Origin of the sequence: uncultured Escherichia sp., from assembly GCF_948475835.1 — a bacterium.
Lineage (GTDB): Bacteria > Pseudomonadota > Gammaproteobacteria > Enterobacterales > Enterobacteriaceae > ECMA0423.
This window is the reverse complement of sequence record NZ_CAOLGM010000009.1, coordinates 1-57614: the sequence shown is the minus strand read 5'-3', so window position 1 is coordinate 57614 and position 57614 is coordinate 1. Positions and strand designations below refer to the sequence as shown.

The window sequence follows — 57614 nt, the reverse complement described above, 5'->3', positions numbered from 1 at the left end:
GCTCAATGTGTCTGGCGATGAACAACGACCGTCTGAATCCGGGCGAACGTTGTGCATCCACCAGCAACCGTAACTTTGAAGGCCGCCAGGGGCGCGGCGGGCGCACGCATCTGGTCAGCCCGGCAATGGCTGCCGCTGCTGCTGTGACCGGACATTTCGCCGACATTCGCAACATTAAATAAGGAGCACACCATGGCAGAGAAATTTATCAAACACACAGGCCTGGTGGTTCCGCTGGATGCCGCCAATGTCGATACCGATGCAATCATCCCGAAACAGTTTTTGCAGAAAGTGACCCGTACGGGTTTTGGCGCGCATCTGTTTAACGACTGGCGTTTTCTCGATGAAAAAGGCCAACAGCCAAACCCGGACTTCGTGCTGAACTTCCCGCAGTATCAGGGCGCTTCCATTTTGCTGGCACGAGAAAACTTCGGCTGTGGCTCCTCGCGTGAGCACGCGCCCTGGGCATTGACCGACTACGGTTTTAAAGTGGTGATTGCGCCGAGTTTTGCTGACATCTTCTACGGCAATAGCTTTAACAACCAGCTGCTGCCGGTGAAATTAAGCGATGCAGAAGTGGACGAACTGTTTGCGCTGGTGAAAGCCAATCCGGGGATCCATTTCGACGTGGATCTGGAAGCGCAAGAGGTGAAAGCGGGAGAGAAAACCTATCGCTTTACCATCGATGCCTTCCGCCGCCACTGCATGATGAACGGTCTGGACAGTATTGGGCTTACCTTGCAGCACGACGACGCCATTGCCGCTTATGAAGCAAAACAACCTGCGTTTATGAATTAATCCCCTTGCCCGGTCAAATGACCGGGCTTTCCGCTATCGTCCACGTCATCAAACGTCTTTAACCTTTGCGGTTAAAAATAATGCGACAACAGAAATAACCGCAATTACCCAGTAGACAGCAAAGTGCCCCCAACTTTGTGCAATTGCTCCCTGAATAACGCCAGCCAGAATTACCCCGGTAGAAATACTGTTAGTAAATAAGGTGGTAGCTGCCCCCGCTCTTCCAGGCATTAAATCCTGAAACCATAGCATCCCAATACCCGCAACAATGCCGATAAATACAGCGTTAAAAAGTTGCAGCGTCATCAACGCCATACGGCTATGAAAGAAAATCAATCCGGTGTAAAACAGTACTCCTGCCGCCACTGCTATGACCATCATTCGCCGCTTACCATAACGTTTGACATAGTAGCCAGCCAGAATCATTGCTGGTATTTCCAGTCCAGCTGCCGTCCCCATCAGGAAACCCGCCAGTTTGTCTGGCAATCCTAACTCGCTACTGATCCACAACGGCATATCAATAATGTACATGGTGTTGCAGGTCCACATTAACGTCGAGGCGACAAATAACATCCGTACGTTACTATCCTGCCAGCCACCTTGCATTGATAAAGCATTTTCCGACGGCAGTTCTACCCGCGCCACAGACGGAAGCATAAATGCAATCAATACCAGACTGAGTGTGAATATCCCGGCGGCAATCGAAAACATCACCGTAAAGCCGTAATTCAACGCCAGCATAAAGGCCAACGGTGGACCGATAACCCATGCCAGAGAAAGCTGCGCACGCATCACCGAGCTAAACATCACCACTTCTCGCGCCGAGTTATCCGCATATTCCCGCGCCAGAGCAAATAACTGTGGCATTGCCGTATTGGCCAGAGATGCCAGAAGCACACCACAGGTGATAAGCGTCAGATAATGACGATTAAATGCAAACAATAGCGCATTGCCGATAGCCATCAAACAGCAAAATATAATCAGTTTTCGCCGATCGCCCTGACTGTCAGAACGTTTTGCCAACCAGAGGCTTACGCCGATCCCAGCAATAGCATTCACCGTATAAAAGAGTCCGATCCAGAAAGGTTGCGCGCCAACCTCACGACTCAGAAATAAGCTCAATGTAGGAGCCTGTAGCGCCCCGGCCACCCCCATCATAAAAGCGACCAGCATAAATGCCGCGTAAACACCGTTCATACGGCGAGCCATCGTCATTATCCAGATCATACGTTCCCTTTTTAGCGCGGCGAGAATAAAAAAAACCAGCAGGTATAATCTGCTGGCGGGTGATTTTACACCAATACTCAGTCACACATGATGCAGGCAAGTCAACTTTCAGAATTGCGGTCATCCCACTGCATCAGTTCTTCAAGCATGGTTAATCGTTGTGGGACGCTTAACCAACGCAACCAGCACAACTTCGCTGTCGCGGTAAAATAGTGCTGATAAAACTGACGCATGGGGCACCTCCTTGCTTCATCGTTAGGAATTATTGACTTAATATAGGGAAAATAAAATTGCTGTCTTTTGCGCAGGAGTTCCCCTTTTATGCCATCTGCTCGTCTGCAACAACAGTTCATCCGCCTGTGGCAATGCTGCGAGGGTAAATCGCAGGACACAACGCTCAACGAACTGGCAGCGTTATTGAGCTGCTCGCGTCGTCATATGCGCACCCTGCTCAACACCATGCAGGATCGCGGCTGGCTGACGTGGGAAGCGGAAGTCGGGCGTGGTAAACGCTCGCGTCTGACATTCCTCTATACCGGGCTGGCGCTTCAGCAACAGCGGGCGGAAGACCTGCTGGAGCAGGATCGTATCGACCAACTAGTGCAGTTGGTTGGCGACAAAGCGACTGTGCGGCAAATGCTGGTTTCTCATCTGGGCCGCAGCTTCCGCCAGGGGCGGCACATCCTGCGCGTGCTCTACTATCGTCCGTTGCGTAATCTGCTACCTGGCAGCGCATTGCGCCGTTCCGAAACCCATATTGCCCGGCAAATCTTCAGTTCGCTAACGCGCATAAATGAGAAAAATGGGGAACTGGAAGCAGACATCGCCCACCACTGGCAGCAAATATCACCGCTTCACTGGCGTTTCTTTTTGCGTCCAGGAGTCCATTTTCATCATGGTCGTGAACTGGAAATGGACGACGTGATCGCCTCTTTAAAACGAATCAATACGCTGCCGCTCTATTCGCATATTGCGGACATTGTGTCGCCGACGCCCTGGACGCTGGATATCCATCTCACGCAACCGGACCGCTGGTTACCGTTACTGCTGGGACAAGTTCCGGCGATGATCCTGCCGCGCGAATGGGAAACCCTCAGTAACTTTGCCAGCCATCCCATCGGCACCGGTCCGTATGCGGTGATCCGCAACACCACCAATCAACTGAAAATTCAGGCATTCGATGACTTCTTCGGTTACCGGGCATTAATCGATGAAGTTAACGTCTGGGTTCTGCCGGAAATTGCCGACGAGCCAGCTGGAGGTCTGATGCTAAAAGGTCCACAGGGCGAGGAAAAAGAGATTGAAAGCCGCCTGGAGGAAGGTTGCTACTATTTACTGTTCGACAGCCGCACCCATCGCGGGGCGAATCAGCAAGTCAGGGACTGGGTAAGCTATGTGCTTTCTCCAACTAATCTGGTCTATTTCGCTGAGGAACAGTACCAGCAACTGTGGTTCCCGGCTTATGGACTGCTCCCCCGTTGGCACCATGCCCGCACCATAAAGAGCGAAAAACCGGCTGGCCTGGAAAGCCTCACCCTGACCTTTTATCAGGATCACAGTGAGCATCGGGTGATTGCCGGGATCATGCAGCAGATTCTGGCAAGTCACCAGGTCACGCTGGAAATCAAAGAGATCAGCTACGATCAGTGGCATGAAGGAGAGATCGAGAGCGATATCTGGCTTAATAGCGCCAACTTTACGCTGCCGCTGGATTTTTCGCTGTTCGCGCACTTGTGCGAGGTGCCGCTGCTCCAACACTGTATTCCGATCGACTGGCAAGCCGACGCCGCCCGCTGGCGCAATGGCGAAATGAACCTGGCGAACTGGTGCCAGCAACTGGTCGCCAGTAAAGCAATGGTGCCGCTTATCCACCACTGGCTGATCATTCAGGGACAACGCAGTATGCGCGGCCTGCGTATGAATACCCTCGGCTGGTTCGATTTTAAATCAGCGTGGTTTGCGCCGCCGGATCCATGATTGCTGGTAGATAACAAAATCACTACACTAACGCCGTTCTCAACGGGGTGCCACGCAAACGCGTGCGCTGAGAAAATACCCGTCGAACCTGATCCGGATAACGCCGGCGAAGGGATTTGAGGCTCCTTCTCAAGTCCTTTGCCACTCTTTTTTGAGGTGCAAAGTGTTAAAAAAATGTCTTCCCCTGCTGTTGCTGTGCACAGCGCCCGTTTTCGCTAAACCCGTTCTGACTGTTTATACCTACGATTCCTTCGCCGCCGACTGGGGGCCTGGTCCAAAGATCAAAAAAGCTTTTGAAGCCGACTGTAACTGCGAACTGAAACTGGTGGCGCTGGAAGATGGCGTTTCGCTTCTCAACGGTCTACGGATGGAAGGCAAAAATAGTAAAGCCGATGTGGTGCTGGGGCTGGATAACAATCTGTTAGACGCCGCCAGTAAAACCGGACTATTTGCCAAAAGCGGTGTGGCAGCGGATGCCGTTAACGTTCCCGGCGGCTGGAATAATGACACTTTCGTCCCGTTTGATTACGGCTATTTCGCCTTCGTCTATGACAAGAACAAACTGAAAAACCCGCCGCAAAGCCTGAAAGAATTGGTTGAGAGCGATCAAAACTGGCGGGTGATTTATCAGGATCCGCGCACCAGTACGCCGGGGCTGGGCCTGCTGTTGTGGATGCAAAAAGTCTATGGCGATGACGCCCCACAAGCCTGGCAAAAACTGGCGAAGAAAACCGTCACGGTCACCAAAGGCTGGAGCGAAGCCTACGGCCTGTTTTTAAAAGGTGAAAGCGATCTGGTACTGAGTTACACCACCTCTCCGGCTTATCACATTCTCGAAGAGAAAAAAGATAACTACGCCGCCGCGAACTTTAGCGAAGGTCACTATCTGCAGGTGGAAGTCGCCGCCCGCACCGCTGCCAGCAAGCAGCCGGAGCTGGCGCAAAAATTCCTCCAGTTTATGGTTTCTCCGGCTTTTCAGAATGCGATCCCAACCGGTAACTGGATGTATCCGGTGGCAAATGTCACGCTGCCTGCCGGGTTTGAACAATTGACCAAACCGGCCACCACGCTGGAGTTCACACCAGCTGAAGTGGCGGCACAACGTCAGGCATGGATTAGCGAATGGCAACGCGCCGTCAGCCGTTAATTCCCGGCTGGTTAATTCCAGGTGTAAGCGCCGCCACGCTGGTGGTAGCGGTTGCGCTCGCGGCGTTTCTCGCCCTGTGGTGGAACGCGCCGCAGGGTAACTGGGTGGCAGTCTGGCAGGACAGCTACCTGTGGCATGTGGTGCGCTTCTCCTTCTGGCAGGCGTTTCTCTCGGCGCTACTCTCTGTCGTACCCGCGATATTCCTCGCCCGCGCCCTCTATCGCAGGCGCTTTCCGGGTCGGCTGGCGCTGTTGCGTCTGTGCGCAATGACCTTGATCCTCCCGGTGCTAGTTGCTGTTTTCGGCATTCTTAGCGTCTATGGTCGTCAGGGCTGGCTGGCATCGCTCTGCCAATCGCTCGGTCTGGAGTGGACCTTTTCGCCCTACGGCCTGCAAGGCATTTTGCTGGCGCACGTATTTTTTAATCTGCCGATGGCGAGCCGCTTATTACTCCAGGCACTGGAAAACATTCCCGGCGAACAACGTCAGCTTGCCGCCCAGCTTGGGATGCGCGGCTGGCATTTTTTCCGCTTCGTCGAATGGCCGTGGCTACGGCGACAAATCCCGCCGGTTGCCGCGCTTATCTTTATGCTCTGTTTCGCCAGCTTCGCCACCGTGCTATCGCTGGGCGGCGGTCCGCAGGCAACTACTATCGAGCTGGCTATTTATCAGGCGCTGAGTTACGACTACGATCCTGCCCGCGCGGCGATGCTGGCGCTGCTCCAGATGGTGTGTTGCCTTGGGCTGGTGCTGTTGAGTCAGCGACTAAGTAAGGCCATTGCGCCCGGTACCACGCTGCTGCAAGGCTGGCGCGATCCGGACGATCGTCTGCATAGCCGCATTTGCGACACGGTGTTAATAGTGCTGGCGCTGCTGCTGTTGCTGCCACCGTTGCTGGCGGTGATCGTCGATGGGGTAAATCGCCAGTTGCCGGAAGTGCTGGCACAACCGGTGCTGTGGCAGGCGCTGTGGACCTCGTTGCGTATTGCGCTGGCGGCAGGTGTATTGTGCGTAGTGCTGACCATGATGCTGCTATGGAGCAGTCGCGAACTGCGGGCGCGGCAGAAAATGCTGGCGGGTCAGGCGCTGGAGATGAGCGGCATGTTGATCCTCGCCATGCCGGGGATTGTGCTGGCTACCGGCTTCTTTTTACTGCTCAACAACACCATTGGCCTGCCGCAATCTGCTGACGGCATTGTGATTTTCACCAATGCGTTAATGGCGATCCCTTATGCGCTGAAAGTACTGGAAAACCCGATGCGCGATATCACCGCCCGCTACAGTATGTTGTGTCAGTCGCTGGGCATTGAAGGCTGGTCGCGCTTAAAAGTGGTCGAGCTGCGCGCCCTGAAACGTCCACTGGCGCAGGCGCTGGCTTTTGCCTGCGTGCTGTCGATTGGTGATTTTGGCGTAGTGGCGTTGTTCGGTAACGATGATTTCCGTACCCTGCCGTTTTATCTCTACCAGCAAATTGGCTCCTATCGCAGCCAGGACGGTGCGGTCACCGCGTTAATTCTGCTACTACTCTGTTTTCTGCTGTTTACCGTGATTGAAAAACTACCGGGGCGAAATGTTAAAACTGACTGATATCACCTGGCTTTATCACCATTTGCCGATGCGTTTTAGCTTAACGGTAGAACGCGGCGAGCAGGTGGCAATCCTCGGGCCAAGCGGCGCGGGTAAAAGTACCCTGCTGAATTTGATCGCCGGTTTTCTGACGCCAGCCAGCGGTTCGCTGACTATCGACGGCGTTGATCACACCACGACGCCGCCGTCACGCCGCCCGGTATCGATGCTGTTTCAGGAGAACAACCTGTTCAGCCACCTGACGGTCGCGCAGAACATCGGGCTGGGGCTTAATCCGGGATTGAAGCTGAACGCGGCGCAGCAGGAGAAAATGCACGCTATCGCCCGCCAGATGGGGATTGATAATTTAATGGCGCGGTTACCGGGCGAGCTTTCCGGCGGTCAGCGACAGCGCGTGGCGTTAGCGCGTTGTCTGGTGCGCGAACAGCCGATTTTATTGCTCGATGAACCGTTCTCTGCGCTCGATCCGGCGTTACGTCAGGAGATGCTGACGCTGGTGAGCACGAGCTGCCAGCAGCAAAAAATGACGCTATTGATGGTGTCGCACAGTGTGGAAGATGCGGCGCGGATCGCCACACGCTCGGTGGTGGTCGCCGACGGGCGCATCGCCTGGCAGGGTAAGACCAATGAGTTGTTGAGCGGTAAGGCGAGTGCTTCGGCACTATTGGGGATTACGGGTTAGTATGCACTGTCGGATGCGGCGTGAACGCCTTATCCGACCTACGGGTAGTGCGTTTTGTAGGCCTGATAAGACGCGGTCAGCGTCGCATCAGGCAACCCGCACAAGACTATCTCCTAACCCCCAACCACTTTACGCAAAATATCGATATACACCGGCATCAACGGGTGGCGAATTAACACCACCAGCGCCACCACGCCGATGGCAGAAATTAACGGCGTCAGCCACAACAAACGGCCGCGCGACAAATAATGACTTAAACGATCGGTTGCTTTACCGCTGCGCCATAACCGCCAGCACAGCCAGCCACCAACCCACAAAAATACCGCCGTCGCCAGCAGCAACCATTTAAACTCGCCGCTCTGCATTCCGGCTGGAATATCGATCGCCGCGCCCGCCAGAATCCCAGGCAGGAAGTAAAACGGCGGCCACAGCAGGCAGCCGATAATATTCGGCGTAATGAATTTTGCCACCGGCAGATCCAGCATTCCCGCCACCATTGGCACCAGCGGACGCGTCGGGCCAACAAAGCGACCGACCAGAATGGTGAACATGCTGTGTTGATGCAACGCATGTTCAGTTTTATCGAGTAATGCTTTGTTTTTCTTCAGAAATGACCAGCGATGCAACGGCTTTTTAAAACGCCAGCCCAGCCAGAAGGAGATCCAGTCGCCCAGCAGACAACCGACGATCCCTGCCAGCCAGGCGTGCCAGAAACTTAACTCGCCGCTGCCAATCAGCGCTCCCAGCCCCGCCATCAGCACCGTACCGGGTAGAATCAAACCGACCAGCGCCAGCGACTCCAGAAAGGCCACCAACACCACCGCCATCAATGAATACACGGTGGATTGGGTAATAAAGTGTTCCAGCAATGCTTGCATAATGTGCCTGTCAAATGGACGAAGCAGGGATTCTGCAAACCCTATGCTACTCCGTCAAGCCGTCAATTGTCTGATTCGTTACCAATTATGACAACTTGACGGCTACATCATTCACTTTTTCTTCACAACCGGCACGGAACTCGCTCGGGCTGGCCCCGGTGCATTTTTTAAATACTCGCGAGAAATAGAGTTGATCGTCAAAACCAACATTGCGACCGACGGTAGCGATAGGCATCCGGGTGGTGCTCAAAAGCAGCTTCGCCTGACTAATGCGTTGGTCCTCGCGCCAGCTTAAGACGCTAATCCCTAACTGCTGGCGGAAAAGATGTGACAGACGCGACGGCGACAGGCAAACATGCTGTGCGACGCTGGCGATATCAAAATTGCTGTCAGCAAGATGATCGCTGATGTACTGACAAGCCTCGCGTACCCGATTATCCATCGGTGGATGGAGCGACTCGTTAATCGCTTCCATGCGCCGCAGTAACAATTGCTCAAGCAGATTTATCGCCAGCAGCTCCGAATAGCGCCCTTCCCCTTGCCCGGCGTTAATGATTTGCCCAAACAAGTCGCTGAAATGCGGCTGGTGCGCTTCATCCGGGCGAAAGAAACCCGTATTGGCAAATATTGACGGCCAGTTAAGCCATTCATGCCAGTAGGCGCGCGGACGAAAGTAAACCCACTGGTGATACCATTCGCGAGCCTCCGGATGACGGCCGTAGTGATGAATCTCTCCTGGCGGGAACAGCAAAATATCACCCGGTCGGCAGACAAATTCTCGTCCCTGATTTTTCACCACCCCCTGACCGCGAATGGTGAGATTGAGAATATAACCTTTCATTCCCAGCGGTCGGTCGATAAAAAAATCGAGATAACCGTTGGCCTCAATCGGCGTTAAACCCGCCACCAGATGGGCGTTAAACGAGTATCCCGGCAGCAGGGGATCATTTTGCGCTTCAGCCATACTTTTCATACTCCCGCCATTCAGAGAAGAAACCAATTGTCCATATTGCATCAGACATTGCCGTCACTGCGTCTTTTACTGGCTCTTCTCGCTAACCCAACCGGTAACCCCGCTTATTAAAAGCATTCTGTAACAAAGCGGGACCAAAGCCATGACAAAAACGCGTAACAAAAGTGTCTATAATCACGGCAGAAAAGTCCACATTGATTATTTGCACGGCGTCACACTTTGCTATGCCATAGCATTTTTATCCATAAGATTAGCGGATCCTACCTGACGCTTTTTATCGCAACTCTCTACTGTTTCTCCATACCCGTTTTTTTGGATGGAGTGAAACGATGGCGATTGCAATTGGCCTCGATTTTGGCAGTGATTCTGTGCGAGCTTTGGCGGTGGATTGCGCCAGCGGTGAAGAGATCGCCACCAGCGTAGAGTGGTATCCCCGTTGGCAAAAAGGGCAATTTTGTGATGCCCCGAATAACCAGTTCCGTCATCATCCGCGTGACTACATTGAGTCAATGGAAGCGGCACTGAAAACCGTGCTTGCAGAGCTTAGCGTCGAACAGCGCGCAGCTGTGGTCGGGATTGGCGTTGACAGTACCGGCTCGACGCCCGCACCGATTGATGCCGACGGTAACGTGCTGGCGCTGCGCCCGGAGTTTGCCGAAAACCCGAACGCGATGTTCGTATTGTGGAAAGACCACACTGCGGTTGAAGAAGCGGAAGAGATTACCCGTTTGTGCCACGCGCCGGGCAACGTTGACTACTCCCGCTACATTGGCGGTATTTATTCCAGCGAATGGTTCTGGGCAAAAATCCTGCATGTGACTCGCCAGGACACCGCCGTGGCGCAATCTGCCGCATCGTGGATTGAGCTGTGCGACTGGGTGCCAGCTCTGCTTTCCGGTACCACCCGCCCGCAGGATATTCGTCGCGGACGTTGCAGCGCCGGGCATAAATCTCTGTGGCACGAAAGCTGGGGCGGCTTGCCGCCAGCCAGTTTCTTTGATGAGCTGGACCCGATCCTCAATCGCCATTTGCCTTCCCCGCTGTTCACTGACACCTGGACTGCCGATATTCCGGTGGGCACCTTATGCCCGGAATGGGCGCAGCGTCTCGGCCTGCCTGAAAGCGTGGTGATTTCCGGCGGCGCGTTTGACTGCCATATGGGCGCAGTTGGCGCAGGCGCACAGCCTAACGCACTGGTAAAAGTTATCGGTACTTCCACCTGCGACATTCTGATTGCCGACAAACAGAGCGTTGGCGAGCGGGCAGTTAAAGGTATTTGCGGTCAGGTTGATGGCAGCGTGGTACCTGGATTTATCGGTCTGGAAGCAGGCCAATCGGCGTTTGGTGATATCTACGCCTGGTTTGGTCGCGTACTCGGCTGGCCGCTGGAACAGCTTGCCGCCCAGCATCCGGAACTGAAAGCGCAAATCAACGCCAGCCAGAAACAACTGCTTCCGGCGCTGACCGAAGCATGGGCCAAAAATCCGTCTCTGGATCACCTGCCGGTGGTGCTCGACTGGTTTAACGGTCGTCGCACACCGAACGCTAACCAACGCCTGAAAGGGGTGATTACCGATCTTAACCTCGCTACCGACGCTCCGCTGCTGTTCGGCGGTTTGATTGCTGCCACCGCCTTTGGCGCACGCGCAATCATGGAGTGCTTTACCGATCAGGGGATCGCCGTCAATAACGTGATGGCGCTGGGCGGCATCGCGCGGAAAAACCAGGTCATTATGCAGGCCTGCTGCGACGTGCTGAATCGCCCGCTGCAAATTGTTGCCTCTGACCAGTGCTGTGCGCTCGGTGCGGCGATTTTTGCTGCCGTCGCCGCGAAAGTGCACGCAGACATCCCATCAGCCCAGCAAAAAATGGCCAGTGCGGTAGAGAAAACCCTGCAACCGCGCAGCGAACAGGCACAACGCTTTGAACAGCTTTATCGCCGCTATCAGCAATGGGCGATGAGCGCCGAACAACACTATCTTCCAACTTCCGCCCCGGCACAGGCTGCCCAGGCCGTTGCGACTCTATAAGGACACGATAATGACGATTTTTGATAATTATGAAGTGTGGTTTGTCATTGGCAGCCAGCATCTGTATGGCCCGGAAACCCTGCGTCAGGTCACCCAACATGCCGAGCACGTTGTTAATGCGCTGAATACGGAAGCGAAACTGCCCTGCAAACTGGTGTTGAAACCGCTGGGCACCACGCCGGATGAAATCACCGCTATTTGCCGCGACGCGAATTACGACGATCGTTGCGCTGGTCTGGTGGTGTGGCTGCACACCTTCTCCCCGGCCAAAATGTGGATCAACGGCCTGACCATGCTCAACAAACCGTTGCTGCAATTCCACACCCAGTTTAACGCGGCGCTGCCGTGGGACAGTATCGATATGGACTTTATGAACCTGAACCAGACTGCACATGGCGGTCGCGAGTTCGGCTTCATTGGCGCGCGTATGCGTCAGCAACATGCCGTGGTTACCGGTCACTGGCAGGATAAACAAGCCCATGAGCGTATCGGCTCCTGGATGCGCCAGGCGGTCTCTAAACAGGATACCCGTCATCTGAAAGTCTGCCGTTTTGGCGATAACATGCGTGAAGTAGCGGTCACCGATGGTGATAAAGTTGCCGCACAGATCAAGTTCGGTTTCTCCGTCAATACCTGGGCGGTTGGCGATCTGGTGCAGGTGGTGAACTCCATCAGCGACGGCGATGTTAACGCGCTGGTCGATGAGTACGAAAGCTGCTACACCATGACGCCTGCCACACAAATCCACGGCGAAAAACGACAGAACGTGCTGGAAGCGGCGCGTATTGAGCTGGGGATGAAGCGTTTCCTGGAACAAGGTGGCTTCCACGCGTTCACCACCACCTTTGAAGATTTGCACGGTCTGAAACAGCTTCCAGGTCTGGCCGTACAGCGTCTGATGCAGCAGGGTTACGGCTTTGCGGGCGAAGGCGACTGGAAAACCGCCGCCCTGCTTCGCATCATGAAGGTGATGTCAACCGGTCTGCAGGGCGGCACCTCCTTTATGGAGGACTACACCTATCACTTCGAGAAAGGTAATGACCTGGTGCTCGGCTCCCATATGCTGGAAGTCTGCCCGTCGATTGCCGTAGAAGAGAAACCGATCCTCGACGTTCAGCATCTCGGTATTGGTGGTAAGGACGATCCTGCCCGACTGATCTTCAATACCCAAACCGGTCCAGCGATTGTCGCCAGCCTGATTGATCTCGGCGATCGTTACCGTCTGCTGGTTAACTGTATCGACACGGTGAAAACACCGCACTCCCTGCCGAAACTGCCGGTGGCGAATGCGCTGTGGAAAGCGCAACCGGATCTGCCAACTGCTTCCGAAGCGTGGATCCTTGCTGGTGGCGCGCACCATACCGTCTTCAGCCATGCGCTGAACCTCAACGATATGCGCCAGTTCGCCGAGATGCACGACATTGAAATCACGGTGATTGATAACGACACCCGCCTGCCAGCGTTTAAAGACGCACTGCGCTGGAACGAAGTGTATTACGGATTTCGTCGCTAAGTAGCCACATCAGGTATGTAACGCCTGATGCGACGCTGACGCGTCTTATCTGGCCTACACGCTGCGATTTTGTAGGCCGGATAAGCAAAGCGCATCCGGCATTGTTTTCCCCCTCGCCCCTTTGGGGAGAGGGCCGGGGTGAGGGGAAACGACCTCTCAGGAGTCAACATGTTAGAAGATCTCAAACGCCAGGTATTAGAAGCCAACCTGGCGCTGCCAAAACACAACCTGGTCACGCTCACATGGGGCAACGTCAGCGCCGTTGATCGCGAGCGCGGCGTCTTTGTGATCAAACCTTCCGGCGTCGATTACAGCGTCATGACCGCTGACGATATGGTCGTGGTTAGCATCGAAACCGGTGAAGTGGTTGAAGGTACGAAAAAGCCCTCCTCCGACACGCCAACTCACCGGCTGCTCTATCAGGCATTCCCCTCCATTGGCGGCATTGTGCATACGCACTCGCGCCACGCCACCATCTGGGCGCAGTCGGGTCAGTCGATTCCAGCAATCGGCACCACCCACGCCGACTATTTCTACGGCACCATTCCCTGCACCCGCAAAATGACCGACGCAGAAATCAACGGCGAATATGAGTGGGAAACCGGTAACGTCATCGTAGAAACCTTTGAAAAACAGGGTATCGATGCAGCGCAAATGCCCGGCGTTCTGGTCCATTCCCACGGCCCGTTTGCATGGGGCAAAAATGCCGAAGATGCGGTGCATAACGCCATCGTGCTGGAAGAGGTCGCTTATATGGGGATATTCTGCCGTCAGTTAGCGCCGCAGTTACCGGATATGCAGCAAACGCTGCTGGATAAACACTATCTGCGTAAGCATGGCGCGAAGGCATATTACGGGCAGTAATGACTGTATAAAACCACAGCCAATCAAACGAAACCAGGCTATACTCAAGCCTGGTTTTTTGATGGATTTTCAGCGTGGCGCAGGCAGGTTTTATCTTAACCCGACACTGGCGGGACACCCCGCAAGGGACAGAAGTCTCCTTCTGGCTGGCGACGGACAACGGGCCGTTGCAGGTTACGCTTGCACCGCAAGAGTCCGTGGCGTTTATTCCCGCCGATCAGGTTCCCCGCGCTCAGCATATTTTGCAGGGTGAACAAGGCTTTCGCCTGACACCGCTGGCGTTAAAGGATTTTCACCGCCAGCCGGTGTATGGCCTTTACTGTCGCGCCCATCGCCAATTGATGAATTACGAAAAGCGCCTGCGTGAAGGTGGCGTTACCGTCTACGAGGCCGATGTGCGCCCGCCAGAACGCTATCTGATGGAGCGGTTTATCACCTCACCGGTGTGGGTCGAGGGTGATATGCACAATGGCACTATCGTTAATGCCCGTCTGAAACCGCATCCCGACTATCGTCCGCCGCTCAAGTGGGTTTCTATAGATATTGAAACCACCCGCCACGGTGAGCTGTACTGCATCGGCCTGGAAGGCTGCGGGCAGCGCATCGTTTATATGCTGGGGCCGGAGAATGGCGACGCCTCCTCGCTTGATTTCGAACTGGAATACGTCGCCAGCCGCCCGCTGCTGCTGGAAAAACTCAACGCCTGGTTTGCAAACCACGATCCCGATGTGATCATCGGCTGGAACGTGGTGCAGTTCGATCTGCGAATGCTGCAAAAACATGCCGAGCGTTACCGTCTTCCGCTGCGTCTTGGGCGCGATAATAGCGAGCTGGAGTGGCGCGAGCACGGCTTTAAAAACGGCGTCTTTTTTGCCCAGGCTAAAGGTCGGCTAATTATCGACGGTATCGAAGCGCTGAAATCCGCGTTCTGGAATTTCTCTTCATTCTCGCTGGAAACTGTCGCTCAGGAGCTATTAGGCGAAGGAAAATCTATCGATAACCCGTGGGATCGAATGGACGAAATTGACCGCCGTTTCGCCGAAGATAAACCTGCGCTGGCAACTTATAACCTGAAAGATTGCGAGCTGGTGACGCAGATCTTCCACAAAACTGAAATCATGCCATTTTTACTCGAACGAGCAACGGTGAACGGCCTGCCGGTGGATCGGCACGGCGGTTCGGTGGCAGCGTTTGGTCATCTCTATTTTCCGCGAATGCATCGCGCTGGTTATGTCGCGCCTAATCTCGGCGAAGTGCCACCGCACGCCAGCCCTGGCGGCTACGTGATGGATTCACGGCCAGGGCTTTATGATTCAGTGCTGGTGCTGGACTATAAAAGCCTGTACCCGTCGATCATCCGCACCTTTCTGATTGATCCCGTCGGGCTGGTTGAAGGCATGGCGCAACCTGATCCAGAGCACAGTACCGAAGGTTTTCTCGATGCCTGGTTCTCACGGGAGAAACATTGCCTGCCGGAGATTGTGACTAACATCTGGCACGGGCGCGATGAAGCCAAACGTCAGGGTAATAAGCCGCTTTCGCAGGCGCTGAAGATCATTATGAATGCCTTTTATGGCGTGCTCGGCACCACCGCCTGCCGCTTCTTCGATCCGCGCCTGGCATCGTCGATCACCATGCGTGGTCATCAGATCATGCGGCAGACCAAAGCATTGATTGAAGCGCAGGGCTACGACGTTATCTACGGAGATACCGACTCGACTTTTGTCTGGCTAAAAGGTGCACATTCGGAAGAAGAGGCGGCGAAAATCGGTCGTGTACTGGTGCAGCACGTTAACGCCTGGTGGGCGGAAACGCTGCAAAAACAACGGCTGACCAGCGCATTAGAACTGGAGTATGAAACTCATTTCTGCCGTTTTCTGATGCCAACCATTCGCGGAGCCGATACCGGCAGTAAAAAGCGCTACGCCGGGCTGATTCAGGAGGGCGATAAACAGCGGATGGTGTTTAAAGGGCTGGAAACCGTGCGCACCGACTGGACGCCGCTGGCCCAGCAGTTTCAGCAGGAGCTATACCTGCGCATCTTCCGCAACGAGCCATATCAGGAATATGTACGCGAAACCATCGACAAACTGATGGCGGGTGAACTGGATGCGCGACTGGTTTACCGTAAACGCCTTCGCCGTCCGCTGAGCGAGTATCAGCGTAATGTGCCGCCTCATGTACGCGCCGCTCGCCTTGCCGATGAAGAAAACCAAAAGCGCGGTCGCCCCTTGCAATATCAGAATCGCGGCACCATTAAGTACGTATGGACCACCAACGGCCCGGAGCCGCTGGACTACCAACGTTCACCACTGGATTACGAACACTATCTGACCCGCCAGCTACAACCCGTGGCGGAGGGAATACTCCCTTTTATTGAGGATAATTTTGCTACACTTATGACCGGGCAACTTGGGCTATTTTGAGCAAAAAAAAGAGTTCGCCAGATACCATTTTGATGCGTGACGAATGCTTTGCCATCCAGTACCATAGCGCCCTTTCCATTCCTGGACCTGAATAACACCACTACCTCATAAGCACGGTAGCGGGTGGTTATTGCCTGCAATTAAAGATATAGAGCCGAACACATATGCCTTTTACACTTGGTCAACGCTGGATCAGCGATACAGAAAGCGAATTGGGACTTGGAACCGTTGTCGCGGTGGATGCGCGAACTGTCACTTTACTTTTCCCATCTACTGGTGAAAACCGTCTGTACGCACGCAGTGATTCCCCCGTGACCCGCGTGATGTTCAACCCTGGTGATACTATTACCAGCCATGACGGCTGGCAGATGCAAGTCGAAGAAGTAAAAGAAGAAAATGGCTTGCTGACCTATATCGGTACTCGCCTGGATACTGAAGAGTCCGGCGTAGCCCTGCGTGAAGTTTTCCTTGATAGCAAACTGGTGTTCAGCAAACCGCAGGACCGTCTGTTTGCCGGGCAGATTGACCGTATGGACCGCTTTGCGCTGCGTTATCGCGCGCGTAAGTATTCCAGCGAACAGTTCCGTATGCCGTACAGCGGCCTGCGCGGTCAGCGTACCAGCCTGATTCCGCATCAGCTCAACATCGCTCATGATGTTGGTCGCCGCCACGCGCCGCGCGTCCTGCTGGCTGACGAAGTGGGTTTAGGGAAAACCATTGAAGCCGGGATGATCCTGCATCAGCAACTGCTCTCTGGCGCTGCTGAACGTGTGCTAATTATCGTCCCGGAAACCTTACAGCATCAGTGGCTGGTAGAAATGCTGCGCCGTTTCAACCTGCGCTTTGCGCTATTTGATGATGAGCGTTATGCCGAAGCTCAGCACGATGCTTACAACCCGTTTGACACCGAACAGCTGGTGATTTGCTCGCTGGATTTTGCCCGTCGTAGCAAACAGCGCCTGGAACATCTCTGTGAAGCCGAATGGGACCTGCTGGTGGTCGATGAAGCGCATCACCTGGTGTGGAGCGAAGATGCGCCAAGCCGTGAATATCAGGCCATTGAACAACTGGCAGAGCACGTGCCGGGCGTTCTGCTGCTGACCGCGACCCCGGAACAGCTGGGGATGGAAAGCCACTTCGCCCGTCTGCGTCTGCTGGACCCGAACCGTTTCCACGATTTTGCGCAGTTCGTTGAAGAGCAGAAAAATTATCGTCCGGTTGCGGACGCCGTTGCCATGCTGCTGGCAGGTAACAAACTGAGCAATGACGAACTGAACATGCTCGGCGAGATGATCGGCGAGCAGGATATCGAGCCGCTGTTGCAGGCAGCAAACAGCGACAGCGAAGATGCCCAGAGCGCCCGTCAGGAGCTGGTTTCGATGCTGATGGATCGCCACGGCACCAGCCGCGTGCTGTTCCGTAACACGCGTAACGGTGTGAAAGGATTCCCGAAACGCGAGCTGCACACCATTAAACTGCCGCTACCGACGCAGTATCAGACGGCTATTAAAGTCTCCGGCATTATGGGCGCACGTAAAAGTGCGGAAGATCGTGCTCGCGATATGCTCTACCCGGAGCGTATTTATCAGGAATTTGAAGGTGATAACGCCACCTGGTGGAACTTCGATCCGCGCGTTGAGTGGCTGATGGGCTACCTGACCAGCCATCGCTCTCAGAAAGTGCTGGTGATCTGCGCCAAAGCTGCCACTGCGCTGCAACTGGAGCAGGTACTGCGCGAACGTGAAGGTATTCGCGCTGCGGTGTTCCACGAAGGTATGTCGATTATCGAACGTGACCGCGCTGCCGCCTGGTTTGCCGAAGAAGACACCGGCGCACAGGTACTGCTGTGCTCAGAAATCGGTTCTGAAGGACGTAACTTCCAGTTCGCCAGCCACATGGTGATGTTTGACCTGCCATTCAACCCGGATCTACTGGAGCAGCGTATTGGTCGTCTGGATCGTATCGGCCAGGCGCACGATATTCAGATCCATGTGCCTTATCTGGAGAAAACCGCTCAGTCGGTGCTGGTGCGCTGGTATCACGAAGGTCTGGATGCATTTGAGCACACCTGCCCGACCGGACGCACTATTTACGATAGCGTATACAACGATCTGATTAACTATCTGGCTTCACCGGATCAAACCGAAGGCTTTGACGATCTGATCAAAAACTGCCGCGAGCAACATGAAGCGCTGAAAGCACAGCTGGAACAGGGTCGTGACCGCCTGCTGGAAATCCACTCCAACGGTGGCGAAAAAGCCCAGGCACTGGCAGAAAGCATTGAAGAGCAGGATGACGATACCAACCTGATCGCCTTCGCCATGAACCTGTTCGATATTATCGGTATCAATCAGGACGATCGCGGCGACAACATGATCGTGCTGACGCCGTCCGATCATATGCTGGTGCCGGACTTCCCTGGCCTGTCGGAAGATGGCATCACCATCACCTTTGATCGTGAAGTGGCACTGGCGCGTGAAGATGCACAGTTTATTACCTGGGAGCATCCGCTGATCCGCAACGGTCTGGATCTGATCCTTTCTGGCGATACCGGTAGCAGCACGATTTCACTGTTAAAAAACAAAGCGTTGCCGGTAGGTACGCTGTTGGTGGAACTGATTTATGTGGTTGAAGCCCAGGCTCCGAAGCAGTTGCAGCTCAACCGCTTCCTGCCACCGACGCCGGTACGTATGCTGCTGGATAAAAACGGCAACAACCTAGCGGCGCAGGTAGAGTTTGAAACCTTTAACCGCCAGCTTAACGCGGTTAACCGTCACACCGGCAGCAAACTGGTTAACGCCGTGCAGCAGGATGTTCACGCTATCCTTCAACTGGGTGAAGCGCAGATCGAGAAATCTGCCCGTGCATTGATTGATGCAGCGCGTAACGAAGCCGACGAAAAACTGTCTGCCGAGCTGTCTCGTCTGGAAGCTCTGCGTGCAGTGAACCCGAACATTCGTGACGACGAACTGACCGCCATTGAGAGCAACCGTCAGCAGATAATGGAAAGCCTGGATCAGGCAGGTTGGCGTCTGGATGCCCTGCGTTTGATCGTTGTGACGCATCAGTAACGGAGCTGAAAATGGGGATGGAAAACTACAATCCACCGCAGGAACCCTGGTTGGTTATCCTGTATCAGGATGACCACATTATGGTGGTCAACAAGCCGAGCGGTTTGTTGTCTGTGCCGGGTCGTCTGGAAGAGCACAAAGACAGCGTGATGACGCGCATTCAGCGTGATTATCCGCAGGCAGAATCGGTGCATCGTCTGGATATGGCTACCAGCGGCGTGATTGTAGTGGCGCTGACCAAAGCCGCGGAGCGGGAGTTAAAACGCCAGTTCCGCGAGCGCGAGCCGAAAAAGCAGTATGTGGCCCGCGTCTGGGGGCATCCATCCCCCGCAGAAGGTCTGGTGGATCTGCCGCTGATTTGCGACTGGCCAAACCGCCCGAAACAGAAAGTCTGTTACGAAACGGGTAAACCTGCGCAGACGGAATATGAAGTGGTGGAGTATGCGGCGGATAACACGGCAAGAGTGGTGTTAAAACCGATTACCGGGCGTTCGCATCAATTGCGTGTGCATATGCTGGCGCTGGGGCATCCGATTCTCGGCGATCGTTTTTATGCATCACCAGAAGCGAGAGCGATGGCACCGCGTTTGTTGCTACATGCAGAGATGTTGACGATTACCCATCCGGCGTATGGCAATAGTATGACGTTTAAAGCGCCAGCGGATTTTTAATCGTCACGCTGGCGCAGTTCGGTAGGCGGATAAGGCGTTCACGCCGCATCCGGCAATTGTGCGCCGATTGCCTGATGCGACGCGGGCCGCGTCTTATCAGGCCTACAGTTTAAAACTTATTTAAACCCTTTCTGCTGCTTTATCAGCTCATATGCCTGCTGAATTTCCTGCGCTTTCTGCTTCGCCATCTCCATCATCTCAGGCGGCAAACCTTTCGCCACCAGCTTATCGGGATGGTGTTCACTCATCAGCTTACGGTAGGCACGTTTGATGGTGGTCGCATCATCCGTCGGCTTCACGCCCAGCACATTACAGGCATCTTCCAGCGTCGGGCCACGCTGCGCTTGCTGCCAGTTACCACCGCCAGATTGCTGCTGATAACCGCCGCCAAACTGTGCACCGCCCTGCATCATGCGCAAAAACTGGTCAAACTGGGCGCGGGAGATCCCTAATTCTTCAGCAATAACATACAGCACCGCCCGTTCATTCGGGTGCAGTGAACCATCAGCAAACGCCGCCTGAATCTGGATCTCCAGAAACATACGAATTAAGTCAAAACGACCAAAGCAGACACTGCGAAACTGGCGCATCTTTTCGCGCAGCGGGTAATTGTCTGATTTTCCCACCCGGAACGCATTTTGCGCCGCAGTACGGGAAGCGCCATGAAGATTCATTCGGTCCATCAACTGGCTGGCGATATGAATATCAGCCTCCGTGACGCGACCTTTGGATTTGGTTAAATGCCCCATCACTTCAAAAGTGGTGGCAAAAAACAGCGCCTGACGCTCACGCTGGTTGGCGAACCACGCCATTTTACGGCTACGGGCTTTATCAAACATATGGCCAATTAACAGGCCTAACACTACGCCCCAAAAGCCGCCGCCCATCAGTAAGGCCACGGCCACGCCAATGATTTTTCCCCAATACTGCATATATTCCCCAAATCGACACACGGATATCAGGGCTATCTCCCACAATATAAAGGTGCTTTTACCGTTTTCCGGCTGCGGTCAATTGTGGGACATCGCCTATAATTTGCATTATCATACCTGTCATTCAATGCCGTGCCTAACACCACTGACGCTATTCGGACAGGATTAACACTAGCGTAGAGATGACGAGTACGTTAGTCTCTGACCGTTTGTCACGCGCAACGTTACCGATGATGGAACAATAAAATCAACGTATGAAAAAACGTATCCCCACTCTCCTGGCCACCATGATTGCCACCGCCCTTTATAGTCAACAGGGACTGGCAGCCGACCTCGCCTCACAGTGCATGTTGGGCGTGCCAAGCTATGACCGTCCTCTGGTACAGGGCGATACCAATGACTTACCCGTGACTATCAATGCTGACCACGCGAAAGGGGACTACCCGGATGACGCCGTGTTTACTGGCAGCGTGGATATCATGCAGGGTAACAGCCGTCTGCAGGCCGACGAAGTGCAGCTCCATCAAAAAGAGGCACCAGGACAACCGGAGCCGGTACGTACCGTTGATGCGCTCGGTAATGTCCATTACGACGATAACCAGGTGATCCTCAAAGGGCCGAAAGGCTGGGCGAATCTGAACACCAAAGATACCAACGTCTGGGAAGGTGATTACCAGATGGTGGGTCGCCAGGGTCGCGGTAAAGCGGACCTGATGAAACAACGTGGCGAAAACCGCTATACCATTCTGGATAACGGTAGCTTTACCTCCTGTCTGCCGGGTTCTGACACCTGGAGCGTGGTAGGTAGCGAAATTATTCATGACCGCGAAGAACAAGTTGCGGAGATCTGGAACGCCCGCTTTAAGGTGGGTCCGGTACCGATCTTTTATAGCCCCTATTTGCAGTTGCCGGTGGGTGACAAACGTCGCTCTGGTTTCTTGATCCCGAACGCCAAGTACACCACCACCAACTACTTTGAGTTCTACCTGCCATATTACTGGAACATCGCGCCAAATATGGATGCCACCATCACGCCGCATTATATGCATCGTCGTGGCAACATCATGTGGGAGAACGAATTCCGCTACCTCTCCCAAGCGGGCGCTGGCTTGATGGAACTGGACTATCTGCCTTCAGATAAAGTCTATGAAGATGAACACCCGAACGATGACAGTTCACGTCGTTGGTTATTCTACTGGAACCACTCCGGGGTCATGGATCAGGTGTGGCGTTTCAACGTCGACTACACCAAGGTCAGCGATCCTAGCTACTTCAATGATTTCGATAACAAGTACGGTTCCAGTACTGACGGCTACGCAACGCAAAAATTCAGCGTTGGCTATGCGGTGCAAAACTTCAATGCCACCGTTTCAACCAAGCAGTTCCAGGTTTTCAGCGAACAGAACACCAGTAGCTACTCGGCAGAGCCGCAGTTAGACGTTAATTACTACCAGAATGATGTTGGTCCGTTTGATACGCGTATTTACGGCCAGGCAGTGCACTTTGTTAACACCAGAGACGACATGCCTGAAGCAACCCGTGTTCACCTGGAACCGACCATCAATTTGCCGCTCTCTAATAACTGGGGCAGCATCAATACCGAAGCGAAGTTGCTGGCAACCCATTATCAGCAAACCAATCTTGACTGGTATAACTCCAGAAACACGACCAAGCTGGACGAATCCGTTAACCGCGTAATGCCGCAATTCAAAGTTGACGGCAAAATGGTCTTTGAACGCGATATGGAAATGCTGGCTCCGGGTTATACCCAAACGCTGGAACCGCGCGCGCAGTATTTGTACGTGCCGTATCGCGATCAGAGCGACATCTATAACTACGACTCGTCTCTGCTGCAATCTGACTACTCTGGCCTGTTCCGGGACCGGACTTACGGCGGTCTTGACCGTATTGCCTCCGCTAACCAGGTGACGACCGGTGTCACATCTCGCATATATGATGATGCTGCCGTTGAACGTTTTAATATTTCCGTTGGTCAAATCTACTATTTCACGGAGTCTCGCACTGGCGATGACAACATAACATGGGAGAATGACGACAAAACGGGTTCACTGGTGTGGGCAGGCGATACTTACTGGCGTATCTCCGAGCGTTGGGGATTGCGTGGCGGGATTCAGTACGATACACGTCTGGATAACGTAGCGACCAGTAACTCCAGCATTGAATACCGTCGGGATGAAGACCGTCTGGTACAGCTGAATTACCGTTACGCCAGCCCGGAATATATTCAGGCTACGCTGCCTAAGTACTATTCCACTGCTGAGCAATATAAGAATGGTATTTCGCAGGTAGGTGCTGTCGCCAGCTGGCCAATTGCCGATCGTTGGTCCATTGTTGGGGCCTACTACTACGACACCAATGCGAACAAGCAAGCCGACTCTATGTTAGGTGTGCAATACAGCTCCTGCTGCTATGCAATTCGCGTCGGTTACGAGCGGAAGCTGAACGGTTGGGATAACGATAAACAACATGCGGTATATGACAACGCAATCGGCTTTAACATCGAACTTCGCGGCCTGAGCTCCAACTACGGTCTGGGTACGCAAGAGATGCTGCGTTCGAACATTCTGCCGTATCAAAACACTTTGTGATTTGTTGATTTACCACGTAATCCGCAGTGCGGTTAATTGAAATGGAAAAAGTATGAAGAACTGGAAAACGCTGCTTCTCGGTATCGCCATGATCGCGAATACCAGTTTCGCTGCCCCCCAGGTAGTCGATAAAGTCGCAGCCGTCGTCAATAACGGCGTCGTGCTGGAAAGCGACGTTGATGGATTAATGCAGTCGGTAAAACTGAACGCTGCTCAGGCAAGGCAGCAACTTCCTGATGACGCGACGCTGCGCCACCAAATCATGGAACGTTTGATCATGGATCAAATCATCCTGCAGATGGGGCAGAAAATGGGAGTGAAAATCTCCGATGAGCAGCTGGATCAGGCGATTGCTAACATCGCGAAACAGAACAACATGACGCTGGATCAGATGCGCAGCCGTCTGGCTTACGATGGACTGAACTACAACACCTATCGTAACCAGATCCGCAAAGAGATGATTATCTCTGAAGTGCGTAACAACGAGGTGCGTCGTCGCATCACCATCCTGCCGCAGGAAGTCGAATCCCTGGCGCAGCAGGTGGGTAACCAAAACGACGCCAGCACTGAGCTGAACCTGAGCCACATCCTGATCCCGCTGCCGGAAAACCCGACCTCTGATCAGGTGAACGAAGCGGAAAGCCAGGCGCGCGCCATTGTCGATCAGGCGCGTAACGGCGCTGATTTCGGTAAGCTGGCGATTGCTCATTCTGCCGACCAGCAGGCGCTGAACGGCGGCCAGATGGGCTGGGGCCGTATTCAGGAGTTACCCGGGATCTTCGCCCAGGCATTAAGCACCGCGAAGAAAGGCGACATTGTTGGCCCGATTCGTTCCGGCGTTGGCTTCCATATTCTGAAAGTTAACGACCTGCGCGGCGAAAGCAAAAATATCTCGGTGACCGAAGTTCATGCTCGCCATATTCTGCTGAAACCGTCGCCGATCATGACTGACGAACAGGCCCGTGTGAAACTGGAACAGATTGCTGCTGATATCAAGAGTGGTAAAACGACTTTTGCTGCCGCAGCGAAAGAGTTCTCTCAGGATCCAGGCTCTGCTAACCAGGGCGGTGATCTCGGCTGGGCTACACCAGATATTTTCGATCCGGCCTTCCGTGACGCCCTGACTCGCCTGAACAAAGGTCAAATGAGTGCACCGGTTCACTCTTCATTCGGCTGGCATTTAATCGAACTGCTGGATACCCGTAATGTCGATAAAACCGACGCTGCGCAGAAAGATCGTGCATACCGCATGCTGATGAACCGTAAGTTCTCGGAAGAAGCAGCAAGCTGGATGCAGGAACAACGTGCCAGCGCCTACGTTAAAATCCTGAGCAACTAATGGTTAAAACCCAACGTGTTGTGATCACTCCCGGCGAGCCCGCCGGGATTGGCCCGGACTTAGTTGTCCAGCTTGCACAGCGTGAGTGGCCGGTCGAACTGGTTGTTTGTGCCGATGCCACTCTCCTTACCGACCGGGCAGCGATGCTCGGTTTGCCGCTCACCCTCCGCCCTTATTCCCCCAACTCCCCTGCACAACCGCAAACTACGGGCACATTAACGCTACTTCCTGTCGCGCTACGTGAATCTGTCACTGCGGGGCAGTTAGCGATTGAAAATGGACATTACGTGGTGGAGACGCTGGCGCGAGCGTGTGATGGCTGTCTGAACGGTGAATTTGCTGCGCTGATCACAGGCCCCGTGCATAAAGGCGTCATTAACGACGCAGGCATTCCGTTTACCGGTCATACCGAGTTTTTCGAAGAGCGTTCGCAGGCGAAAAAAGTGGTGATGATGCTGGCGACCGAAGAACTTCGCGTGGCGCTGGCAACGACGCATTTACCGCTGCGCGATATCGCAGATGCTATCACCCCTGCACTTTTGCACGAAGTGATTGCTATTTTGCATCACGATTTGCGTACAAAATTTGGTATTGCCGAACCGCGCATTCTGGTCTGCGGGCTGAATCCGCACGCGGGCGAAGGCGGTCATATGGGTACGGAAGAGATAGACACCATTATTCCGGTGCTCGACGAGCTGCGGGCGCAGGGAATGAAACTCAACGGGCCGCTGCCTGCCGATACCCTGTTTCAGCCGAAATATCTCGATAACGCCGACGCCGTGCTGGCGATGTACCACGATCAGGGTCTTCCCGTGCTAAAATACCAGGGCTTCGGGCGCGGTGTGAACATTACGCTGGGCCTGCCCTTTATTCGCACATCAGTGGACCACGGCACCGCGCTTGAACTGGCGGGACGTGGCGAAGCCGATGTCGGCAGTTTTATTACGGCGCTTAATCTCGCCATCAAAATGATTGTTAACACCCAATGAATAATCGAGTCCACCAGGGCCACTTAGCCCGTAAACGCTTCGGGCAAAACTTTCTCAACGATCAGTTCGTGATCGACAGCATTGTTTCTGCCATTAACCCGCAAAAGGGCCAGGCAATGGTCGAAATCGGCCCCGGTCTGGCGGCATTGACCGAGCCGGTCGGCGAACGTCTGGACCAGCTGACGGTCATCGAACTTGACCGCGATCTGGCGGCACGTCTGCAAACGCATCCATTCTTAGGCCCGAAACTGACGATTTATCAGCAGGATGCGATGACCTTTAACTTTGGCGAACTGGCCGAGAAAATGGGTCAGCCGCTGCGTGTTTTCGGCAACCTGCCTTATAACATCTCCACGCCGTTGATGTTCCATCTGTTTAGCTATACTGATGCCATTGCCGACATGCACTTTATGTTGCAAAAAGAGGTGGTGAATCGTCTGGTTGCAGGACCGAACAGCAAAGCGTATGGTCGATTAAGCGTCATGGCGCAATACTATTGCAACGTGATCCCGGTACTGGAAGTTCCGCCGTCAGCCTTTACACCACCACCCAAAGTGGATTCCGCCGTCGTGCGCCTGGTTCCTCATGCAACGATGCCTCACCCGGTTAAAGATGTTCGTGTATTGAGCCGCATCACCACCGAAGCCTTTAACCAGCGTCGTAAAACCATTCGTAACAGCCTCGGCAACCTGTTTAGCGTCGAGGTGTTAACGGGAATGGGGATCGACCCGGCGATGCGAGCGGAAAATATCTCTGTCGCGCAATATTGCCAGATGGCGAACTATCTGGCGGAGAACGCGCCTTTGCAGGAGAGTTAACGATGATCAATTCGCCCCGAGTGTGTATTCAGGTTCAAAGCGTCTACATTGAGGCACAATCTTCACCTGATAATGAACGTTACGTTTTTGCTTATACCGTAACCATACGCAATCTGGGGCGAGCGCCAGTGCAGTTGTTGGGGCGTTACTGGCTGATCACCAATGGCAATGGCCGTGAAACCGAAGTCCAGGGCGAAGGAGTGGTTGGCGTCCAGCCACTTATCGCGCCTGGCGAAGAGTACCAGTACACCAGCGGTGCAATCATTGAAACCCCGCTGGGCACCATGCAGGGTCACTACGAAATGATCGATGAAAATGGCGTCCCTTTCAGCATCGACATTCCCGTATTCCGACTCGCCGTTCCCACACTCATTCATTAAAAGAATATGGCGACATACCTTATTGGCGACGTTCATGGTTGTTACGATGAACTGATCGCATTGCTGCATAAAGTAGAATTTACCCCTGGGAAAGATACCCTCTGGCTGACGGGCGATCTGGTCGCGCGCGGGCCGGGTTCGCTGGATGTTCTGCGCTATGTGAAATCCTTAGGCGACAGCGTACGTCTGGTGCTGGGCAATCACGATCTGCATCTGCTGGCGGTATTTGCCGGGATCAGCCGCAATAAACCGAAAGATCGCCTGACACCGCTGCTGGAAGCGCCGGATGCCGACGAGCTGCTTAACTGGCTGCGTCGCCAGCCTTTGCTGCAAATCGACGAAGAGAAAAAGTTGGTGATGGCCCACGCAGGGATCACGCCGCAGTGGGATCTACAGACCGCCAAAGAGTGCGCGCGCGATGTAGAAGCGGTGCTATCGAGTGACTCCTATCCCTTCTTTCTCGACGCTATGTACGGCGATATGCCAAATAACTGGTCACCGGAATTGCGGGGGCTGGGAAGACTGCGTTTTATCACCAACGCCTTTACCCGTATGCGTTTTTGCTTTCCAAACGGTCAACTGGATATGTACAGCAAAGAATCGCCGGAAGAAGCCCCTGCCCCACTGAAACCGTGGTTTGCGATTCCTGGCCCTGTCGCTGAAGAATACAGCATCGCCTTTGGTCACTGGGCATCGCTGGAAGGCAAAGGTACGCCGGAAGGTATTTACGCGCTGGATACCGGCTGCTGCTGGGGTGGGTCATTAACCTGCCTGCGCTGGGAAGATAAGCAGTATTTTGTCCAGCCGTCGAACCGGCATAAGGATTTGGGCGAAGCGGCGGCGTCTTAAACACAGCCTGATATAGGAAGGCCGGATAAGACGCGACCGGCGTCGCATCCGGCACTAGCCGTAAATTCTATACAAAATTACCGCCGCTCCAGAATCTCAAAGCAATAGCTGTGAGAGTTCTGCGCATCAGCATCGTGGAATTCGCTGAATACCGATTCCCAGTCATCCGGCTCGTAATCCGGGAAATGGGTGTCGCCTTCCACTTCTGCGTCGATATGCGTCAGATACAGTTTTTGCGCTTTTGGCAAGAACTGTTCATAAACGCGACCGCCGCCAATCACCATGATTTCTGGTACGTCACCACACGCCGCGATGGCTTCATCCACCGACTTCACCCACGTTACGCGATCGTCCGTACCCGGTTGACTGCTGAGGATAATATTTTTGCGTCCTGGCAACGGACGACCGATTGATTCCCAGGTATGGCGGCCCATAATCACGGGTTTATTTAAGGTGTTGCGTTTAAACCAGGCGAGATCGGCAGGCAGGTTCCACGGCATGGCGTTTTCCATGCCGATAACGCGATCTACCGCTAACGCCGCAATCAGACTGATCATTGAGATTTCCCGATAAAAAAAATTGTCGCCACTATACGTAAAGCGTAAACCGTCGTCGACTGGTGCGAGGATGATGTTGAGGAAAATTTTATATTCTGCTGGCGAGTCCACGCTCTCTCCCTGGACTCGCCGCATTACAATGAAACAAAAACAAACAGTTAGCTGTAAAGTGTGATTTACGTCACTCTTTATTAGGATGAGGGTTTCGTTTCCGGTTCATCCGCCATGTTGCCGGTATGTTTACCTTCTTCGGTTCCCTGCCAGCCATGTCGTTGAATTAATGACAGATGTTCGCGGTCCTCGGTAATGATCTCACTTAACATCGCGCTGGTGCGTTTATAGACCGCCGCGCGGGCTTTGGTGTCGTTCTCAACCATTGCCATCTCTTCCACCATCTGAATATTAAAGCGGCGGAACACATCGGCACGTTCTCGCGCTTCATACGGCCCCAGACCTAAACTTTCCAGTGCCAGACGCCCGGTTTTCAGCGCACCTTCGAAGGTTTCACGCTCCGGCTTTTCAACGCCTGCCTGACGCAAACGAATGTAGTGGTCGACATCGCGGGCGCGGGCAATAATCTGCAAATGCGGGAAATGTTCTTTCACCATCTCTGTCAGTTGCAGGTTGGTTTGCGGATCGTCGATGGCGTTAATCAGCACTTCCGCTTTCGCCGCTCCGGCAGATTCCAGTAAATCCATCCGCGTGGCATCGCCATAAAACACTTTCATACCAAATTTACGCAAGGTTTCGATATGGTCCGGATCGTGATCGAGTACCACCATTTTCACCCCGCTGGAGAGCAGTAAACGTCCGGTAATCTGCCCAAAACGACCGAATCCGGCGATAATCACGCGCGGCTGTTCTTCGTCGATCTCATCGGCTTCACGCGCTTCCTCAGTAGAAGATTGCTCAAGGCGATTGAGGATCACCAGCAGAATCGGCGTTGCTGCCATCGACAGCGCCACCGCCAGGGTCAGCGATTTCGCCCACTCCGGCTCCAGCACATTCGCCATCTGCGCCGCGCCAAATACCACAAAGGCAAACTCACTGCCCTGCCCTAACAGCACCGCAAACCAACGACGCTGTTTATTTGGCACTTGCAACGGTCGGGCAATCAGCCACAGCATGGCGATTTTGATGATGAGGAAACCGAGCAGCAAAATGACAATGCGCAATGGGTTTTCAAGCAGCGTGCCAAAGTCTATCGACATGCCAACACCGATGAAAAACAGCCCCAACAGCAAACCTTTAAATGGTTCGATATCGCTCTCCAGCGCATGACGGTATTCCGAGCTTGCCAGCAGTACGCCCGCCAGAAACGCGCCCATCGCCATCGACAAGCCGACCTCTTCCAGCAGCAAACCAAAGCCAAACACGAGGAATAACGCCACGGCACTAAACACTTCCCGCAAGCCAGAGCGGGCTACAAAACGCAGCGCCGGACGCGTGACATAGCGCCCCAGCAATACCACCAGCACCAGCGCACCCGCCACTTTTAACGCCGAGAGAGCAAATGCGCCCATCGTCGTCGAGGCACTGCTCGTTGCCAGTAGCGGAATCATCGCCACCAGCGGGATCGCCGCGATATCCTGGAACAGCAGCACCGCAAAGGCACTGCGACCCATTTGCGTCACCATCAGATTGCGTTCATTCATCGCCTGCATGGCAATCGCCGTAGAGGAGAGCGCCAGCGTCATGCCGATCAATTCCGCGACCTGCCAGCGCAGCCCAAGTAACATGCAGAACAGCCCCAGCAGGCCACCGCAAATCACCATCTGCAATGCGCCGCCGCCGAACACTGCCGCACGCAGCTTCCATAGCCTTTGTGGATCGAGTTCGAGGCCGATAATAAACAGCATCAGCACCACGCCAATCTCGGCAAAGTGCAGGATAGATTCGGCATCGGTCACCAGTCGCAGCCCCCACGGGCCAATAATGCAGCCGGCAATCAGGTAGCCAAGTACCGATCCCAGACCAAGACGTACCGCAATGGGTACAATCAGCGCCGCCGATCCGAGGTAGATCAGCGCCTGAACCAGCGTATGGCTATCCATGATGGGCCTCCTGCCATTCCAGCAGACGTTGCTTATAGTGACGCGCCTGCCCTTCGAGGGTTTCGTCGTCACAAATAAAGGTGCAGTGCATGGCAAACGGTGGCAGCCAGTTCAGCCCGCAGTAGATTGCCGTCGCCTGTAGCGGCTGCGACAGCACATCAAAGCCCGGATGCGCACCAATTTCAAAATGGCTTTCCCCGCCGCCGGTCGTCACCGCCCACAGCAAATGTTTGCCATGCAGCGCCGTGCCGCCGTGACCGTAAGCCCAGCCGTGCGAGAAAACTTTATCGATCCAAAGTTTGAGGAGCGGTGGAATGCTGTACCACTGCATCGGGTGCTGCCAGACGATCAGATCGGCGCGAGACAGCGCCTCCTGCTCGGCGGCAATATCGATATTGAAGTCAGGATAGAGTTGATAAAGAGAGCGAATTTCGACGCCTTCCAGCGTCCTTGCCTGTTCAAGCATCCGTTTATTCGCATGGGAATGATGCGGATACGGATGCGCATAAATTATAAGAATCATAGGTAGCCCGCGTGATTACGCCTTTGTTTTCCCACAAAGTGTAGTCATATATTCACGCGGCTTATAGTCAATAATATTGATTCAGAAAAGAGAGAAATCTGAACAATTTACCCCATTCTCTGCCCGCGGATCGTCATATTGCTGGTTTGCGCCAGTGACATCCCTCGAGTCTCCGGGGCAAACGCTACGGAAATCAACAAGCCAAACAGCGAGATACCCGCCCCCATTAGCATCGTGTTACTGATACCGTAATTATTGATAAAGATCGGCAGTGCCCAGGTCGAAACAATGGTGCCAATACGACTTAAGGACATAATCACGCCCACGGCAGAGGCGCGGATATCTGTCGGGAAGAGTTCATTAGGATAGAGCCACTGCAAATTACCCGGCCCGCCAGAGAAAAAGGCATACACCGCAAAGGCCATCACTACCAGCCAGATCCCCATATCCGGGATCAGCCCCAAAACCGCCAGCGCCAGCGTCATCATGGCAAAGCTGCCAATCAACAATGGACGCCGTCCGGCAGTGTTTAACCACAGCATCGGCGGAATACAGCCGAGCATAAAGAACAGGCTAATCACCACGTTCCCCAGCGCCGCGTTTTTGCCAACACCCAATCCCAACAAACCAACGATTTGCGGGCCAAAGGTGTAAATGGCGAACATTGGGATCACCTGGCAGGTCCAGATGGCGGCAACAAACAGAACAAAAGGAAAATGGCGGCGATTAAACAGATCGCGAAAACGGGTTTGCTGCGGCTGCTCTTCATCGAAAGCCACCGGTTCGCCAAACAGTTTTATCATCATCTCTTCGCACTCTTTTACTCGCCCTTTGCGTAATAACCAGCGGGGAGATTCAGGCAGTTCGAATCGACCAATCAAAATCAACAAACAGGGGATCGCCGCGCTACCCAGCATCCAGCGCCAGCCGCCTTCCACATCATAAAGCCAGTAGCCGACCAGATCGGCGCAGGTCGCGCCGACATACCACATGGCGGCGATAAAGCTGATGGAAAACGCCCGCTGACGGGTACTGGAGAACTCGGTGATCATTGAGGTGGCGATGGGATAATCTGCACCGATGACAATGCCGATAAGTACCCGCATCACCAACAGTTCGACAGGGGATGAGACAAACATCGTCGCCACCGATATCACGCCGATGGCGATGATATCAATGAGGAACATTTTGCGCCGTCCGACTTTATCGGAAATATAGCCAAACAGCGATGTGCCAACGAACAGCCCGGCGAGCGTTCCCGCGCCCAACAAGCCAATCCAGTCAGCGTCCAGTTTTAGCGCCGGAGTCAGTTGCTCCAGCGCCACGCCAATCATTACCAGTACATAACCATCCAGAAACGGACCACCGCTTCCCCACAGCAAAATGCGGCGGTGAATTGAGGAGAATTTGAGATCGTCAAAGTTTCTGGACGGTTGCATGGGTTATTCCTGTTTTTTTGCAATGAGAGTCAGTACGGCGTTACGTATCAAACCAACATCAGCCGTAACGGAACTCCACACCAAAGGTGCCGCGCGGGTATTCCCACTGTTCCAGCGCCGACCCCAGCCCCAGAATGCGACAGGTGCCGCACTCCAGACATCCGGCGTAATCGAAGCGCACACTGCCGTCATCCTGCTTCTTGTACAGACCTGCGGGGCACGCTTTCACCAGCAGCTCCAGGGCCTGTTTATCGGCATCGGCCTTCACAACAATGTGCGGATGCTCTTCATCGACATTGAATTTATTGACGCCCAGTTTGACGTCCACATTGACGGGAGAAGTCATAAAACGGTCACTCCTTTCATGCCATCCTTGATCAGATTGATGAAGCCCACTTTCTTGCCGTGGCGGAGGATTTTCTTGCGCATCAGTTCCGGCGCACTGCCGTCAATGGTGAACAGGTCACGCGCCACGCCCACCGCCAGTTCCGGGTAGCCGCTAAACATGCGTGGGTTATCAAGGAAGGCCGGTAGTTTCTGGTACATACGCATATCGCGCAGCGGGCCACTCTCAAGATGCTGACGATATTCCGCCAGTTTTTGCTTACTGAAATCGTCGCTTTTCATCGCTGAAAGCACGGTTTTTGCTGCGGCTTCCCCGGCGGCAATCGCCAGATCCATACCGCGAATGGTAAAACCGAGGTTCATACACATTCCGGCGGCATCACCGGCAATCAATACGCCGTCACCAACCAACTCCGGCAGCATGTTGATGCCTGCTTCCGGCACTACGTGAGCGGAATATTCCACCAGCTTGCCACCCGCGATCAGCGGTGCAACGGCCGGATGTTGTTTGAAATCTTCCAGCATTTGCGGCACCGATTTTTTTGCGTCATGCAGATGATGCAGACCACAAACCAGCCCCAGCGACAGGGTATTTTCATTGGTATAAAGGAAGCCGCCGCCCATCAGGCCATCGGTGGGTGATCCCGCAAACAGACAAGCCGCGCCCTGATTACCCTGCAACTGAAAACGGTCTTCGATTACCGACTTCGGTAACTCGATCAGTTCCTTCACGCCAACCGCCACATCCGTCGGTTTAACGCGTTTTGCCATCCCCAGCTTTTCGGCAAGGATGGAGTTCACTCCATCAGCAAGGATCACCGTTTTCGCTTCAATCACATCGCCATCGGCTTCTACACCGACGACTTTGCCATCGCGCTGTACGAGGTTATCGACGCGGATCCCGGTAATTAACTGCGCGCCCGCTTCTTCGGCCTGCTCCATCAGCCAGGCATCAAATTTACTGCGCAAAACGGAGTAAGAACGCTGGGATGGCGAGGTTTCGTCACCATTGCAGTAGTCCATAGTCATCGCTGACTTTTCCGTCATAAACGCGAGTTTTTCATGGGTGATCAGGCGTTCTACGGGGGCGGAGTCGGCGAAACCAGGAATAATGTGTTCCAGGCTGTGGGCATAGAGACGCCCGCCGGTGACGTTCTTGGCACCTGCGGAATTGCCACGCTCGATAACTAACACTTGCGCCCCTTCGCGGGCGAGCACCAGTGCGGCAACCGAACCGGCAAGCCCAGCACCGACGATGATGGCGTCAAAGATATCTTCGGACATAAGAGCTCCCTGTCAGCGGCAGGGCCAAAATGCAGCCCTGCCAGAGTGGATCAACGCGCTAAAGCTGCGGTCAGCGCCGGAAGGATCTTCACGGCGTCACCAACAATGCCGTAATCCGCGTACTGGAAGATCGGCGCATTTTTATCTTTATTGATGGCGAAAATGGTTTGCGATGCATTAGCGCCAACCATGTGCTGGATCTGCCCGGAGATCCCCACCGCCAGGTACAGTTCAGGTTTCAGCATCAGGTTGGAGATACCGACATAGCGTTCGTGCTCCATCCATTTTTCGTTTTCCGCCACCGGACGAGAACAGGCCAACTCCGCACCTATCGCCTTGCAAAGCTGTTCTGCCAGCGCAATGTTCTCTTTGCTGCCAATACCGCGACCGACGCTGACCACCAGACGGGCTTTGTCGAGATCGACGCTGTTGCTCTGGCGCGCCTGGGTTGCCGTGCGGGTAATCGCCACAGCCGGAGCCTGCCACTCCACGGTGTGCGTTTCGCCAGTGCGTGACGCGTCTGGCTGAGCCGCATCGAACGTGCCGCTGCTGATGGTCAGTACCGCATACGGCGTGGCAATGCGTTCTTCGCCAATCGCCAGACCACCGTAAACCATGTGTTTCACTGTCGCTTTACCGTCCTGTACGCTGACGGTGCTGGCATCGTTAGACACCGCCGCTTTAAGGCGATAACCCAGTTTTGCCGCCAGTAATTTGCCGCGACGGGTGTTTGGCAGCAGCACCAGGCCGTCTGCGCCGTGCTGGCGAATAGTGTCAGCCATGACACCGGCGTAATCTTCGATCATCCGATCGTCCGGTTTGCCGTTTAATTTCCAGACATGATTAGCGCCGAGCTGGATTGCCTGTGCGCCGTCGGCATCATTGAGGACAAAGGTGTTGATTTGATTAGCTAAAGCCTGCGCACCGTTCATCAGTTCCGGCAGACGAGAAGGGGTATCGCTGAATACCCAGACTTGAGAAAACGTGTTCATAGCATCCCCTGTAATTAAATGACTTTGCGAAGATTTTCAGCAAATGCGGCGATCTGTTCTTCGCCGTCGCCTTCAATCACGATGCGCTGACGTTCGCGCTGTTTCGGCGCGGCAACCTGTTGTTCTGACCAGGCTGCCTCTGCGTTAAAACCAATATCCGCCGCCGACCATACCTGGACGGGCTTTTTCGCCGCGCCGAGAATGGCTTTCATCGAAGGAATTTGTGGGGAATTGATATCAGTGGAAACAGCAACAACCGCAGGCAGCGGAATGCTTAAGGTTTCGGTTTCATCTTCCAGTTCGCGCTCAACGGTGAGGGTATCTGCAGTCAGGGAGATAATTTTGCTGACGCCGTTAACTGCCGGAATATTGAGGATTTCGCCCACCAGCAGACCAACCTGCTGGGCATAAAGGTCGGAAGAACCATCGCCACAGAGGATCAAATCAAAGCCTGCTTTCTGGGCGGCTGCAGCCAGTGCGCTCGCCGTTTGTTGCGGCAGTGCCTGCTCGAACTGGTCATCAATCACCACAATCAGTTCATCCGGGCCGCGCGATAGCACATCTTTACGCCCTTTGGCGTTGGTCAGGGCTTTACCGCCCACACTTAAGGCCGTCACCTGCGCCTCTGCTGCCTGTTGCTTTAGCTGGCAAGCCGCTTCAATAGCGTTCAGATCGTATTGGCTTATTTTGGCATCGGCTTTGCTGAAGTCTAATGAACCATCAGCATTATTGACCGCAATATCCTGTTCATCAGGCACGCACTTATAGCAAGTAATAATCTTCATTGCATCTCCAGAAATCATGAAGGAAACGTCGTTCATATCGGTGGTGTTAATTACAGATATCACGCCCTTTAATTTGGAAATAAAACTTTAATCACCAATATTGAAAATGTCACACGCAGATAAATCCAACTTTCAATATTGTTAAGTTCCTCACCAATATTGAAAACATGGCGTAGCAAAAAGAAATTTTCAATATTGCTTTATGGATCACCAATATTGAAAGTCAGATGCTATTTTTTTACTCACAACACAACATAACAAACTGATTAATAATCAAAATTAACGAGAAAAGCGCCCTCTATTCACCCGAAACAAAAATGTGATAACAATCACAGAATGCAGCTTATTGAATACCCATTATGAGTTAGCCATTAACGCGTCCACGAGGTTAATAATAATTATATTAAATGTTAACAAAAATAAAACAAACGGGAACGCAAAATAAATATTCGTTTTCACAGTGGAATTAACTCATGAAGAATGAAAAGAGAAAAACGGGAATAGAACCGAAGGTTTTCTTTCCGCCGTTAATAATCGTCGGCATACTTTGTTGGCTTACAGTCAGAGATCTGGATGCAGCGAATGTCGTTATTAATGCTGTATTCAGTTACGTCACCAATGTATGGGGATGGGCATTTGAATGGTATATGGTGGTGATGCTTTTCGGTTGGTTCTGGCTGGTGTTTGGCCCGTATGCCAAAAAGCGTTTAGGTAACGAACCACCTGAATTTAGTACCGCCAGTTGGATCTTTATGATGTTCGCCTCCTGTACGTCTGCTGCCGTACTGTTCTGGGGATCGATTGAGATCTACTACTACATCTCCACCCCGCCGTTTGGCTTAGAACCGAACTCGACAGGAGCGAAAGAGTTGGGGCTGGCTTACAGCTTGTTCCACTGGGGACCTCTGCCGTGGGCCACTTACAGCTTCCTTTCAGTCGCCTTCGCTTACTTCTTCTTTGTCCGCAAAATGGAAGTGATTCGCCCCAGCTCGACACTGGTGCCGCTGGTAGGTGAAAAACACGCCAAAGGGTTGTTCGGCACTATCGTCGACAACTTCTATCTCGTCGCCTTGATCTTCGCGATGGGTACCAGTCTGGGCCTTGCCACGCCGCTGGTGACCGAGTGTATGCAATGGTTGTTTGGCATTCCGCATACCCTGCAACTGGACGCTATCATCATTACCTGCTGGATTATCCTCAACGCCATTTGCGTCGCTTGCGGTCTGCAAAAAGGGGTACGTATCGCCAGTGACGTGCGTAGTTACCTGAGCTTCCTGATGCTGGGTTGGGTGTTCATTGTCAGCGGTGCCAGCTTCATCATGAACTACTTCACCGATTCGGTGGGGATGTTGCTGATGTATCTGCCGCGCATGTTGTTCTATACCGATCCCATCGCTAAAGGCGGCTTCCCGCAGGGCTGGACCGTGTTCTACTGGGCATGGTGGGTGATTTATGCTATCCAGATGAGTATCTTCCTCGCCCGCATCTCCCGTGGTCGTACTGTGCGTGAACTGTGCTTCGGCATGGTGCTGGGGCTGACAGCGTCAACCTGGATCCTGTGGACTGTACTCGGTAGTAACACTCTGCTGTTGATAGATAAAAACATCATCAACATTCCAAATCTGATCGAACAGTACGGTGTGGCGCGCGCCATCATTGAAACCTGGGCCGCTCTGCCACTCAGCACCGCCACCATGTGGGGCTTCTTCATCCTCTGCTTTATTGCCACCGTTACGCTGGTTAACGCCTGCTCTTATACCCTGGCGATGTCCACTTGCCGCGAAGTACGCGATGGTGAAGAACCACCTCTGCTGGTGCGTATCGGTTGGTCAATTCTGGTTGGCATTATCGGTATTGTTCTGCTGGCGCTCGGCGGCCTGAAACCGATTCAAACCGCCATTATCGCCGGAGGATGCCCGCTGTTCTTCGTCAACATTATGGTGACGCTCTCCTTTATTAAAGACGCGAAACAGAACTGGAAAGATTAATTAACCCCCAAAATATCAAGAGGTTGAAAGATGGATTTTAATTTAAATGATGAGCAGGAACTGTTTGTCGCCGGTATCCGCGAACTGATGGCCAGCGAAAACTGGGAGGCCTATTTTGCCGAGTGCGACCGTGACAGCGTCTACCCGGAACGTTTTGTCAAAGCACTGGCGGATATGGGTATCGACAGTCTGCTGATCCCTGAAGAGCACGGTGGTCTGGACGCGGGGTTTGTTACTCTCGCCGCCGTGTGGATGGAGCTGGGACGTCTGGGGGCACCAACCTATGTGCTGTACCAGTTGCCGGGCGGGTTCAACACCTTCCTGCGCGAAGGCACACAAGAGCAGATCGACAAGATTATGGCTTTCCGCGGCACCGGTAAGCAGATGTGGAACTCAGCGATTACCGAACCGGGCGCGGGCTCCGACGTGGGTAGCCTGAAAACGACTTATACCCGTAGAAATGGTAAGATTTATCTTAATGGTAGTAAGTGTTTTATTACCAGCAGCGCCTACACCCCGTACATCGTGGTGATGGCGCGCGACGGGGCTTCTCCGGACAAACCTGTCTACACCGAATGGTTTGTTGATATGAGCAAACCGGGCATCAAAGTGACCAAACTTGAAAAGCTCGGTCTGCGTATGGATAGCTGCTGTGAAATCACCTTTGACGACGTGGAACTGGACGAGAAAGACATGTTCGGTCGGGAAGGTAACGGCTTTAACCGCGTCAAAGAAGAGTTCGATCATGAACGTTTCCTGGTAGCCCTCACCAACTACGGTACGGCGATGTGCGCCTTTGAAGATGCGGCGCGCTACGCCAACCAGCGCGTGCAGTTTGGCGAGGCTATTGGTCGTTTCCAGTTGATTCAGGAAAAATTCGCCCACATGGCGATCAAATTAAACTCCATGAAAAACATGCTGTATGAAGCAGCGTGGAAAGCAGACAACGGCACCATCACCTCTGGCGATGCAGCGATGTGCAAATACTTCTGCGCCAATGCGGCATTTGAAGTGGTGGATAGCGCAATGCAGGTGCTGGGCGGTGTCGGGATTGCGGGCAACCACCGCATCAGCCGCTTCTGGCGTGATCTGCGTGTAGACCGCGTCTCCGGGGGATCTGACGAAATGCAGATCCTGACGCTGGGTCGCGCGGTGCTGAAGCAATACCGCTAAGTCCGTGCGCTGCCTGATGCGACGCTAATGCGTCTTATCAGGCCTACGGGAGCACGAATGTAGGCCGGATAAAGCGTTTACGCCGCATCCGGCAGTCATGCGCTACATAAATTTTTCAGGAGCTAATAATGGATCATCTACCCATGCCGAAATTCGGGCCGTTGGCCGGATTGCGCGTTGTCTTCTCCGGTATCGAAATCGCCGGGCCGTTCGCCGGGCAAATGTTCGCAGAATGGGGTGCGGAAGTTATCTGGATCGAGAACGTCGCCTGGGCCGACACCATTCGCGTTCAACCGAACTACCCGCAGCTCTCCCGCCGCAATTTGCACGCGCTGTCGTTAAATATTTTCAAAGATGAAGGCCGCGAAGCGTTTCTGAAATTAATGGAAACCACCGATATCTTCATCGAAGCCAGTAAAGGTCCGGCCTTTGCCCGTCGTGGCATTACCGATGAAGTACTGTGGCAGCACAACCCGAAACTGGTTATCGCTCACCTGTCCGGTTTTGGTCAGTACGGCACCGAGGAGTACACCAATCTTCCGGCCTATAACACCATCGCCCAGGCCTTCAGTGGTTACCTGATTCAGAACGGTGATGTTGACCAGCCAATGCCTGCCTTCCCGTATACCGCCGATTACTTTTCTGGCCTGACCGCCACCACGGCGGCGCTGGCAGCACTGCATAAAGTGCGTGAAACCGGTAAAGGCGAAAGTATCGACATCGCCATGTATGAAGTGATGCTGCGTATGGGCCAGTACTTCATGATGGATTACTTCAACGGCGGCGAAATGTGCCCGCGCATGAGCAAAGGTAAAGATCCCTACTACGCCGGTTGCGGTCTGTATAAATGTGCCGACGGCTACATCGTGATGGAACTGGTGGGCATTACCCAAATTGAAGAGTGCTTTAAAGATATTGGCCTCGCACATCTACTCAGTACGCCGGAAATCCCGGAAGGCACTCAGCTTATCCACCGTATCGAATGCCCTTACGGCCCACTGGTAGAAGAAAAACTCGATGCCTGGCTGGCGGCACATACCATCGCAGAAGTTAAAGAACGCTTTGCCGAACTGAATATCGCCTGTGCCAAAGTACTGACCGTACCGGAACTGGAAAGCAATCCACAGTATGTTGCCCGTGAATCAATCACTCAGTGGCAAACGATGGATGGTCGCACCTGCAAAGGGCCGAACATCATGCCGAAATTCAAAAATAACCCCGGACAAATCTGGCGCGGAATGCCCTCACATGGCATGGACACGGCTGCCATTTTGAAAAATATCGGCTACAGCGAAAACGACATTCAGGAGTTGGTCAGCAAAGGTCTGGCCAAAGTTGAGGACTAAACGCGTGGCGTCAGTCGGCTTGCCTGACTAGCGCCCGCCCAATAACAAACGAACAAAAATGGATAGAGGTGCAATGGATATCATTGGCGGACAACATCTACGTCAAATGTGGGACGATCTGGCGGACGTTTACGGTCATAAAACGGCGCTGATTTGTGAATCCAGCGGCGGAGTCGTTAACCGGTATAGTTATCTTGAGTTAAATCAGGAGATTAACCGCACGGCAAACCTGTTTTATACGCTGGGGATTCGCAAAGGCGACAAGGTTGCACTACATCTCGACAACTGCCCGGAATTTATCTTTTGCTGGTTCGGGCTGGCAAAAATTGGCGCGATTATGGTGCCGATTAACGCCCGCCTGTTACGCGAGGAAAGCGCGTGGATCCTGCAAAATAGCCAGGCGTGCCTGCTGGTGACCAGTGCGCAATTCTATCCTATGTATCAACAGATTCAGCAGGAAGATGCCACTCAATTGCGGCACATTTGCCTGACAGATGTGGCACTTCCCGCTGATGATGGCGTGAGTTCGTTTACTCAACTGAAAAATCAACAACCTGCCACCTTGTGCTATGCACCGCCGCTATTGACTGACGATACGGCGGAAATTCTCTTCACCTCCGGCACCACCTCCCGACCGAAAGGTGTGGTGATTACCCATTACAACCTGCGCTTCGCTGGATATTACTCCGCCTGGCAGTGTGCACTGCGTGACGATGACGTCTACCTGACGGTAATGCCTGCGTTTCATATCGATTGCCAGTGTACTGCGGCGATGGCGGCGTTTTCTGCCGGGGCCACCTTTGTGCTGGTCGAGAAATACAGCGCCCGCGCCTTCTGGGGACAGGTGCAGAAGTACCGCGCCACCATTACCGAATGTATTCCGATGATGATCCGTACGTTGATGGTGCAGCCGCCTTCAGCGAACGATCGGCAACACCGCCTGCGGGAAGTGATGTTTTATCTCAACTTGTCGGAGCAGGAAAAAGATGCGTTTTGTGAACGCTTCGGCGTTCGCTTGCTGACGTCTTATGGGATGACGGAAACCATTGTGGGCATTATCGGCGATCGCCCTGGCGATAAACGACGCTGGCCGTCGATTGGTCGGGCGGGGTTTTGCTACGAAGCGGAGATCCGCGACGATCACAATCGCCCGCTCCCGGCAGGTGAGATCGGTGAAATCTGTATTAAAGGCGTACCAGGGAAAACCATCTTCAAAGAGTATTTTCTCAACCCGAAAGCCACTGCGAAAGTGCTGGAAGCCGACGGCTGGCTACATACCGGCGATACCGGATACTGCGACGAAGAGGGCTTTTTTTATTTCGTCGATCGCCGCTGCAATATGATCAAACGCGGTGGCGAGAATGTCTCCTGCGTGGAGCTGGAAAATATCATCGCCACCCATCCAAAAATTCAGGATATCGTGGTTGTGGGTATTAAAGATTCGATTCGCGATGAAGCCATCAAAGCATTTGTGGTGCTGAATGAAGGTGAAACATTGAGCGAAGAGGAATTTTTCCGCTTCTGCGAACAAAATATGGCGAAATTTAAAGTGCCCTCTTATCTGGAGATCAGAAAAGATCTGCCACGTAATTGCTCGGGGAAAATAATTAGAAAGAATCTGAAATAAATGAAACAGCAGGGAACTACCCTGCCAGCTAATAATCACGCTATAAAACAATATGCATTTTTTGCAGGGATGTTGTCGTCCCTGAAAAAGCAAAAATGGAGAAAAGGAATGAGTGAATCATTACATCTGACCCGCAATGGATCAATTCTGGAAATTACCCTTGATCGTCCAAAAGCGAATGCTATTGATGCAAAAACCAGCTTTGAAATGGGCGAAGTATTTCTAAATTTCCGTGACGATCCGCAATTACGTGTCGCCATTATTACCGGTGCCGGAGAGAAGTTCTTTTCCGCGGGCTGGGATTTAAAAGCGGCAGCAGAAGGCGAAGCACCGGATGCTGACTTTGGCCCGGGTGGATTTGCGGGATTAACCGAAATTTTCAATCTCGACAAACCGGTTATCGCAGCTGTGAACGGCTATGCCTTTGGCGGCGGTTTCGAACTGGCGCTGGCGGCAGATTTTATTGTTTGTGCCGATAACGCCAGCTTCGCCCTGCCGGAAGCCAAGCTGGGCATCGTTCCTGACAGCGGCGGCGTGCTGCGTCTACCGAAGATCCTGCCGCCTGCCATCGTCAATGAAATGGTGATGACCGGCAGACGAATGGGCGCAGAAGAGGCGCTGCGTTGGGGGATAGTCAACCGCGTGGTTAGCCAGGCGGAACTGATGGATAACGCCCGCGAACTGGCGCAGCAGCTGGTTAACAGCGCCCCGCTGGCGATTGCGGCGCTGAAAGAGATCTTCCGCACCACCAGCGAAATGCCGGTAGAAGAAGCGTATCGCTATATTCGCAGCGGCGTGTTGAAACACTATCCGTCGGTTCTGCATTCGGAGGATGCCATTGAAGGGCCGCTGGCGTTTGCCGAGAAGCGCGATCCGGTGTGGAAAGGACGTTAACAACCGTGAGCTATTACGCCTTTGAGGGGTTAATTCCGGTGGTTCACCCGACGGCGTTTGTCCATCCCAGTGCCGTCTTGATTGGCGATGTGATTGTGGGAGCCGGTGTCTACATCGGCCCACTCGCCTCACTGCGTGGTGACTACGGGCGGTTGATCGTGCAAGCGGGAGCCAATATTCAGGATGGCTGCATTATGCATGGCTACTGCGACACTGACACCATCGTTGGGGAAAACGGCCATATCGGGCACGGAGCGATCCTGCATGGTTGTGTGATTGGTCGCGATGCATTGGTCGGGATGAACAGCGTGATTATGGATGGCGCGGTCATTGGCGAAGAGAGCATTGTTGCCGCCATGAGCTTTGTCAAAGCAGGCTTTCACGGCGAGAAACGCCAGTTGTTGATGGGTACGCCAGCCCGCGCTGTACGCAGTGTTAGTGACGACGAGTTACACTGGAAACGGTTGAATACCAAAGAGTATCAGGATCTTGTCGGGCGCTGTCATGCATCGTTACATGAAACACAGCCACTGAGGCAAATGGAGGAAAATCGCCCCCGTTTGCAGGGGACGACGGATGTGACGCCTAAACGGTGATCTTGCCGGATGCGACCTGGTTGCTGGATAAGATGCTACAACATCGCATCTGGCAAGCAGGACGCCCGGTATCAACGAGATAAAATTAACGACGCATACTCTTTGACAACATCATCTGCCACTTCTGCTCGCGGTTAAGTTCCGTGAGCGGAACGGCAGGAATACGCGGCGTCTTTCTTACGCCGACTAATTTATCCCGGCTGTTATTGCGCAGGCGCGCGTAAATTTGCTCATCGATATCGACCACTTTTACTAGTCGCTGGCACTGGCATCCCCGTCCTTCCAGCTTATTAGGGATCATCTTAACTTCGCAGCTTATTTCTGCGACTTCCGACAGAATATAAGTCAGGGTATTAACCGCCTTGCTGTGTTCAATATCGAAATGAATAGAGATCTCTCTTGCTATCACCCACCGATTTTCAGCCATCATCCATTCGGCGATTAACAAGTAGAGTGGTTTTTCAACATATCCTTCACACATACGAACTCCAGTTTCACAAATTAAAAGTCTGGCTATGACTCGTTTTGAAGCAATTAAACAAGGCCATATTAAAATTGTGGATATATCGATAGTATGCAACTTCACCGTCGATAAGTGTGAGCTAAATCCTGCTTATGTCATCAAAAATATCGATTCCCCAAAAGATTTACTTAATGGGCAAAAAAAACGGTCCTCATCAGAGAACCGTATTACTTATTCGATCAAATTAGCGGATGAAAAATATCCGCCATGACACGTTATTATTTGATCTGCGCGTGCATTTCCTGCACCGAAATTACTTTTTCGGTCGCGTCGGCATTCAGCGCCATCGCGGTAGCGAAACCACCGTTCAGGGTGGTGTCATAATGCACTTTATATTGCAGCGCACTGCGACGGATCACGCGGGAGTCTTCAATCGCGCGACGGCCTGAAGTGGTGTTGATGATGTAGGTATATTCGCCATTCTTGATGCGGTCCTGAATGTGCGGACGGCCTTCATGCACCTTGTTCACCAGACGCGGATTGATACCCGCTTCGCCCAGCACAATCGCCGTGCCGTGGGTCGCATCCAGCTCGAAGCCCTGTTTCAGCAGTTTTGCCGCCAGGTCCACCACGCGTTCTTTATCGCCTTCGCGCACGGAAAGCAACGCACGACCGTGTTTCTTCATGGTGGAGTTGCTGCCCAGCTGCGCTTTGGCAAACGCTTCAGCGAAGGTGCGGCCCACGCCCATCACTTCCCCGGTGGAGCGCATTTCTGGCCCTAACAGCGGGTCAACACCCGGGAATTTATTGAACGGCAGCACCACTTCTTTCACCGAGTAGTACGGCGGGATAACTTCTTTGGTTACGCCCTGCTCAGCCAGCGATTTGCCAGCCATCACACGCGCCGCCACTTTTGCCAGCGGTACGCCGGTGGCTTTGGAGACGAACGGAACGGTACGCGCCGCACGCGGGTTAACTTCAATCAGGTAGACTTCGTTGTTTTTCACCGCAAACTGCACGTTCATCAGACCGCGCACCTGCAATTCGAAGGCCAGTTTCTGCACCTGCTGGCGCATCACATCCTGAATTTCCTGACTTAAGGTGTAGGCTGGCAGAGAACATGCGGAGTCACCGGAGTGCACGCCCGCCTGCTCGATGTGCTCCATGATGCCGCCAATAAGCACCATTTCGCCGTCGCAGATGGCATCCACGTCAACTTCTACCGCGTCATCAAGGAAGTGATCCAGCAACACTGGCGCATCGTTAGACACGCTGACCGCCGTCTGGAAGTAGCGACGCAGGTCAGCTTCGTCATAGACGATTTCCATCGCCCGACCGCCGAGAACGTAAGACGGACGTACCACCAGCGGGTAGCCAATCTCTTTCGCCTTCTCTACCGCCATTTCAATAGCGGTAACGGTGGCGTTCGCCGGTTGTTTCAGTTTCAGACGCTCAACCGCATGCTGAAAGCGTTCACGGTCTTCTGCACGGTCGATAGCATCCGGGCTGGTGCCGATAACCGGTACGCCAGCAGCTTCCAGCGCGCGCGCCAGTTTCAGCGGGGTCTGACCGCCGTACTGAACGATAACGCCTTTCGGCTTCTCAATACGCACGATTTCTAGCACATCTTCCAGAGTTACCGGCTCGAAGTAGAGGCGATCGGAAGTGTCGTAGTCGGTGGAGACGGTTTCCGGGTTACAGTTAACCATAATGGTTTCGTAACCGTCTTCGCGCAGCGCCAGCGAGGCGTGTACACAGCAGTAGTCGAATTCGATACCCTGACCGATACGGTTCGGGCCGCCGCCGAGAACCATGATTTTTTCACGGTCGGTAGACGGATTCGCTTCGCACTCTTCTTCATAAGTGGAGTACATGTAAGCGGTGTCGGTGGCGAACTCTGCCGCACAGGTATCCACGCGCTTATAAACCGGGTGCAGGTCATACTGGTCGCGCAGCTTGCGGATTTCCGCTTCGCGCACGCCCGCCAGTTTTGCCAGACGCGCATCGGCAAAGCCTTTGCGTTTCAGCTGGCGCAGGAATTCAGCGTTCAGGCCAGTGATGCCCACTTCCGCTACTTTCTCTTCCAGACGCACCAGTTCTTCAATCTGTACCAGGAACCAACGGTCAATATTGGTCAGGTTGAACACGCCGTCCACAGACAGGCCCGCACGGAAGGCATCGGCGATGTACCAGATACGCTCTGCGCCAGCATCTTTCAGTTCGCGACGGATTTTGGTTAACGCTTCCGGGTCATCGAGGCTCACTTTCGGGTCGAATCCAGTCGCACCGACTTCCAGGCCGCGCAGCGCTTTTTGCAGGGATTCCTGCTGCGTGCGACCAATCGCCATCACTTCGCCAACCGATTTCATCTGAGTGGTCAGACGGTCGTTAGCACCAGCGAATTTTTCGAAGTTGAAGCGAGGAATTTTAGTAACCACATAGTCGATGGACGGCTCGAAGGAGGCCGGAGTACGTCCGCCAGTGATGTCGTTCATCAGTTCGTCGAGGGTGTAACCCACCGCCAGTTTCGCCGCCACTTTAGCAATCGGGAAACCGGTCGCTTTCGACGCCAGCGCCGAAGAACGGGACACGCGTGGGTTCATTTCGATAACAATCAGGCGACCGTTTTTCGGGTTCACCGCAAACTGGACATTGGAACCACCGGTTTCAACGCCGATTTCACGCAGCACCGCCATCGAGGCGTTACGCATGATTTGATATTCTTTGTCGGTCAGCGTTTGGGCTGGCGCGACAGTGATGGAGTCACCGGTATGGATGCCCATCGCATCAAAGTTTTCGATAGAGCAGACGATGATGCAGTTGTCGTTTTTATCACGCACCACTTCCATCTCGTACTCTTTCCAGCCGATCAGCGACTCATCAATCAGCAGCTCTTTGGTTGGGGAGAGATCCAGACCGCGGGCGCAAATTTCTTCAAACTCTTCGCGGTTATAAGCGATACCGCCGCCGCTACCGCCCATGGTAAAGGATGGGCGAATAATGCACGGGAAGCCCACGTCAGCGGCAACCGCCAGCGCTTCTTCCATCGTGTGTGCGATACCGGAACGCGCGGTTTCCAGACCAATTTTCTTCATCGCTACGTCGAAACGACGGCGGTCTTCTGCTTTATCAATCGCATCGGCGGTCGCACCAATCATAGTCACGCCGAACTCTTCCAACACGCCCTGACGCTCCAGCTCCAGCGCGCAGTTCAGCGCCGTCTGACCGCCCATCGTTGGCAGCACCGCGTCCGGGCGCTCTTTTTCAATAATCTTGCGTACCACTTCCCAGTGAATCGGCTCGATGTAGGTCGCATCGGCCATTTCCGGGTCGGTCATGATGGTCGCCGGGTTGGAGTTCACCAGAATGACCCGGTAACCCTCTTCGCGCAGGGCTTTACATGCTTGCGCGCCAGAGTAGTCAAACTCACACGCCTGACCGATAACAATCGGGCCCGCACCCAGAATCAGGATACTTTTTATATCTGTACGTTTTGGCATGGCTCTTTTACTCCTGATTACTTAGCGGTTTTACGGTACTGCTCAATTAACTCGATAAAGTGGTCGAACAACGGCGCGGCGTCGTGTGGACCAGGGCTGGCTTCAGGGTGCCCCTGGAAGCTGAACGCCGGTTTATCGGTGCGATGAATGCCCTGTAACGTACCGTCGAACAGGGATTTATGCGTGACACGCAGGTTTGCTGGTAATGTTGCTTCGTCCACCGCAAAACCGTGGTTCTGGGCGGTGATCATCACCACGTTTTTCTCAACATCTTTAACCGGATGGTTGCCGCCGTGGTGACCAAATTTCATTTTGACAGTCTTCGCACCGCTCGCCAGCGCCAGCAGCTGATGACCGAGGCAGATGCCGAAGACCGGAATATCGGTTTCGAGGAATTTCTGGATGGCGGTAATGGCGTAATCGCACGGGGCCGGGTCGCCAGGACCGTTGGAGAGGAAGATGCCGTCTGGATTCATTTTCAGCACATCTTCCGCAGAAGTTTGCGCCGGAACGATGGTCAGGCGACAGCCTCTGTCCACCAACATGCGCAGGATGTTGCGCTTGGCACCAAAATCATAAGCCACGACGTGGAACGGCAGCTCGTCTTCTTTTTTCGCTTCTGGCAGGCCGCCGGTCAACGTCCAGCTCCCTTGTGTCCAGCTATAGGCTTCTGCGGTGGTCACTTCTTTTGCCAGATCCATGCCATTCAGACCTGGGAACGCGCGGGCTTTTTCTAACGCCAACGCCGCATCCGGGTTATCGCCTGCGATAATGCAGCCATTCTGTGCGCCTTTCTCGCGCAGTAAACGTGTCAGCTTACGGGTATCGATATCGGCAATCGCCACGATGTTATGGCGCTTCAGGTAAGAAGAGAGGTCTTCGGTATTACGGAAGTTGCTGGCAATCAGCGGCAGGTCGCGAATCACCAGACCTTGTGCATGTACCTGAGAAGATTCTTCATCGGCGTCATTAGTGCCGACATTGCCAATATGGGGATAAGTAAGAGTAACGATTTGACGAGAATAGGAAGGATCAGTGAGGATTTCTTGATAACCGGTCATTGAAGTATTGAAAACGACTTCCCCAACCGCCGAACCTGTTGCCCCTATGGCCCGACCGTGAAACTGGGTTCCGTCTTCCAGAACCAATAGCGCTGACTTAATCAAAACACCCTCCAGAGAATATTCACTCACTTTATTTGCATATTAATTCACAATGATGACGTAAATCAATGCAAATCTGCTTACCGACGAATTTCTGGCAAACGGCGGCATTCTGGAGATATGGGCGCTAAAAGTCAACTTAATGGCGGGATTTTTTATATTATTTTGTGGCTCATGCATGTTTTACAGGCATTAAGCGGCAAAAAGATCATATAACCTGTTCTGGAAAACGCTTGCGCAGCAAGAAGATTGCATGAAATAAAAGCGAGTAGGGAAAAGTGGACCAAATGGTCAAAATTTACATTAAAACAACAAAAACCGAAGACAAAACATGTAATTTTTGGAACTTATAGACAATTTAAAAACATAACACTAAAAATAAAAGGGCCAAAAATTAAAGCCCTTTACAATCAATAAATTAAATGTGTTATTTTTGCACCATAACAAATATTTTGTGGTTACAAACTATTGAGATCAAGCACATCTCGCATATCAAAAAGACCACTTTCCTTACCACTCAACCACAAAGCCGATCTTACCGCGCCGTTAGCAAATGTCATGCGGCTGGACGCCTTATGGGTGATCTCCAGACGCTCGCCAATATCGGCAAACATCGCGGTATGTTCGCCAACGATGTCACCTGCACGCACGGTGGCAAAACCAATGGTGCCAGGCACACGTTCACCGGTGTGGCCTTCACGACTGTAGACCGCGCAATCTTTCAGATCTTTATCAAGGGCGTGGGCGATCGCCTCTCCCATTGCCAGTGCGGTGCCTGACGGCGCATCAACTTTATGTCTATGATGTGCTTCAATAATTTCGATATCGGTGTAGTCACCCATCACTTTGGCTGCTTTCTCCAGCAGCTTAAGCATGACGTTAACGCCAACGCTAAAATTGGCGGCAAAGACAATCGCAATATCGGCGGCGGCGTCACGAATCGCCTGTTTACCGGCTTCGTCAAACCCCGTAGTGCCGATCACCATCCCTTTGCCATGCTGGCGACAAAAAGCGAGATGGTTCAGCGTACCTTCCGGACGGGTAAAATCGATAAACACATCAAAATCATCTTTTACCGCATCGAGGCTGCTTTGCACGGTAACGCCTGTTTTCCCTGCACCAGCCAGCTCACCGGCGTCGCTGCCCAGTAAAGAAGATCCTTCGCGCTCCAGCGCCGCGCCCAGCTGCACGCCTTCTAATGCCAGCGCCGCCTGAATCAACTGGCGGCCCATACGCCCCCCGGCTCCCGCGATGGCAACGCGGATGTTTGCATCATGCATAGCTATTCTCTTTTGTTAATTTGCATAGACCGTTTTCAGAGTAACCAGCGCATCGCTACGCCGCCAGCCAAAAACGCTGATAATTAGAAATTAATGATAAACAGGGAGGGATATCAGTGAAAGGCATGAGTCGATGAATGACTGCATGCCGATAACATGTGACAGGTTACGACGCCAGAGCCAGCACCTCAGCCACCCACTGCTGGAAGCCTTTCACATCCAGATCCAATGCCACCTTTACATTGGCTGGTTTGCCCAGGCAACCGTCGATATCAACCACCGTCGTGCCTGAGGTAAATTCGCCTTGAGTTTCTACCGCGACAAAACACGGCTTGAGGGTGAATAAGTCCGGGCGCACCAGCCAGGCGATGGCGCAGAGATCGTGCATTCGCAGACCGCTTTGCATACTGCCGCTACGGTAGTGGCTAAACAGTGCATGAAGCATTTTTCCGGTGCGATTCAACTCCGGCAAAGTAGCGAGATAGTCAGGGGTTAATATTGCCTGATTGGTGACATCCAGACCGCACATGACGATTTCGATTCCGCTACGGAAGACACAGGCAGCCGCTTCTGGATCGGCAGCGATATTAAACTCGGCGTTTGGCGTACAGTTGCCGCGTCCGGCAGAACCACCCATGATCACCAGACGGCGAATATACGGCTTGCATTCCGGGCATTGTGAAAGTAACAGCGCAATATTGGTTAACGGGCCAATGGCCACCAGGGTAACAGGCTCTGGTGCACGCATCAGGGCATCCCGAATCGCCAGAAACGCCGGTATCCCGAGCGGCTTTCGGTTGTGCTCAACAAAGTCGTAGCCAGCCATTCCCGATTCGCCGTGCACAGATGCCGCATCACGCGGTGCGCGTACCAGCGGCACAGCGGCCCCTTGGGCGAGCGGAATCTCCGCATTCCAGAAATGCAGCAGTTGCAGGGCATTGCGGGTAGTTTTCTCAACCGAGACATTACCCGCGACGGTGGTCATCAGTTGCAGGTCGAGTTCGGGTGCAAAAATCGCGGCGGCAATGGCGACGGCATCGTCAATGCCGGGGTCAGTATCGAGGAAGATAGGTAAACGCATGTTTTCTCCATAAAAAATGCCGGTAACAAGACCGGCATTTTCGCATAACTTAGGCTGCTAATGACTTAATCGACTTCACGAATATCGACACGCAGCTCTTTCGGCACTTCGAAAACAATGTTTTCTTCACGTCCTTCCAGCGGAATGGCTTCACCACCGCCCAGCTGTTGCAAACGTGCCACCACATTCTGCACCAGAATATCCGGAGCCGATGCGCCCGCAGTCACGCCGACGCATTTAACCTCTTTCACCCACTCTTCCTGGATATCTTTCGCATCATCAATCAAAAACGCGCTTTTGCCCATACGCTGGGCCAGCTCCGCCAGACGGTTGGAGTTAGAGGAGTTTTTCGAACCGACCACCAGCACAACTTCCGCCTGTTCGGCCAGGGCACGTACCGCTTCCTGTCGGTTAGTCGTGGCGTAGCAGATGTCATCTTTGCGCGGACCGACAATTTTCGGGAAGCGTTTACGCAGCGCGTCGATCACATCAGACGTGTCATCCACCGACAGCGTGGTCTGGGTCATAAAGGAGAGTTTCTCTTCGTTTTTGACCGTCAGTTTCCACACATCGTCTGGTGATTCAACCAGATACATTCCCCCTTCCGGGTTGCTGTACTGACCCATCGTGCCTTCCACTTCCGGGTGCCCGGCGTGACCGATGAGAATAGATTCTTCGCCACGGCGACTAGCGCGGGCGACTTCCATATGCACTTTGGTCACCAGCGGACAGGTCGCGTCAAATACCGTCAAATCGCGACTTTTTGCTTCGTTACGTACCGCCTGAGAAACACCGTGTGCGGAGAAAATCAGGATCGCGCCGTCCGGTACTTCGCTAATCTGCTCAATAAAGATAGCCCCACGCTCACGCAAGCTATCGACCACATAGCGGTTATGTACCACTTCGTGACGGACATATATCGGTGCGCCGTAAATGGCCAGCGCGTTTTCAACAATGCTGATAGCGCGGTCTACCCCGGCACAAAAACCACGCGGGTTGGCCAACAGGATCTGCATGTTACGCCTCCAGTGCCGGATCGATTTCCAGCACTTCAATATCAAAATGAACGGTCTGCCCGGCCAGCGGATGGTTGAAATCAACGGTAATGGAGTCGCCGTTAATTTCGCGGATCACGCCAGGCATCTCACTGCCATCCATTGCGGTAAAAAGCATGATTGCGCCAATTTCTGGCTCGCCTGCATCCATAAATTCACGGCGGGAGAAGTACTGAATCAGGTCCGGTGACGGCACGCCAAACGCCGCATCTGGCTCCAACGAGAAGGTGGTTTTATCGCCCACTTTCAGCCCCAACAGGTGTTGCTCCAGCCCTTCAGAAAGAGAAGCATCACCCAGGCGGAACAGCGCCGGTTTACCGTTGTTGCGGGTAGACTCGGCGGTGGTGCCATCGTCGAGTTTTAGCGTGAAGTGCACCAGGACGGCGCTATTGCTCTGTACAGATTCAGACATGCAGGTTTGCTCTTATATTTTGAGGATTTTTGCCGGATGCGGCCTACGATTTCGCAGCAATCTGTAGGCCTTATCCGGCAGGGTTTATTATTGTTTTTTCGCTTTAGAAGGCAAAAAACCTTCCAGCACAATCAGTGCCGCACCGACACAAATGGCAGTATCGGCAAGGTTGAAGGTGGCGAAGTGCCAGTCGCCGACGTAGAAGTCGATCATATCGACAACGAAGCCGTGCCACAGGCGGTCGAACAGGTTGCCCAGCGCGCCGCCAATAATCAGCGCATAAGCGATATTGTTTAGCTTCTGCGTGGCCTTCGAGCGATACATCATCACTGCCAGGATCACGCTAATACCAATCGCAATACCGGCAAAGAACCAACGCTGCCAGCCGCCGCTATCGGCAAGGAAACTAAACGCCGCGCCATAGTTACGCGCATAATGCAGATTAAGCGACGGGAACAGCGGGACCGTATCCCCCAGAGCAAAGTTCTGGAGGATCAGGTATTTGCTGCCCAGATCGATAATCAGCACGACTACCACCAGCCACAGCCAGCGTAGCCCTGTTGAACAGATCGATTGACTCATCAGGCAAACTTACGTTTTTCACCGTCACCGGCGACGTTGCTGACACAGCGGCCGCAGATTTCTGCGTGTTCCGCCACCTTGCCGACATCCTGGGTGTAGTGCCAGCAGCGTGGGCACTTCTCACCTTCGGCTTTACTCAACGCGACTTTCAGCCCTTTGAGTACTTCGCTCTGCTGAGCATCAGCAGGTGCGTCGTTATAGTCTGCAACGGTAGCGCCGGAGGTCAACAGGACAAATCGTAATTCATCGCCCAGCGCGGTCAGTTTCGCCGACAGTTCCGGTTCTGCATACAAGGTTACTGCCGCTTCCAGCGAGCCACCCACTTTCTTGTCGGCACGCGCTTGCTCAATGACTTTGTTCACTTCGCCACGCACTTTCAACAGCTCGTCCCAGAACGCATCGTTCATCGCTTCACTGTCTGCCAGACCAAACAGGCCTTCGTACCACTCACCGGTAAAGACGTATTTTTCACGTTCGCCCGGCAGGTAGCCCCACACTTCATCAGCGGTGAAGGAGAGGATTGGTGCCATCCAGCGCACCAGCGCTTCTGCGATGTGATACAGCGCAGTCTGGCAGCTACGACGCGCCACACTGTCCGCTTTGGCGGTGTACTGACGGTCTTTGATGATGTCGAGGTAGAAGGAACCCATCTCAACGGAGCAGAAGCGCATCAGACGCTGTACCACTTCGTGGAAATCGTATGCTTCGTACGCCTTGAGGATGTCTTCCTGTGCCGCTTTCGCACAACCTACGGCCCAGCGATCCAGTACCACCATCTCTTCCGGTTTCACCATATCTTTTGCCGGATCAAAACCGTTCAGGTTTGCCAGCAGGAAGCGCGCGGTGTTACGGATACGACGATAGCTGTCGGCAGCACGTTTCAGGATCTCATCAGAAACGGCCATTTCACCGGTGTAGTCAGTTGATGCCACCCACAGACGCAGAATATCCGCGCCCAGTTTGTTCATCACATCCTGCGGCGAAACGGTGTTGCCGATGGATTTAGACATCTTGCGACCCTGACCATCCACGGTAAAGCCGTGGGTCAGTACCTGACGATACGGCGCTTTGCCTTTCATCGCGGTGGAGATCATCAGGGAAGACATGAACCAACCACGGTGCTGGTCAGAACCTTCCAGATACATGTCCGCTGCGTGACCGGCAAATTCCGGACGCACGTCAACAACAGAAGAGTGGGTAGATCCGGAGTCAAACCATACATCCAATGTGTCCGGCACTTTCACGTACTGATCAGCTTCATCGCCGAGGATCTCTTTCGCATCAAGATCCCACCACGCCTGGATGCCGTCAACTTCAACGCGTTTTGCCACTTCTTCCATTAGTTCGAGAGTACGCGGATGCAGCTCTTCCGTGTCTTTGTGCACGAACAGTGACATCGGTACGCCCCAGGTGCGCTGACGGGAGATACACCAGTCAGGACGGTTAGCAACCATCGACTCGATACGCGCCTGGCCCCAGTCCGGGATCCACTGCACGCCTTTGATCTCTTTCAGTGACTGCGCACGCAGACCTTTCTGATCCATGCTGACGAACCACTGCGGCGTCGCGCGGAAGATGATCGGCGTTTTGTGACGCCAGCAGCACGGATAGCTGTGCTGCATTTTCTCAACGTGCAGCAGCGCGCCTTTTTCCTGCAGCAGCGCAACGACGATGTCGTTCGCTTTGAAGACGTTCACGCCATCCAGCGTCGGATAAGTGCCCGGCAGATAAGTGCCGTCCGGGCCAACCGGGTTAGCGGTTTCCAGGCCGTATTTCTGACCGATCACATAGTCGTCCGGGCCGTGGCCAGGCGCGGTGTGAACGGCACCGGTACCGGCATCCAGGGTAACGTGATCGCCGAGGATTGCCGGAACGTCGAAGCCCATAAACGGATGGGTAAAGCGCAGCAACTCAAGCTCCGCACCTTTTACCGTGCCGAGAATGGTGTAATCGGTCACGCCGATACGCTGCATTACGCTTTCAACCAGATCTTTCGCCAGAATCACGGCCTGACCGTCGATCTGCACCAGCGCATAGTCGAAATCAGGTGCAATAGAGATTGCGCGGTTCGCAGGCAGAGTCCACGGCGTAGTGGTCCAGATCACCAGCGAGATTGGGCCGTTAACGTTGCTTACGGCAAATTTTGCTTTCAGTGCATCCTGATCGACCGCCTGAAAAGCAACGTCGATGGACGGAGAAGTTTTGTCGTAATACTCAACTTCCGCTTCCGCCAGCGCAGAACGGCAGTCAACGCACCAGTGAACTGGCTTCGCGCCTTTGTGCAGGTGACCGTTGCCGATGATTTTGCCCAGCGCGCGGATGATGTTGGCTTCAGTTTTGAAGTCCATGGTCAGGTACGGGTGCGACCAGTCGCCCAGCACGCCCAGACGGATAAAGTCTTTGCGTTGACCGTCAACCTGGGTCGCCGCGTATTCGCGGCACTTGGCGCGGAACTCGGCGGCGGTGAATTTCTCACCCGGCTTACCGTATTCTTGCTCTACTTTCAGCTCGATCGGCAGACCGTGGCAGTCCCAGCCAGGCACATACGGCGAGTCATAACCGGAAAGCCCTTTGGACTTCACGATAATGTCTTTCAGAATCTTGTTAACCGAGTGACCAATATGAATGCTGCCATTCGCATAAGGAGGGCCATCATGCAGAATGAAGGTTTTTTTGCCTTTTTTAGCCGCACGGATGATGCCGTACAGATCATCATCAGTCCAACGCGCCAGCATTCCCGGTTCGCGCTTGGCGAGATCGCCACGCATCGGGAACCCTGTTTCCGGCAAATTCAGGGTTGATTTATAGTCACTCATCAGATTCTCGGTTCCGTGTTTCGGTTTGATTACATAACAGGCTTAAGCCGGTTTTGTTAGCCCAAAAAATTCGCGGGCGGTTAATTCATCACGCGCAATCTGCGCTTTCAGTTCGTCCAGCGACGCAAATCGCTGCTCATTGCGTATTTTTTTACGCAGCACTACTTGTATATGGCGACCGTAAAGGTCCATTGCAACATCTAACAAATGCACTTCCAGCTGCTGGCGAATACCGGCAACCGTTGGGCGTGTTCCAATGTTTGCCACGCCGGGTAACGGCTTTTCACCGAGGCCCAGCACTTCTACCGCATAAACCCCTTTCACCGGGGAAACCTGACGGCGTAGCGGTACATTCGCCGTCGGGAAACCTATAGTGCGCCCTAATTCATCACCGTGGACTACACGCCCGGAGATGGCAAACGGGTGCCCCAGTAAACTTTCTGCCAGAGCCAGATTGTCATCCGCCAGCGCCTGACGCACAGCGGTGCTGCTGATACGCACGCCACCTTCGCAAAAAGTTTGCGTACTGGTGATATCGAAGCCGTATTCCATGCCAGCTTTCTGTAATAACAAGAAATCGCCTTCACGACCAGCGCCAAAGCGGAAATCATCACCTACGGCAAGAAATTTTACGCGCAAATGCTTCACCAGAAGATCGCTGATGAAATTTTGCGCGGTTAACGCCGCGAAACGCCTGTCGAAACGCACGCACAGCACGTAATCAACGCCACACTCTGCAAGGTAACGCAGTTTTTCCCGCAGCCGGGTCAGCCGTGCCGGGGCTTTATCGGTAGCAAACAGTTCCAGTGGTTGAGGTTCAAAAAGCATCACCATCACCGGTAAGTTGCGCTTGCGCCCTTCTTCCTGCAAGCCCTGTAACAGCGCGCGATGACCGCGATGCACGCCGTCGAAATTACCAATAGTCAGCACACACCCTTCTTGCGGGGCCTGGCTGAGATTATGTATGCCGCGTATCAGCTTCATGTCTGGCTCAAAACAGTGAAAATCGTCCGAGTATACCTTGTACAGCGGTCAAGGTTAACCGGCGATTGAGTACCGAAATCAGAAAGAAGTGGCTTTTCATTGCCATGGCGCAAATCACGGGAAGAAAGTGACCGCCTGCTGCAATTTTTATCGCGGAAAAGCTGTATTCACACCCCGCAAGCTGGTAGAATCCTGCGCCATCACTACGTAACGAGTGCCGGCACATTAACGGCGCTTATTTGCACAAATCCATTGACAAAAGAAGGCTAAAAGGGCATATTCCTCGGCCTTTGAATTGTCCATATAGAACACATTTGGGAGTTGGACCTTGGCTAATATCAAATCAGCTAAGAAGCGCGCCATTCAGTCTGAAAAGGCTCGTAAGCACAACGCAAGCCGTCGCTCTATGATGCGTACTTTCATCAAGAAAGTATACGCAGCTATCGAAGCTGGCGACAAAGCTGCTGCACAGAAAGCATTTAACGAAATGCAACCGATCGTGGACCGTCAGGCTGCTAAAGGTCTGATCCACAAAAACAAAGCTGCACGTCATAAGGCTAACCTGACTGCACAGATCAACAAACTGGCTTAATCGCCAATTTGCTGAAGCTTTGTGAAAAAGCCCGCGCAAGCGGGTTTTTTTATGCCTGCTGCTTTTATGATGCGTGAGAGAACACACTACCGGTTGCCAGATAGTCAAAAGATGCTGGCTTTTGCAGACATGCCGTTACACTTTCTGAACTCTTCGTGGCTTAAGAATCGTAGAACCATCGGCTGATACATTCTGAACAAGAATATCTACTCAATCTCCAGACTCCCCTACAAAGAATGTGGATATTGTGATACACATTGAGGTATTAAACTTAAGACCACTCTATTTTTGAATTAAATTCCTATACACTTTAACCATTCATAA

The 57614-nt window shown here is 53.4% G+C and carries 48 protein-coding genes, 1 pseudogene and 1 riboswitch (1 of these 50 running past the window's edge); of the genes and pseudogenes, 25 read left to right on the top strand and 24 right to left on the bottom strand.

Annotation, left to right across the window (positions count from 1 at the left end; genetic code table 11):
• Positions 1 to 182, top strand: a pseudogene (gene leuC, locus QZF50_RS03600) (3-isopropylmalate dehydratase large subunit); it begins 1234 nt to the left of the window's first position.
• Between the two features lie 10 nt (positions 183 to 192).
• Complete coding sequence (gene leuD / locus QZF50_RS03595; protein ID WP_000818228.1) at positions 193 to 798, top strand: 3-isopropylmalate dehydratase small subunit; 606 nt, start codon at positions 193 to 195, stop codon at positions 796 to 798.
• 48 nt (positions 799 to 846) lie between these two features.
• Here the strand turns inward: leuD and setA are convergent, their stop codons facing one another.
• Together setA and sgrT are read right to left on the bottom strand one after the other, a co-directional pair.
• Positions 847 to 2025: a sugar efflux transporter SetA gene (gene setA, locus QZF50_RS03590; protein ID WP_000637846.1), complete on the bottom strand. Its 1179-nt coding sequence runs from the start codon at positions 2023 to 2025 to the stop codon at positions 847 to 849.
• 101 nt (positions 2026 to 2126) lie between these two features.
• Positions 2127 to 2258, bottom strand: a complete 132-nt coding sequence (sgrT, locus tag QZF50_RS03585; RefSeq protein ID WP_001248767.1) for a glucose uptake inhibitor SgrT — start codon at positions 2256 to 2258, stop codon at positions 2127 to 2129.
• Between the two features lie 88 nt (positions 2259 to 2346).
• On the opposite strand from sgrT, the gene sgrR reads away from it, so the two are divergent.
• The 4 genes from sgrR to thiQ all read left to right on the top strand — a co-directional run bounded on the left by sgrR (position 2347) and on the right by thiQ (position 7417).
• Entirely contained in the window at positions 2347 to 4002 is a 1656-nt protein-coding gene (gene sgrR / locus QZF50_RS03580; protein WP_061892087.1) for a DNA-binding transcriptional regulator SgrR, read from the top strand.
• Positions 4003 to 4035: 33 nt separating this feature from the next.
• A riboswitch (TPP riboswitch) is annotated at positions 4036 to 4135 on the top strand.
• A 30-nt stretch (positions 4136 to 4165) separates the two neighbouring features.
• Positions 4166 to 5149 (top strand): thiamine ABC transporter substrate binding subunit, encoded by a 984-nt coding sequence (gene thiB / locus QZF50_RS03575; RefSeq protein ID WP_290388822.1) that lies wholly within the window; start codon positions 4166 to 4168, stop codon positions 5147 to 5149.
• Positions 5125 to 6735, top strand: coding sequence for a thiamine/thiamine pyrophosphate ABC transporter permease ThiP (thiP, locus tag QZF50_RS03570; RefSeq protein ID WP_000235706.1), 1611 nt, complete (start codon positions 5125 to 5127; stop codon positions 6733 to 6735). Before thiB ends, thiP begins: the two co-directional genes overlap by 25 nt.
• The gene (gene thiQ, locus QZF50_RS03565; protein WP_000916291.1) at positions 6719 to 7417 is read left to right on the top strand and encodes a thiamine ABC transporter ATP-binding protein ThiQ; all 699 of its coding nucleotides are present in this window, start codon (positions 6719 to 6721) and stop codon (positions 7415 to 7417) included. Before thiP ends, thiQ begins: the two co-directional genes overlap by 17 nt.
• Positions 7418 to 7530: 113 nt before the next feature.
• Here the strand turns inward: thiQ and QZF50_RS03560 are convergent, their stop codons facing one another.
• Both QZF50_RS03560 and araC read right to left on the bottom strand, forming a co-directional pair.
• The gene (locus QZF50_RS03560; RefSeq protein ID WP_001148402.1) at positions 7531 to 8295 is read right to left on the bottom strand and encodes a DedA family protein; all 765 of its coding nucleotides are present in this window, start codon (positions 8293 to 8295) and stop codon (positions 7531 to 7533) included.
• 85 nt (positions 8296 to 8380) lie between these two features.
• Positions 8381 to 9259 carry an arabinose operon transcriptional regulator AraC gene (araC, locus tag QZF50_RS03555; RefSeq protein WP_001300811.1) on the bottom strand — a complete coding sequence of 293 codons (879 nt, stop codon included), beginning with the start codon at positions 9257 to 9259 and terminating at the stop codon, positions 8381 to 8383.
• A gap of 338 nt (positions 9260 to 9597) precedes the next feature.
• Here araC and araB point away from each other — a divergent pair, with 338 nt between their 5' ends.
• From araB to rluA, 6 genes are all read left to right on the top strand, one after another.
• A complete protein-coding gene (gene araB, locus QZF50_RS03550; protein WP_000951783.1) occupies positions 9598 to 11298 on the top strand; it encodes a ribulokinase in 1701 nt (566 codons plus the stop codon).
• A 10-nt stretch (positions 11299 to 11308) separates the two neighbouring features.
• On the top strand, positions 11309 to 12811 hold the full coding sequence (araA, locus tag QZF50_RS03545) for an L-arabinose isomerase (protein ID WP_000151734.1): 1503 nt from the start codon (positions 11309 to 11311) through the stop codon (positions 12809 to 12811).
• A 168-nt stretch (positions 12812 to 12979) separates the two neighbouring features.
• Positions 12980 to 13675: an L-ribulose-5-phosphate 4-epimerase gene (gene araD, locus QZF50_RS03540; RefSeq protein ID WP_000888668.1), complete on the top strand. Its 696-nt coding sequence runs from the start codon at positions 12980 to 12982 to the stop codon at positions 13673 to 13675.
• A 74-nt stretch (positions 13676 to 13749) separates the two neighbouring features.
• Entirely contained in the window at positions 13750 to 16101 is a 2352-nt protein-coding gene (polB, locus tag QZF50_RS03535) for a DNA polymerase II (protein ID WP_000035654.1), read from the top strand.
• Positions 16102 to 16265: 164 nt separating this feature from the next.
• Positions 16266 to 19172: an RNA polymerase-associated protein RapA gene (gene rapA, locus QZF50_RS03530; RefSeq protein WP_001117010.1), complete on the top strand. Its 2907-nt coding sequence runs from the start codon at positions 16266 to 16268 to the stop codon at positions 19170 to 19172.
• Between the two features lie 11 nt (positions 19173 to 19183).
• Positions 19184 to 19843: a bifunctional tRNA pseudouridine(32) synthase/23S rRNA pseudouridine(746) synthase RluA gene (gene rluA / locus QZF50_RS03525; protein WP_000525176.1), complete on the top strand. Its 660-nt coding sequence runs from the start codon at positions 19184 to 19186 to the stop codon at positions 19841 to 19843.
• A gap of 116 nt (positions 19844 to 19959) precedes the next feature.
• Here the strand turns inward: rluA and djlA are convergent, their stop codons facing one another.
• Positions 19960 to 20775, bottom strand: a complete 816-nt coding sequence (djlA, locus tag QZF50_RS03520) for a co-chaperone DjlA (RefSeq protein WP_001200573.1) — start codon at positions 20773 to 20775, stop codon at positions 19960 to 19962.
• A 254-nt stretch (positions 20776 to 21029) separates the two neighbouring features.
• Between djlA and lptD the strand changes: the two genes are divergently transcribed.
• From lptD to apaH, 6 genes are read left to right on the top strand one after another with little or no spacing between them, the layout of a single operon-like run.
• The gene (gene lptD, locus QZF50_RS03515) at positions 21030 to 23384 is read left to right on the top strand and encodes an LPS assembly protein LptD (RefSeq protein WP_000746151.1); all 2355 of its coding nucleotides are present in this window, start codon (positions 21030 to 21032) and stop codon (positions 23382 to 23384) included.
• Positions 23385 to 23436: 52 nt separating this feature from the next.
• Positions 23437 to 24723, top strand: a complete 1287-nt coding sequence (gene surA, locus QZF50_RS03510; protein WP_000800457.1) for a peptidylprolyl isomerase SurA — start codon at positions 23437 to 23439, stop codon at positions 24721 to 24723.
• Positions 24723 to 25712: a 4-hydroxythreonine-4-phosphate dehydrogenase PdxA gene (gene pdxA, locus QZF50_RS03505; protein WP_000241259.1), complete on the top strand. Its 990-nt coding sequence runs from the start codon at positions 24723 to 24725 to the stop codon at positions 25710 to 25712. The genes surA and pdxA overlap by 1 nt, the downstream gene beginning before the upstream one ends.
• On the top strand, positions 25709 to 26530 hold the full coding sequence (gene rsmA, locus QZF50_RS03500; RefSeq protein ID WP_001065381.1) for a 16S rRNA (adenine(1518)-N(6)/adenine(1519)-N(6))-dimethyltransferase RsmA: 822 nt from the start codon (positions 25709 to 25711) through the stop codon (positions 26528 to 26530). The genes pdxA and rsmA overlap by 4 nt, the downstream gene beginning before the upstream one ends.
• 2 nt (positions 26531 to 26532) lie before the next feature.
• Positions 26533 to 26910, top strand: a complete 378-nt coding sequence (gene apaG, locus QZF50_RS03495) for a Co2+/Mg2+ efflux protein ApaG (protein WP_000610901.1) — start codon at positions 26533 to 26535, stop codon at positions 26908 to 26910.
• A 6-nt stretch (positions 26911 to 26916) separates the two neighbouring features.
• Positions 26917 to 27759: a bis(5'-nucleosyl)-tetraphosphatase (symmetrical) ApaH gene (gene apaH / locus QZF50_RS03490; RefSeq protein ID WP_000257186.1), complete on the top strand. Its 843-nt coding sequence runs from the start codon at positions 26917 to 26919 to the stop codon at positions 27757 to 27759.
• Positions 27760 to 27836: 77 nt separating this feature from the next.
• Here the strand turns inward: apaH and folA are convergent, their stop codons facing one another.
• The 8 genes from folA to QZF50_RS03450 all read right to left on the bottom strand — a co-directional run bounded on the left by folA (position 27837) and on the right by QZF50_RS03450 (position 35738).
• The gene (gene folA, locus QZF50_RS03485) at positions 27837 to 28316 is read right to left on the bottom strand and encodes a type 3 dihydrofolate reductase (RefSeq protein ID WP_000624375.1); all 480 of its coding nucleotides are present in this window, start codon (positions 28314 to 28316) and stop codon (positions 27837 to 27839) included.
• Between the two features lie 191 nt (positions 28317 to 28507).
• Entirely contained in the window at positions 28508 to 30370 is a 1863-nt protein-coding gene (gene kefC, locus QZF50_RS03480; RefSeq protein ID WP_000377194.1) for a glutathione-regulated potassium-efflux system protein KefC, read from the bottom strand.
• Complete coding sequence (gene kefF / locus QZF50_RS03475) at positions 30363 to 30893, bottom strand: glutathione-regulated potassium-efflux system oxidoreductase KefF (RefSeq protein ID WP_000600725.1); 531 nt, start codon at positions 30891 to 30893, stop codon at positions 30363 to 30365. Before kefF ends, kefC begins: the two co-directional genes overlap by 8 nt.
• A 107-nt stretch (positions 30894 to 31000) precedes the next feature.
• Complete coding sequence (locus QZF50_RS03470) at positions 31001 to 32332, bottom strand: MFS transporter (protein WP_001183198.1); 1332 nt, start codon at positions 32330 to 32332, stop codon at positions 31001 to 31003.
• 58 nt (positions 32333 to 32390) lie between these two features.
• Positions 32391 to 32678 carry a ferredoxin-like protein FixX gene (fixX, locus tag QZF50_RS03465; protein ID WP_000203741.1) on the bottom strand — a complete coding sequence of 96 codons (288 nt, stop codon included), beginning with the start codon at positions 32676 to 32678 and terminating at the stop codon, positions 32391 to 32393.
• Positions 32675 to 33961, bottom strand: coding sequence for an FAD-dependent oxidoreductase (locus tag QZF50_RS03460; protein WP_001287715.1), 1287 nt, complete (start codon positions 33959 to 33961; stop codon positions 32675 to 32677). Before QZF50_RS03460 ends, fixX begins: the two co-directional genes overlap by 4 nt.
• A 50-nt stretch (positions 33962 to 34011) precedes the next feature.
• On the bottom strand, positions 34012 to 34953 hold the full coding sequence (locus QZF50_RS03455; protein ID WP_001091499.1) for an electron transfer flavoprotein subunit alpha/FixB family protein: 942 nt from the start codon (positions 34951 to 34953) through the stop codon (positions 34012 to 34014).
• A gap of 14 nt (positions 34954 to 34967) precedes the next feature.
• A complete protein-coding gene (locus QZF50_RS03450; RefSeq protein ID WP_000692204.1) occupies positions 34968 to 35738 on the bottom strand; it encodes an electron transfer flavoprotein FixA in 771 nt (256 codons plus the stop codon).
• Between the two features lie 473 nt (positions 35739 to 36211).
• Between QZF50_RS03450 and caiT the strand changes: the two genes are divergently transcribed.
• From caiT to caiE, 6 genes are all read left to right on the top strand, one after another.
• Positions 36212 to 37726 (top strand): L-carnitine/gamma-butyrobetaine antiporter, encoded by a 1515-nt coding sequence (gene caiT, locus QZF50_RS03445; RefSeq protein ID WP_000787103.1) that lies wholly within the window; start codon positions 36212 to 36214, stop codon positions 37724 to 37726.
• Positions 37727 to 37756: 30 nt separating this feature from the next.
• The gene (caiA, locus tag QZF50_RS03440) at positions 37757 to 38899 is read left to right on the top strand and encodes a crotonobetainyl-CoA dehydrogenase (protein ID WP_000347117.1); all 1143 of its coding nucleotides are present in this window, start codon (positions 37757 to 37759) and stop codon (positions 38897 to 38899) included.
• 128 nt (positions 38900 to 39027) lie between these two features.
• The gene (gene caiB, locus QZF50_RS03435) at positions 39028 to 40245 is read left to right on the top strand and encodes an L-carnitine CoA-transferase (protein ID WP_000349938.1); all 1218 of its coding nucleotides are present in this window, start codon (positions 39028 to 39030) and stop codon (positions 40243 to 40245) included.
• A gap of 73 nt (positions 40246 to 40318) precedes the next feature.
• Positions 40319 to 41872 (top strand): crotonobetaine/carnitine-CoA ligase, encoded by a 1554-nt coding sequence (gene caiC, locus QZF50_RS03430; RefSeq protein ID WP_000351348.1) that lies wholly within the window; start codon positions 40319 to 40321, stop codon positions 41870 to 41872.
• A 108-nt stretch (positions 41873 to 41980) separates the two neighbouring features.
• Positions 41981 to 42766, top strand: a complete 786-nt coding sequence (gene caiD / locus QZF50_RS03425; RefSeq protein ID WP_000004397.1) for a crotonobetainyl-CoA hydratase — start codon at positions 41981 to 41983, stop codon at positions 42764 to 42766.
• A 5-nt stretch (positions 42767 to 42771) separates the two neighbouring features.
• Positions 42772 to 43362, top strand: a complete 591-nt coding sequence (gene caiE / locus QZF50_RS03420) for a carnitine operon protein CaiE (protein WP_000122876.1) — start codon at positions 42772 to 42774, stop codon at positions 43360 to 43362.
• 85 nt (positions 43363 to 43447) lie between these two features.
• On the opposite strand, the gene caiF is transcribed toward caiE, so the two are convergent.
• From caiF to QZF50_RS03365, 11 genes are all read right to left on the bottom strand, one after another.
• On the bottom strand, positions 43448 to 43843 hold the full coding sequence (caiF, locus tag QZF50_RS03415) for a carnitine metabolism transcriptional regulator CaiF (protein WP_000333120.1): 396 nt from the start codon (positions 43841 to 43843) through the stop codon (positions 43448 to 43450).
• A gap of 260 nt (positions 43844 to 44103) precedes the next feature.
• Complete coding sequence (gene carB / locus QZF50_RS03410; protein ID WP_001126376.1) at positions 44104 to 47325, bottom strand: carbamoyl-phosphate synthase large subunit; 3222 nt, start codon at positions 47323 to 47325, stop codon at positions 44104 to 44106.
• A 17-nt stretch (positions 47326 to 47342) separates the two neighbouring features.
• The gene (carA, locus tag QZF50_RS03405) at positions 47343 to 48491 is read right to left on the bottom strand and encodes a glutamine-hydrolyzing carbamoyl-phosphate synthase small subunit (protein WP_000597260.1); all 1149 of its coding nucleotides are present in this window, start codon (positions 48489 to 48491) and stop codon (positions 47343 to 47345) included.
• 455 nt (positions 48492 to 48946) lie between these two features.
• The gene (gene dapB, locus QZF50_RS03400; RefSeq protein ID WP_000543605.1) at positions 48947 to 49768 is read right to left on the bottom strand and encodes a 4-hydroxy-tetrahydrodipicolinate reductase; all 822 of its coding nucleotides are present in this window, start codon (positions 49766 to 49768) and stop codon (positions 48947 to 48949) included.
• 166 nt (positions 49769 to 49934) lie between these two features.
• Complete coding sequence (gene rihC / locus QZF50_RS03395; protein WP_001239133.1) at positions 49935 to 50849, bottom strand: ribonucleoside hydrolase RihC; 915 nt, start codon at positions 50847 to 50849, stop codon at positions 49935 to 49937.
• A gap of 65 nt (positions 50850 to 50914) precedes the next feature.
• Positions 50915 to 51865: a 4-hydroxy-3-methylbut-2-enyl diphosphate reductase gene (gene ispH, locus QZF50_RS03390; RefSeq protein ID WP_001166405.1), complete on the bottom strand. Its 951-nt coding sequence runs from the start codon at positions 51863 to 51865 to the stop codon at positions 50915 to 50917.
• Position 51866: 1 nt separating this feature from the next.
• Positions 51867 to 52316: an FKBP-type peptidyl-prolyl cis-trans isomerase gene (fkpB, locus tag QZF50_RS03385; protein ID WP_000004655.1), complete on the bottom strand. Its 450-nt coding sequence runs from the start codon at positions 52314 to 52316 to the stop codon at positions 51867 to 51869.
• An 87-nt stretch (positions 52317 to 52403) separates the two neighbouring features.
• Complete coding sequence (gene lspA / locus QZF50_RS03380; RefSeq protein ID WP_000083369.1) at positions 52404 to 52898, bottom strand: signal peptidase II; 495 nt, start codon at positions 52896 to 52898, stop codon at positions 52404 to 52406.
• Positions 52898 to 55714: an isoleucine--tRNA ligase gene (gene ileS, locus QZF50_RS03375; RefSeq protein WP_001286857.1), complete on the bottom strand. Its 2817-nt coding sequence runs from the start codon at positions 55712 to 55714 to the stop codon at positions 52898 to 52900. The genes lspA and ileS overlap by 1 nt, the downstream gene beginning before the upstream one ends.
• A gap of 42 nt (positions 55715 to 55756) precedes the next feature.
• Positions 55757 to 56698 carry a bifunctional riboflavin kinase/FAD synthetase gene (ribF, locus tag QZF50_RS03370; RefSeq protein WP_000767329.1) on the bottom strand — a complete coding sequence of 314 codons (942 nt, stop codon included), beginning with the start codon at positions 56696 to 56698 and terminating at the stop codon, positions 55757 to 55759.
• A 7-nt stretch (positions 56699 to 56705) separates the two neighbouring features.
• On the bottom strand, positions 56706 to 56924 hold the full coding sequence (locus tag QZF50_RS03365; RefSeq protein WP_001295417.1) for a DUF2575 family protein: 219 nt from the start codon (positions 56922 to 56924) through the stop codon (positions 56706 to 56708).
• A gap of 102 nt (positions 56925 to 57026) precedes the next feature.
• Between QZF50_RS03365 and rpsT the strand changes: the two genes are divergently transcribed.
• Positions 57027 to 57290 (top strand): 30S ribosomal protein S20, encoded by a 264-nt coding sequence (gene rpsT, locus QZF50_RS03360; RefSeq protein ID WP_001274021.1) that lies wholly within the window; start codon positions 57027 to 57029, stop codon positions 57288 to 57290.
• Positions 57291 to 57614 lie beyond the last annotated feature (324 nt).

Coding starts and splice junctions, on each gene's coding strand:
- leuD (WP_000818228.1), top strand. CDS start 193: ATGGCAGAGAAATTTATCAAACACACAGGCCTGGTGGTTCCGCTGGAT.
- setA (WP_000637846.1), bottom strand. CDS start 2,025: ATGATCTGGATAATGACGATGGCTCGCCGTATGAACGGTGTTTACGCG.
- sgrT (WP_001248767.1), bottom strand. CDS start 2,258: ATGCGTCAGTTTTATCAGCACTATTTTACCGCGACAGCGAAGTTGTGC.
- sgrR (WP_061892087.1), top strand. CDS start 2,347: ATGCCATCTGCTCGTCTGCAACAACAGTTCATCCGCCTGTGGCAATGC.
- thiP (WP_000235706.1), top strand. CDS start 5,125: ATGGCAACGCGCCGTCAGCCGTTAATTCCCGGCTGGTTAATTCCAGGT.
- thiQ (WP_000916291.1), top strand. CDS start 6,719: ATGTTAAAACTGACTGATATCACCTGGCTTTATCACCATTTGCCGATG.
- QZF50_RS03560 (WP_001148402.1), bottom strand. CDS start 8,295: ATGCAAGCATTGCTGGAACACTTTATTACCCAATCCACCGTGTATTCA.
- araC (WP_001300811.1), bottom strand. CDS start 9,259: ATGGCTGAAGCGCAAAATGATCCCCTGCTGCCGGGATACTCGTTTAAC.
- araB (WP_000951783.1), top strand. CDS start 9,598: ATGGCGATTGCAATTGGCCTCGATTTTGGCAGTGATTCTGTGCGAGCT.
- araA (WP_000151734.1), top strand. CDS start 11,309: ATGACGATTTTTGATAATTATGAAGTGTGGTTTGTCATTGGCAGCCAG.
- araD (WP_000888668.1), top strand. CDS start 12,980: ATGTTAGAAGATCTCAAACGCCAGGTATTAGAAGCCAACCTGGCGCTG.
- rapA (WP_001117010.1), top strand. CDS start 16,266: ATGCCTTTTACACTTGGTCAACGCTGGATCAGCGATACAGAAAGCGAA.
- rluA (WP_000525176.1), top strand. CDS start 19,184: ATGGGGATGGAAAACTACAATCCACCGCAGGAACCCTGGTTGGTTATC.
- djlA (WP_001200573.1), bottom strand. CDS start 20,775: ATGCAGTATTGGGGAAAAATCATTGGCGTGGCCGTGGCCTTACTGATG.
- lptD (WP_000746151.1), top strand. CDS start 21,030: ATGAAAAAACGTATCCCCACTCTCCTGGCCACCATGATTGCCACCGCC.
- surA (WP_000800457.1), top strand. CDS start 23,437: ATGAAGAACTGGAAAACGCTGCTTCTCGGTATCGCCATGATCGCGAAT.
- pdxA (WP_000241259.1), top strand. CDS start 24,723: ATGGTTAAAACCCAACGTGTTGTGATCACTCCCGGCGAGCCCGCCGGG.
- rsmA (WP_001065381.1), top strand. CDS start 25,709: ATGAATAATCGAGTCCACCAGGGCCACTTAGCCCGTAAACGCTTCGGG.
- apaG (WP_000610901.1), top strand. CDS start 26,533: ATGATCAATTCGCCCCGAGTGTGTATTCAGGTTCAAAGCGTCTACATT.
- apaH (WP_000257186.1), top strand. CDS start 26,917: ATGGCGACATACCTTATTGGCGACGTTCATGGTTGTTACGATGAACTG.
- folA (WP_000624375.1), bottom strand. CDS start 28,316: ATGATCAGTCTGATTGCGGCGTTAGCGGTAGATCGCGTTATCGGCATG.
- kefC (WP_000377194.1), bottom strand. CDS start 30,370: ATGGATAGCCATACGCTGGTTCAGGCGCTGATCTACCTCGGATCGGCG.
- kefF (WP_000600725.1), bottom strand. CDS start 30,893: ATGATTCTTATAATTTATGCGCATCCGTATCCGCATCATTCCCATGCG.
- QZF50_RS03470 (WP_001183198.1), bottom strand. CDS start 32,332: ATGCAACCGTCCAGAAACTTTGACGATCTCAAATTCTCCTCAATTCAC.
- fixX (WP_000203741.1), bottom strand. CDS start 32,678: ATGACTTCTCCCGTCAATGTGGACGTCAAACTGGGCGTCAATAAATTC.
- QZF50_RS03460 (WP_001287715.1), bottom strand. CDS start 33,961: ATGTCCGAAGATATCTTTGACGCCATCATCGTCGGTGCTGGGCTTGCC.
- QZF50_RS03455 (WP_001091499.1), bottom strand. CDS start 34,953: ATGAACACGTTTTCTCAAGTCTGGGTATTCAGCGATACCCCTTCTCGT.
- QZF50_RS03450 (WP_000692204.1), bottom strand. CDS start 35,738: ATGAAGATTATTACTTGCTATAAGTGCGTGCCTGATGAACAGGATATT.
- caiT (WP_000787103.1), top strand. CDS start 36,212: ATGAAGAATGAAAAGAGAAAAACGGGAATAGAACCGAAGGTTTTCTTT.
- caiA (WP_000347117.1), top strand. CDS start 37,757: ATGGATTTTAATTTAAATGATGAGCAGGAACTGTTTGTCGCCGGTATC.
- caiB (WP_000349938.1), top strand. CDS start 39,028: ATGGATCATCTACCCATGCCGAAATTCGGGCCGTTGGCCGGATTGCGC.
- caiC (WP_000351348.1), top strand. CDS start 40,319: ATGGATATCATTGGCGGACAACATCTACGTCAAATGTGGGACGATCTG.
- caiD (WP_000004397.1), top strand. CDS start 41,981: ATGAGTGAATCATTACATCTGACCCGCAATGGATCAATTCTGGAAATT.
- caiF (WP_000333120.1), bottom strand. CDS start 43,843: ATGTGTGAAGGATATGTTGAAAAACCACTCTACTTGTTAATCGCCGAA.
- carB (WP_001126376.1), bottom strand. CDS start 47,325: ATGCCAAAACGTACAGATATAAAAAGTATCCTGATTCTGGGTGCGGGC.
- dapB (WP_000543605.1), bottom strand. CDS start 49,768: ATGCATGATGCAAACATCCGCGTTGCCATCGCGGGAGCCGGGGGGCGT.
- rihC (WP_001239133.1), bottom strand. CDS start 50,849: ATGCGTTTACCTATCTTCCTCGATACTGACCCCGGCATTGACGATGCC.
- ispH (WP_001166405.1), bottom strand. CDS start 51,865: ATGCAGATCCTGTTGGCCAACCCGCGTGGTTTTTGTGCCGGGGTAGAC.
- fkpB (WP_000004655.1), bottom strand. CDS start 52,316: ATGTCTGAATCTGTACAGAGCAATAGCGCCGTCCTGGTGCACTTCACG.
- lspA (WP_000083369.1), bottom strand. CDS start 52,898: ATGAGTCAATCGATCTGTTCAACAGGGCTACGCTGGCTGTGGCTGGTG.
- ileS (WP_001286857.1), bottom strand. CDS start 55,714: ATGAGTGACTATAAATCAACCCTGAATTTGCCGGAAACAGGGTTCCCG.
- ribF (WP_000767329.1), bottom strand. CDS start 56,698: ATGAAGCTGATACGCGGCATACATAATCTCAGCCAGGCCCCGCAAGAA.
- QZF50_RS03365 (WP_001295417.1), bottom strand. CDS start 56,924: ATGTGCCGGCACTCGTTACGTAGTGATGGCGCAGGATTCTACCAGCTT.